The following is a 57,671-nucleotide window of genomic DNA, read 5'->3' as shown; positions in this document are numbered from 1 at the left end:
GGTGAATGCCGCTAGTCCCGCATCACGACGCCTTTTTAATGCGGCCGTTAAATATCCATATACGGTTTTAGGGCTATCGGGATTTTTCAATTCATGTTGGATGTCGGGATTGCTAAAATCAAATTCTCCAGTGGTAGGGTTAAAATTATAGCCCCCTTCAGTAATGGTAAGGGAAACAATTTTTGTATCGGAATCAGCCATGATATCCAGAACGGCCTCGGTCTCATCCACACCCAGTTTAAAATCGATTATGGAACCTATGATCTGGGGTTCTATCTTACCATCGGGATGCTTTACGATAAGGGTGTAAAGTCCGTCCTGTTTTTTAAGGACATCATGTATTTTCCGATCCCCTTCTCTCAAACCAATTCCACATATACTCCAATCTTCGGCACTAAAGCTTTCCATAAGCTTATGTGTGTAATAAGCTTGGTGGGCCCTGTGAAAACCACCTACTCCAATATGGACAATTCCCACTTTTTGTTCCTTGCGATTATAAGCAGGGACAGGGATTAGTTTGCCCAATTGAGCCAAATTCCCTTGATTAAGAAGTATAGTATTTTTCATTAAAGTTTAGCTTTTTTTGATTTTATACGTAGCAAAGCCCAATAGGCTGCAACAAAATAAATGATGGTGCAAATAAATGCATATCTGTAAAATATTTCCCGATTTTCGAGGTACATATTTTCATCGGCACTGCCAAATAATACCACGCAGGCCAAGACCAAGGTAATAACTAGGGCAATAATCGCAATTGTTTTCAGTACCTTGGAAAATATAGATATGACTACAACAGGCTTGGCCTCTGTTTTGGCCTGCTGCTCCTGAAACATAGCAATCTCTTGGTTGCGGACAATTTCCTTTTGTTCAGCTTCTGGATATTTCTCCTTGGCGCCGTAGCGGGCTGCCAAAAATGTATACACTAAGATAGTGAAAATCCAAGTGGGAAGAAATAGATAGAAGAAGGACATTACATTAAGTGCATTCAGTCCAAAACCAAATACCAATCCCAAGCCCCATGAAGCTACAGCGGGAGTACTGAAGGTCAATTGACGATAGGACGACCAATAGCGGGTATATCCTATTCTGGGAAAGATTTGATGTTCTGCAAATACGATGGCCCCTACTGGTACCACCAACAGACCTGCATAGGTAAGTAAGGGTAGTATCTGTGAAAATACAAAAGGAAAACAGGCTATAACAATGGTCACCAAACCAACGACAATCGTAGTTTTTTTTCGTGAATGGTTAAAGAAAATTGCTTGTGCTGCCAAACCAGCTCGGTAAAGATTGGTGATGGCCGTAGTCCATCCCGCTACAATTACAATGACGAATCCTGACCAACCAAGGGCATAATAGGCAACATCACCTGGATCCAGTTCCACGATTGCCTTTCCAAGAATTACAGCGGTTCCGGCACCCATAATACCGGCAGCGATCCAAGCCACATAATGCCCGAACATCATTCCGGTACTGGTAGCCAGACCATAGGATTTCTTTTTGGCGAAACGCAGGAGCGCCATATCAATAAGTCCGAAATGGGTAATGGTATTGGCTGCCCAAGCAAAGCCGATAACTTCTATTAACCCAATGCCCGGTTCCCCATTGCTATCTGTTCCTGTCCATATAGATTGATCGCCCAAGCTAATAAAATCGGTCCAACCAACGGGTAAGGTTTTATCCAAAACGTCCAAGGATAAAGCAGGTAAAAGCACCATGGCACCGCTGGTGAACATTACGAACAACCATGGGGCACATAGGCCCGAAAATTCGGAAACAGCGTTAAAACCATAAAGCGCAATGGATACCACAACGATACCCACAGACAAGACAATTAAAATGAACCACATATTGGTTGGATACCAATTAAGTTGGGCCGGGATATCAAAAGCAAATCTAACTGCTGTAGCGGATACCGTTACCATAGCTGCGGATATGACCGAAAAGATGATAACATTGGCCCAATTGTAGAGTTTGGTCATTGAATCTCCGGCAATCTTATTGAGATAGGTATAAAGACTTAAGCGGGTATCTACTGCAATTGGGGAAGTAATGAATGTCCAACTGAGTACGGCCAAGATATTCCCGATCAACAGACCCAATAAAATGTCCATTGTTTTCGCACCCAGGGCTACAAAGGTAGCTCCTATGACGAACTCTGTCGCCGCTACATGTTCTGCGGCATATAGTCCGGCAAAATGGGTCCAGTCGTGTAATTTATGTTTGGCAACGGGTAATTGTTCCTCGTTTAAGTTTTCGAACTGTTTAAAATCGTTGGTAGTATCCATATTTTAAGTTGGCTAGAGTAATTGAATTCTTCTTATTTACAATTACGGAGTGGATAGGCAATGATAATCGTTTCAATGGTAGGCAATATATTACTCCAATATATAAAATTTAAATTTGAAGACTATAGTTTTAATTAAATTAAAAAAAAAGGCTCCTATATTATGGAATCCTTAATTTATAACTAATTCAAGAAGCAAAAAAAAATCTTGGTACTGGACTGGGATTACCCAATAACTCTTATAATTATCTTAACTTTTTTCCAATACTACCGGTCTGTATAGTTCTTTGTTTCGTATTACTTTTTATTCCATTATTTTCAACAATCGCTCCACCAAAACATTGGCAAAGGTCTCGTCGTTGATATGGGCGTCAACCTCCATGACCTGTACGCTGCTTTTGGCTTTTTTCCTTATAGCCCCGAAAAGGGCGGAATCCGCTTCTGGATCATAAAATATATCCCCTTCTCTGTCGATCTGGGATATGCCCTTTAGCGGGATGAGGATCTCCACAGGGGCCTTGGCCCCTATCAGCTTGTCCACCAACTGTTTTCCCAAGGTCTCGTTCTCTGCGACATTGGTGCGCATCAGGGTCACGTCCGGTGCCCAACTATAGAGCTGTCTTGTTTTGTACCTTTCGGGAAGCGTATCAATTTGTGCAAAGTTTACCATATCCAGACATCCCGGTACTACGATCTGAGGGATCCCCATTTCAGATGCTGCGGTAAGCCGGTCTGGCCCTGCGCTCAAAATGCCCCCGCAGAGCTCATCGGCAAGTTCCGTGGTGGTAACGTCCAGCACGGCGTCGAAGACCCCTTCCCGGATCAGCGATTCCATGGTTGCCCCGCCTACCCCGGTGGCATGGAAGGCCATGACCTGGTAGCCCTTGGCCTTTAGAAGTTCGGTACATTTGTCCACGCATTTGGTGGTGTTCCCGAACATACTGATGGCGATGTTCTTTTTGATCTCCTCCGAGGGGTCCACCTTGGTATCCGCCATGGCGGTGATCGCCGATGCCGCCTGCCTTATCAACAGGCTGCTGATACTGTTAAGGCCGGCCACGTCCACTACCGAGGACATCAGGGTAATGTCCTTTACCCCTATCTGTCTGGAGAGGTCCTTGGCCACTACCGTGCTCAGGCAAAATTTGGGGATGCCCAGGGGCACCGCCTGCATGGCCTCCAAGATGATATAGGTTCCTCCTCCCCCGCCCATCCCGATGACCCCCTTGATCCGGTTCTCGGAGGCCAGCTCCGCCAGAATGGCCGCTGCGCCCTTTCCCATCAGCTCCACCGCCCTGCCCCGGTCATTGGATGCCCGGATAGTTTCCAGGACAGAGCCCGAGGCCTCGGCTACAGCATCCTGGTCCACATCTATGGGAAAGTCAACGGAAGTCTCCATAACGCCCGCATTTATCGTGATTACCTGCTGGTCCAGCTCCCTGAGACTATTTAGGAGATAGGAAAAATCATCCCCCTTGGTATCAAAGCAACCCAGCATTACTATACTTTTATCGGCCATAACCATAAGTTTTGATTTTGATTAAAAGTTGAAGTCGAACACTACTTATAATATAGGGTACTGTCTTGAAATTATTATTGCCCTAGTTAAGCAGCAACAACCCGTGACCCGCTTCTTGTCTTCCCATGTCTGGATTGAAATCATAAAAGTTTCCAGCCAATATAACATCTTTTTTGGTAAAAAGAGTGTCTTATCAAGTGGTCAGAACGCCATTCTCATTGTATTAAGTCCCACATACCTAGTTTTTACTAAGGTTAATTGCCAGATTAGTATTTAAATTGATCAACAATATAAATGACAATACATTATTTTATAATAAGATCAATGAACAAACTGACAAAAATGATTATTTCAAGTGCAATTAATCTACAACAAACCTTGGTCAAAATTTGGATTAAAAGGGATACCCTAAATATCCGATCTTCTTTAAAAAATTACCTATATAGAGCTGTCTATAATACCTTTCTCAAGGAATATAGAAAACTTAAAAAGGAAGAGCTTGCACTATTAGAGATAAAAAATACTGTGCTGATGGATTTTGTAGAAAAAGATGAAACGTTAATGGAAGAAAGGATGCAGCTGTTGGAATCGGCAATAAATCAGCTTCCAAAAAAAAACAAGGAAGTCTTTTTACTCAGCAAAAAATCGGGGTACAAGCACAAGGAAATAGCATCCCAATTAGACATCTCGGAAAAGGCCATGGAAAAACATATAAGTCGAGCTACCCAATCTATTAAGAAATGGCTCAAGGAGAAAAAAACAATTTGGTATTGATATTCCTAAGTTGTAAAAGCTAGTTTTAATTCTAAAAATCTTTTAGATAGGATTAATTTTGCTTTTTTCTAACCGGGAGTTTGGATACGGCATTGAGGGAATCCAACTGAACCTCATTAGTTCCTACCGGAGAAACACATCTTAGAGGATTATTAAAACAAGCACAAACTTCTGGTTCCTCTTGACAAGCTTCATTGTCGCTTGCACAGGAATTACCAATTAATAATAGAGAAAAAATGGACAGAATAAATAAAATTTTTGATTTCATGTTCTCTGTTTTTAGATTGTTTCTGAATTAAAACCAAAACTATAGAAAGAAATCCTTGTCAAATATTACGTATGTAACTAAGTATATAAGAAATGTAACAAACAAATAATTGTATTATTAGAATTCCATGATGGGTCTTCAATTCCAGGTTTTTTCTATATTTATAAGGTGGCACAATTTTTCCTAATTAATTTTTGAGCAAAATAGAATAAAGCCAGAAAATGATCTTTGTTAGGGGCAAAACGGAAGTGTGAGCACATCTTCCCTCTAACACTACCCATTGGGTGGGGACATTACCAATGTACTTGAGAGTAATTTTACCGGTAAAACGCATATCTTTTAAAAAAATATACACATAGGGTGTAATAATCTTTGTCTTTAGCCACTAACCAAGAAAAGATTAAAATTATGACATTAAAAAATGCACTTGACCATTTCAAAAATTTGGAATCCAAAACGACTAAAAAGTCTGAAATTAAGATTTACCGAAAGTTCATTCAGATATTGACGAGTTTAGAGAACAGTGACTTGTTGGACTCTGAAATTCAATCTATTGAACAGCAACTTGATGTTCTTCAATTAAATGCAACTACAACAAAAAATAAAAAAGCACTAAAACAGTTTCTAAAATATTTGAAAGAAACTTTTTCCTTAACCCCTAAAGGATATTACACCAACCTTGGTATAGGATTGGGATCATCATTTGGAATTATTTTTGGAATAGTAGTACTTTCGAATTTTGAGCGGTCTCTGGGTATATCGTTCGGCATTGCCCTCGGAATGCTAATCGGCCTAGTCGTAGGACGTAATTTGGATTCGCGGGCCAAGGATGCAGGGAAGATGATATAATACCCTTTAACCAAGCCAATAAACTAAAAGAGTGAGCAACGATTTTTATACATCTTCCATTTTGCCGTATGCCGCAATTATCATAAAGATATGCAGGGCATATACCAATACCCAGCAAGATTTCGAAGATTATTATCAAGAGGTGTGCTTACAAATTTGGAAAAGCAGAAATAACTTTCAGGCACGTTCCGAGTGGTCTACATGGGTATATAGACTATCTCTTAATGTAAGCATGACCTTGTTGAAGAAACAGAAAAACAACCGTCAGCGTTTAGCCTCGGATAAGCTACCCTCAGATATATCGGATGAGCCCTGTATTTTTATCGACGACTCCCTTGAGCAGCTTTATGCTGCAATTCGGCAGCTGTCCGAGGTGGACAGAGGGGTGATTTTGCTTTATCTGGAAGAAAAAACCTATCAGGAAATTGCAGATATCATTGGCACCAACCCTAATAACATTGGGGTCCGGATAAAACGAATTAAAGTACGATTAAAAAAAATCTTAGATGGAAAAATCAATTGAAACCATTTGGAAAGAAGGTTTCCTAAATAGGGATGCATTAATAGCTCCCAAGGTAAACGACATTTACAACATGAAATCGATTCATATCATCGATAAATTCCAAAAATTGTTCTTGATCAATATATGGGGAATTATCATTGGCTCTTCCCTGCTGTTTATTGCGTCCTATTTCGCAGGAGCTTTGCTTGCCGGCAGTATTGTACTAATAATGATGCTCTGGGTTGCATACACCGCTTACCAAGAATTAAAGGCTTTGGAAAAGATAGATAAAGGGCAAAGCAGTTATACTTTTTTAAAATCCTTTAAGGATTGGATATCCAAATCTATAGATCGGTATGGAAAAATGTATAGGGTAGTATACCCTGTCCTAATACTTGTTTTCTACTTTGGAATTTGGTTTTCCGATATATTTGCAGGCAAGCGGGAAATGGTCGCAGCCAACTCAAATGATATGGTGTTCGGGCTACATATCTACACCACGATTATCATAATAATTGCGGCTGTTCTGATGGGCATTTTCAGTAAGGCAATTCATAGTAAGGATGTAAAAACGATTTATGGGGGAATATTGAGAAAGCTCGACTTGGCCCTTGCTGAAATGGAGGAATTGAGAGATGAACAACCCCTATCCTAAGGAGAGAAATGCGGAATACACTGAATACAATTAATGAGAAAATAAAGGGTTTTCAGGGGTTAGTTTTTTAAATAATGTTATCTTACAACTTACCAGTCCAGACGTTAAAACCCCTCAAATTATATTATTAAGGTGTAAGGCCATTATTTTAACTTTTAGAGATGTACCAAAAGCTTAGTGCAATTATTAACTCCGTATCCCCTATTTCGAGTAAATCATTGGCAAAAATCCAAGAGTTAGCGGAATACATTGATGTAAAAAAGGGAGAACTAATTACCGCCGTGGGCCAAAATAATAATCTGGAGTATTTTATCCTTGAGGGAATCTGTAAAAGTTTTCTATACACTCCGGAAGGAGATGATGTAACAATTTCATTCTTTATGTCGGGCTCAATAATATCCCCTTATACAACAAGACATAAAGACGGGAAATCCATTATCAATATACGCGCATTGACCGATACTGTAATAGCGACTATACATGCTGATGAGTTTGAACAATTAATGGTGGAAGATCTTGAAATAAGACATTTCGGCAATACTGTTTTAAGAAATGAATTAATGGGAAAAGTTCAAAAAGAAATAGCATTGGCGTCCCTTAAAGGTAAGGACAGGTTGCAACTTCTGAGAGATAATTTTCCGAATATAGAAAACCTCATACCCCATTCTGACATAGCATCATATTTAGGGGTAACCACTATTTCTTTAAGTAGATTAAGAACACAATCTTAACGCTTATCATTTGTTAATGGAATCTTCTGATGAATTGCCAACCTTTGATTTTTAATCAAAAACATTCATTATGTCTATTTTAAATTCCTTGCTCCTAAAAACTTCCTCGGTAAAGAAAATTTGTATTTCATTCGTTGCAAGTCACTTGGTTCTGCTCCTGATGTGGATATTTACTTTGCCGGTGATCAATGATCAAATTGGAACCCAAGTTTTCGATCTCCAAACCTTTGGATATGATGTTTCCGTAGCGGAATCAATTGTAAACAACCTAAATGATAGGACTACTGCCCTTTATCTTTTCCCGCAATTAACACTATTGGATGTATTGTATCCTTTTTTATTGGCACTATTCTTAAGTAGCCTTTTGTTTCGACTTTTTAAAATAACCAAAACTACTAGTAAGGTAACATCAGTACTATTGGTTATCCCGTTCTTGGCGATGATCTTTGATTATGCAGAAAATATAGGTATCATTTTAATGATTACGAAATCAATCGAGACATCCGAAACCATCGTCCTATTATCAAGTACCTTTACTGTTTTAAAAGGAGTACTGACTTCAATTGCCTGGATAGCCATTTTAGTTTATACTATTAAATGGTTAGGAATAAAAATTATTGAGCGGAACAAAGAACAAGCCATAGCACATCACCCAAAAAGCTCTGGCAATAAATGTTGAAATTCCCTTTTTCCTTTAGAAGTAAGATATGGAAATAATATACTTAAGTAGGCATTCACGTAATATTCTATATTATGGGTATCCAACTTATTTGAGTAAAGTCGACTGGAGTACAGCCAAGTATTACCATAATTAATCATTCTTTCTGCTAGAAAGTTATATTCCTTTTCAAATGAGGCGTCCCTCATCAAGTTTTTTTGTTTCAATTTTTGGAATAACAAAAAACACCCACTTATCCTTTTTTTGTAAACTTCTTGGAAATGTTCCCTCACCCTATCGCTTATGGACAGAAGGTTGTATAAATCGGTCCAAAAAAAGGTATAATCCAACATTCTCTTCATACTGCTCTCAACATCATTTCTAAGCTTTTCTATAGACACTTCCATATTCGGTAACACATGGATCCTTTGATCAAATTCTGAAACCATTTCAAAATATAATGCTTCAAAAATATCCTCCCGCTTTTTATAATGATAATTTAAATTTCCTGAACTCATATTCATTTTTAAAGCAATCATTCTTATAGTGACATCATGATAGCCGTTTTCGTTAAATAAAGTCCTGGCGGCTTCCAAAATCAATTTCTTTTTTTTACTCATTAGTAAACTTGTCCTAAAAATATATTATTAGTAAATTTGTCCTAAAATTACAAAATGAAATCATTATACAAATCCGAAATAGGTCAAAAAGAGATTATAAATCTTTATGAGCAAAAAATAAAGGATTTAGACATAGATTATAATTACAAAATCATTGATACTCAATTTGGAAAAACCAATATTATCGTCACAGGAGATTCAACAAAACCCCCTATTTTGTTGATACACGGTTCCAATGGCTGTGCTCCCATTGCATTGGAAACCTATCCTAACCTTCATGAGGATTTTCAAGTATTTGCCATAGATGTTCTTGCCCAACCAAATAAAAGCGCAGAAACTAGATTGAGTATGAAAGACAATAGCTATGGCGTATGGATCAATGATATTATAAATCAGCTAAAGCTTAATAATGTTACCATGGCCGGTTTTTCCTTTGGGGGACTGATCATACTTAAAACATTGATTCAGAATGAAAAAAATATCAAAGAAGTATTTTTGTCGGCCCCTGCTTTTATAGTCAATGGAAATCCACTAATTTTATTATTCAGGGTGTTTATTCCTATGAAGCTTTATATAAAAACCCAAAAGGTCAAATACCTTGAAAAATTTTTAACAACCCTTTTTACTGAGCCAGATAATTTTGCTCTTAAATATTTAGCAAAAGTATTTCTACATTTTAAAATGGATTTTACTCCTGTTCCTGTTATAACTAAAGAAGAGGCCTCACAAATAAGTACTCCGATCACCCTGTTTGCCGCTAAAAAGGATATTATGTTTCCTGGAACAAAAATGATAAACCGAGCAAATAAGATTTTCCCTTCGTTAAAAAAAGTAGTAATGTTGGAAAACTCCAAACATGTGCAAAGCAGGATGGATAATTATGCCATCGAAAAAATAATATTGAAAAATTAAAGTGCTGCATGTATATTTACAAAACGCTCACATTTAACATAAACCTGTATTAGGGCAACCAAAGTAAATTGAGAGATTTTTTTACATTATCAATCGTCCAGGGCAAGGAAGGGAAGAAAAGGTATCGGTGGCAAATTGCAATAACCTTACTAATTCTCTTCATACTTGGTTCCTTGATAAACATACCTTTTAGTAGGGAAGTCAAAAGATTGAAATTGGAGGCCGGTTTGGCAAACCTTAATCTGAAGGGATCAATTTATGATGAGCTGTTGACCATTGGCATTAGCAGTCTTATTTTGGGTACAATATTGATTTTTATTGGTTTATGGGTTTCTTCAAGAGCCAATCTGGGAGCTCCTCTTCTGGCCAGTTATTTTTCCAAGGAACCTACACACAAAACATTACATTGGAAAGCCTTACTTTCAAGTATTCTATTAGCAACAATAGTAGCCTTACTCCTATTGGTATTATTTGAAGTGCAAAAAGAGTTTTATCCAGTTTCGCATAAACTAACACGCCCATCCAAGCCCTTTTATGCCCTTGTGTCCTTCTCGGCCGGAATTAGCGAAGAAATAATATTTAGGTTAGGTTTGATGTCTTTAATAATTACGGTCATTCAATTTTTGAAAAAGGCAGAAAATCCGTCGAATAAAATGATCTGGACAGGCATTATAATTTCAGCAATAGTATTTGGCCTTGTTCATCTACCATTGTCAAAGAATTTTGTGGAGCCAAGGCCTTTTACCATTGGTACAACAATGATAGGAAACTTAATAACGGGGTCAACATTCGGGTGGATATTTTGGAAACGGGGATTACTTATCGCTATTATGTCACATATTACCTTTGATCTAGTCTTTCACGTCATAGGAACACCATTTGGCTAAAAAACAATTGCGATTTGCACCAATATCGTCTACCAAAGCATTACCTACCCCTGGATATGGCAAGAGAGTTCAAGGCTGTAAGTGAGCAATTATGAATATTTCCTATATTGGGAATCATTAAACACAAATCCATCATTTACTAAACCCTGTGAAAACAATCCCGAACGTATCATTCGAGAGCGAAGAAAACGAAAAAGAATTCGAGTTCCTTGATCTATCCAAGTTGTTTGAAAAAATTAAGGCAGGTTTGGAACATAATCCCCACTTGCCACATAGGGTCAGTTTTTTTGCCTTGTTGATTGTAACCAACGGCGTTGGAAGTCATCAAATTGACCTGAAGGAATATCCATTAAAAAAGGGTACGGTTTTAAAAATAGCCAAAGGTCAAGTACATGCTTTTCAGGAAAACCCTAATTATGATGGATTCCTTATTTTGTTTACCGAAGAATTTGTTCTGAATTATTTTTCTAAATCGTCTATTGAATTTATTTCCCATCTCTACAATTATCATTTATCCAAACCACTAGTGGAAGGAAGTAATTTAAATGAAGCATTCATAAAGGAGACGCTGGTTGAATTGGAGGCAGAAAACACCTACGCACAAAGGAACATTGTAGGCGCCATACTAGAGCTATATTTGCTAAGATTGGAAAGACTTACAGATTCTACCCAACTGCCAAAGCAGAACCATCAGCATTATTCTATGTTTCTTGATTTTAAGAATTTGGTGGAAAAACAATATACCCTAACCCGGAATGTAAAGGACTATGCAAAAATGCTACAGGTTTCTACCAAACATTTGAACCAGATCGTAAAGGAATTTACCTTGAACACGGCCAAACATTTTATTGATGATTTTGTAACGCTCGAAACAAAAAGGGCCATAGCCAGTACAAGTTCGAGTTTAAAGGAAATAGGATATGCCATGGGTTTTGATGAAGTGACCAATTTTACCAAATTCTTTAAAAAACATACTGGCACTACGCCCAAACAATTTAAAGCGGAAATATAAAAATGTGGTTCCGTATTTACCATTCTTACCCTAAGATTTTCCGCGTTGTTAATTTGATTTAGTAAGATTAATTTTTGTCGACAATAATTTACACTATTCCAAAAAAAAAACAACCCTGCCCCTATTCCATTTATGGAACCGCTAAAATCCTGGTTTCACATTTACCATTTTTATCAAAACATTCACCTTTCCCAAGGTTTCTATTATTGCGAATTTTGTAAGGAATTGAACAAGTCTTCAAATTAAATCTATTAATATGAACAAATTGAAAAGTCAAATAGCGGTTACATACTCCTTTAAAACAGTCAGGAACCAAGCAATTATAAAAGGTTCTTTGCTTATTTTAGGAATTATTTTGATGCAGGCATGTCAAAATTCACCCAAACAAAATACATCCCAAGTGCAGGATCAAGAACATCCGAATATCACCAAATTAAAAAGTCAGAATGCCGAATTTATTCCAGAAATCATCAAATTGAACGAAAAGGTATATGTGGCCGTAGGCTATGATGGTTCCAATGCCTCTATGGTTATTGGAGAACAAGGGGTAGTGATCATTGATGCGCTACGTGCCTTGGGTGCAGCGGAAAAGGTAGCGGAAGAATTCCGGAATATAACCGATAAACCTGTGGAAGCTTTAATTTATACACATGGCCATCTGGATCATACTGGGGGCACATCAGCTTTTATAGGCAATAACAAAGACGTAAAGATCATTGCGCGGGAGGGATTTAAGGATGAGTTAGAGGAGCATTCACCGGTAGAGCCTATATTAAAACAGAGAAACATACGTCAATTTGGGCGCGATTTACCTGTTAAAGATATCATTAACAGAGGTGTGGCCCCAGGTATTACTCCAACTGATAGGGCCGGAAAAGGGTATATTGCACCTAACCTTACATTTCAAGACTCTATAACCCTTAACTTGGCCGGCATAGATATTGAATTGCATGCCGCTGATGGGGAAACAAATGACGAGCTCTTTGTTTGGATTCCCGATTTGAAAACATTATTTACCGGAGATAATTACTACAAATCATTTCCAAACCTTTATGCTATTCGGGGTTCGCAATATAGGGATGTAAAATCATGGGGCGAATCCATTCAAAAAATGAGTACCTACCCTGTGGAATACCTTGTGCCGGGGCATACCCGTCCTGTTTCAGGAAAAACTCTTGTCCATAGCAATTTAAAAAACTACTCAACAGCTATTTTAAGTGTATACCAACAAACCATAGATGCCATGAACAAGGGGTATACGCTACAACAAACCGTTGACAGCGTAAGGTTGGCAGATTCGTTAATAAATCAACCCAACTTACAGGAGTTTTACGGGTCTGTGCCATGGGGCGTTCGTTCTATATTTTTGCACTATGTAGGCTGGTTTGATGGTAACCCTACCAACCTTTATCCCCTTTCTTCATCACAAGAGGCCAAACATATGGTTGAATTGGCAGGTGGAGAGGAAAAAATGTTTCATAAACTGAGCCAAGCATTAGAAAAAAGTGATTACCAGTGGGGATTAGAATTGGCCGACTATCTACTAAAAACAGACTATGAAAAAGTTAAAGTCACAAAAGTTAAGATAGCGCTTTTAAGAGCTTTGGCGGCACAGCAAATCAATGCTCCCGCAAGAAACTATTACCTATCCTATTCTTATGAATTGGAGAAGAGTTTGGAAGAAAGCGCCTTGTAACAGTTTTTATAGGCGGTCTCAGAATCACCATTATCCTTAATACATACACCTTTTTAAATAGCCAAACCAATGGCAATTTTGTAAAAAAACAACTATGAGTCAAGTAGCCAATTGCCCAAGCTGTGGGGGCAAATCCAAAATAAAAGAAATAGATGGCCAGCTTACTTTTGAAGCCATTCAAGATGCCGAAGTCTTTAAAAAAGTAGCTCAGCTTAAAAAGGCAGTGGAAAAATTTAAGGAAAAAGCCGAATCCTTAGAAAAGGAATTGGAAGTTATAACGACAAATAAATAGAATGAACTTTATAAAACGAAACTACGGGTGGATGATTGTAGCCGTTTTGGCCATCTTGCCCCTATTTATCATTTTTGGTATGTTTAATATCGATTTTTCCAATGGGTTGTCCATTAACTTGATTGAAGGTGCTGGAAGTGAAGGAAGATCCACTTTGGAAATGTTGTATCATATTTCCGGTGAATTTGCAATACGTTGGATGACAGCTGTTCTTACTTGTACCCCCTTCTTTATACTATTTGGGGTCAATAACCTTTTTGTACGCCAAGCCATGGGTATAGCTACAGCGGTATGGAGCATCCTGCACTTCATCATTTTTATTTGGGGCGAAGGTCTATTGGAAACATTTACCCAAACCAACTACATTGCTGGCTTTATAGCGGTACTTATACTTCTTCCCTTGTTGTTTACATCCAATAGAAAATCCATGAAACGATTAAAGGCGAAGTGGAAAAAATTGCAAAGTTTGGCGTATGTTGCCATAATTCTGAGTTTACTTCATGTAGCTCTTTTAGATAAAACCTGGCTGATCTATGCGGTAATTGTTGGCTTGGGTTTTATTATAAGAATAACCCCTATTAAAGAAAGCATTATGGCATATCGATTACAAACTAAAAAAATATAACTCATGAAAATTGCAGTAACATCCGTTAGCGGACAATTAGGGGCTTCAATAGCAAAAGCATTGATTCAGGAAATTGGTAAAGAAAACATAATAGGCATTGCACGCACGCCTGAAAAGGCCAAGTACCTAGGTGTGGAAGTAAGAAAAGGTGATTACAACAGTCATGAAGATTTTGATGCAGCCTTAAAAGGAGTTGATAAATTGTTATTGGTTTCGGGAATGGACCAACCTCAAAAGAGAATTCAGCAACACCGCAACGTGATTGAAGCCGCAAAGCTAAATGGAGTTCAAAAAATAGTGTACACCAGTATTGTAGGCGATGAAAAAAATACGGCATTTAGTCCGGTGGTGCAAAGCAATCGCCAAACGGAAGAAGATGTGCGCAACTCTGGTTTACAATGGATTATTGGCAGAAACGGCATTTATATTGAACCCGACTTGGAATATATGGAAACCTATGTAAAAGAAGGAAGGATTACTAATTGTGCAGCAGACGGAAAATGTACATATACCAGTCGTGAAGAATTGGGTTTTGCCTACGCACAACTACTTTTAAATGATGGGCTTAACGGACAAACCCTAAATCTTGTTGGAGAAGCCATTACCCAAACTCAATTGGCGGAATATATCAATCAGGTGTATAAAACCAATTTAAAATATAATACAGTTTCCGTTGAAGACTATAAAAAAGAACGCCAGGCTGCCTTGGGAGAATTTCTAGGAACTATCATTGCAGGTATTTATGAAGGCATTAGAAATGGTGCCAACGAGGTGGTTTCAGATTATGAAAAAGCTGTCGGAAGACCACATAAATCGCCTTTGGCCATGATAGAGAATTATCATAAAAAGCATTCATAAAAAGAAAAGCATGAGTTTAATTGAGTCCATATTAAAATCCGTAGTATTAAAAGATGCCGTAATCACTGAAAAAGTGAAACTTTCCGAGGCGGCTTTTAAAATTCGTCTAAAAAACGAAACCATAGGCAAGATCAACTTTATACCCGGTTCCTTCCTACGTATGGGACTCGGTATTGGCAAAGACGAATTGTCGCTAAAGGACAAAATGAGAAGCTATAGCATTTGGGATATCAACAAAGACAAGTCGTATATAGATGTAGCCATTGCTACCCATAGCAATGGTATTGGCAGTCAATGGATAAAAGAATGCAATGTGGGCGAAAAGATTTATTTTAAAACCAAAAAGGGCAACTTTTTAGCGGAAGATTCTGCAGATAGCTACATGATGGTAGGCGACCTCTCTGCGCTATCACACCTTTATATGATTCGCAGAAATATAGGCAAAGACAAACAGGTGGAAAGCATTTTGTACAGCCAAGACAAACAGGACCTATTTCCTGATGTTGACGGTACCCTCCCATTCGATTTTTACGAATTGCCAGAAAACCCTTCCGAAGATATTATTACCATGGTAAGAGAAAAAGTCTCTACTTTCAAAGGTAAAAAAATGGCATACATAGCAGGCGATAGTAGACTTTGTGTGGCCTTGAACCGGTTTTTTAGACAGGAACTGCATTGGGAAACCAAACAAATCAAAACCAAACCCTTCTGGAATCCAGATAAAAAAGGACTTGAATAATGGATATATTGGACCAGTACAAAGAAGTTCGTACTTATACGGAGCAGATCTGCAAACCACTCCAAACCGAGGATTATGTGGTGCAGGTTGCCGAATTCGCCAGTCCGGCGAAATGGCAATTGGCACATAGCAGTTGGTTTTTTGAAACCTTTGTGCTGCTTCCCCATCTCCCGGATTATAAGCTTTTCAATAAAGATTTCCCCTACTTGTTCAACAGTTATTACAACAATGCGGGAAATAGGGTCTTAAGGGCAAAACGAGGCAATCTGACCAGACCGACAACCGACGAAGTTTCTGCTTACCGACAATATGTGGATACTGCCATGTGGCAATTATTGCATCAAAAGTTGGATGCCGACATCGTTCAATTGGTCACTTTAGGCCTGCATCACGAGCAACAACATCAAGAGTTATTGCTGAGCGATATCAAATACATGTTTGGACAAAACCCACTATTTCCTGCCTATGATTCCGACACTAGTTTACTGGACCAAGAAAGGAATATAGAAACAGGTAGCGTGAAAATCCCAGAAGGTGTATACACCATTGGTTACCAGGGAGATGGTTTTTGTTTTGATAATGAATTGGGAGTACACAAAGTATATTTGCACGATTTTGAGATTCAAAAAGGCTTGGTGACCAATGGCGAGTACCTTGAGTTTATTGAAGCTGGCGGCTATACAGATTTTAATTTGTGGTTGGATGAAGGTTGGTCGTGGTTAAAGCAAAACCAAGTTTCAATGCCTTTGTATTGGCATGAGGTAGATGGCCAATGGATGCATTATACCTTAAAAGGATTTCAGAAAATAAACGAAAACGACATTTTAAAACACCTAAGTTTTTATGAAGCCATGGCTTTTGCTGAATGGAAAGGCATGCGGTTGCCCACAGAATTTGAGTGGGAAATAGCTTCAGGCCAACTTAATTGGGGGCAGCGCTGGGAATGGACCAATAGTGCATATTTGCCTTACCCTGGCTTTAAAAAAGCCGATGGTGCTATTGGCGAGTACAACGGCAAATTTATGATTAATCAAATGGTGCTTCGTGGTGCCTCCATGGCTACTTCACCAAAACATAGCAGGCCCACTTATCGCAATTTTTTTCACCCAAATGCCCAATGGCAATTTACCGGAATACGTTTAGCAAAATGAACAAACAATTCGCCATCGATGTTAAAGAAGGGCTGAGTACAAGCCCAAAAAGGCTTTCCTCAAAATATTTTTATGACGAAAAGGGTTCTGCACTGTTTTCTAAAATCATGAAATTGCCCGAGTATTATTTGACCAATGCAGAGTTTGAAATTTTTGAAAAGAAAGCTTCTGAAATTATTAAACTCCTAGGTGTAACACATCAAAAAAGCTTCGACCTGATAGAGCTTGGTGCTGGTGATGGGTATAAGACTATTGAATTACTGAAAGCGCTGGACGCCCACCACTTTCAATACCAGTACACCCCTATTGATATTTCAGCAAAAGCCCTAGATCAAATCGAAAAAAATATCCATCAGCAACTTCCAAATAAAAAAATCAGTCCCAAACTAGGGGATTATTTTCATATCCTACATGATCTAAAACCCTCTCCCCTTTCCAAAGTTATATTGTTCCTAGGTTCCAATATTGGAAATATGGAAAATGTGGAGGCAAATTCTTTTTTAACCCACCTTAGTGAAAATTTATCCAAAGGTGATAAACTTATACTTGGCGTGGATTTAAAGAAAAGCAAGGACATTGTGCTCCCTGCCTACAATGATAGTCAGGGGGTAACCAGCGCGTTTAACCTTAATTTATTGAGTAGAATAAACAGCGAACTTGATGCAGATTTTAACACCGATTTGTTTGAACATACACCTATGTATGACGAACAAGAAGGAGTAGCCAAAAGCGCTATCAAAAGTATTGTCAATCAAGAGGTAGAGATTAAAAGCTTGGACATGAAAGTAGCATTCAAAAAAGAAGAACAGATCCACACCGAAATTTCACGAAAATACGATGACATTATTATTCAAAAGATCTGTTTAAATACGGGGCTAAATATTGTTGGTAAGATAACAGATTCTCAAAACTATTTTGCCGATTATATTATTGAGAAACAATAATGTATAAAATAAAGTATTAGTGCATTTGTGATGTCTAAAGTTGCCAATCTCCAGAACTAAGAGCAGAAATCAATTTATACTTTAACTCAAAGAAGGAAACCTAAACTTGGCTACATATTCTTTAAGTGCATCCACACTCTTAAACCGAGTTCTTCTAAAAAAAACATATTTATCAACAGTTCTGGGTAGGTATTCAAGCTAAATAATTTCCTTAAAAATTGGTTCTCGGATAAATGAACCTTTTAACTTCTCTTGTGTATATGGATGGCAATGAATACCTTAGATGTAGGAGTAATACACTGTAGTAGCCGTTTTTTAACTCCTGTAAACCATGTGCCTTAACAGAATGGAAATGATACTTGAAAATTTAGGATATAATAAAGTTTTGGAAGAATACCGCAAAGCACATCATCTTGATTCATTTGGTATTGGTAGAGTTATTTCACAGCACAAAGATCGATATACCGTAAAAACTGAAGATGGCGAATTTGATGCTGAACTTATAGGAAATCTGAGATTTACGGCTACCAATAAGAATGATTTACCAGCTGTTGGCGATTGGGTTTCCTTATCCGAATATGATGAAAACAAAGCCCTTATTCACGCAGTATTTCCCAGAAAATCAACTGTAGAAAGAAAAGCCGTTGGCAAATTGGGACAAACCCAAATTATTGCGACCAATATTGATTTTGGACTAATAGTACAATCTGTAAATAGGGATTTTAATATAAACCGATTAGAACGATACTTAACCATTTGCAATGCTTCGAAGATTGAACCGATTATTGTTTTGAGCAAAGTGGATTTAATAGAGAATCAGCAGTTGGAAAAATTAATGGCTCAAGTAAAGGACAGGGTTAAAAATGTTCCCCTATTCGCAATAAGCAACCAATCCCAAATAGGAATTGAAAAGTTAAAATCCAAATTAACGAAAGGGAAAACCTATTGTTTATTAGGTTCTTCAGGCGTTGGAAAGTCCACTCTCATAAATACTTTGACAGGAACCCATTTCATGGAAACAGGGGAAATAAGCCAAAGTATAGATCGCGGTAGACATATTACCAGCCATAGGGAATTAATTGTTTTTGAAAATGGGATTTTAATTGACAATCCGGGAATGAGAGAAGTAGGTATTACTCACAATTCCGATGGCCTTGCAACTACCTTTGATGCAATCCAGATCATGGCCAAAGATTGTAAATACAGCGATTGCACCCATACCAATGAAAAGAAATGTGCCGTTCTTGATGCCATTAATCATGGAGGATTGGACTTTGATACGTATGCCAATTTCATTAAGATGGAGAAAGAGAGAATGCATTTTGAACTGGACCTTAAAGAGAGAAAAAAGAAGGATAAAGATTTTGGGAAAATGATCAAAAGGGTACAAAAAGAAAGAAAAAATAATAAATACTAGGTTGAAATAGACCAAATGACAATTGCCCATACTCCTCTATTATTAATATTTAGCGAGCATTTCTCCGGTTACCGTAGACCGACCTGCTAAAATGAATTTGTAAATATTCGCAAACTGGTAGCAATAATTATTAAGCCCTATAAATGTTTGGTTCTAGATCCAATTTGGCTGTCTTTGAGCACAAATTTGATATGTGTTACTTATATAAAAACAATCAGTTATAAACACCAGTATATAGATAGCAGGGTTAATAAACAGTAATTACGGGCTCTTGTCTTGAGTAAAAAACGTAAATTGGAACTAAATCAAATGATTGAAAATGGTATCAAGAACATTAATTATAATAGCGATAATATTATTGTCCTGCAAAAATAATGACTTGGATAATGGCGCATTGCAAGCAGGCAGTTTCAATATAGAAAAGGACCTGCTATTAGTTCAGTATGATTGTAAAACCGATGTAGATGACCTGCATACTATAGCTGCCTTTGTTACCCTTATGTCCGATCCTAATTTTTCTAAAATTAATTATCACGCTGTTGCAGGCACCTATGGTATTCAGAGCGGCTTATACGTTCCTCCCAATCCATTGTTGGAACTGGCTTTTAAAGACAATTGGACGGATGCACATAATAATACACAAACCGCAGTGGAACAAGTTAGGTCCAAAATAACTGCAACCCTTTTAAATAAAGGTGATGTATGGATAGCCGAGGCGGGCCAATCGGATTTTACCGCAGAACTTATTAAGTCCATTCAAGCCAATTTACCAGAAATAAACACCTCCGAAAATATACATGTGGTGCAACATTCTGATTGGAATGAAAAATCTACCTCTCCAGAGGATCTTGAATTTGTAAAGAAAAACACCGATTATCATAAAATACCGGACGGCAATGTCGTTGGTAATGGGACACCTGGGTTTCTGTCAGCAGAATACACCCAGTGGAAGGATAAAATCACAAATCCAAAATTGATTGAAGTTTGGGAACTCGCTATTGAAATTTCAAATGAATATAACGGAAAGGATGGACGCTACAACAATAAGGCCATTTCACAAGGTGGTATAGACTTTTCCGACCTCTCTGAAGTTTGTTGGATTTTGGGAATCAATGATATTAAGGATACGGCAGAATTTTTTAATATCTATTCCAATTAAAAAATCCGCTAATCCTTAATTAAATAATTTTGTAGAAAAGTCTAATTGAAAGTCACTGGTCTTTTGACTTTTGAAAACAACATCTACCTAATTTAATATTTATATATTGGGCTAAGGAAATTAATGGCCTCGGTACCGATATTATCGGTTTGCAATTCAAAGTTCCCCGTCATTCTATTACTTAACATTTACAAGTTTATAAAGTAAATAAATATGAGATTTTTCGGATTTTTAGTAATTATTTGCTTCACGGCAACAGTACATGGCCAGTCTTTTAAAGGTAATATTAGTTATGGAAAAACAAGCTTTAATTATCAAATAGAACTTGCAAAAATAGAAGGTAAAACAAGGGCATTTTTTTCAAGTATGGCAATGAATGCTTTTGAAATACCCTGTCAAAACACAACTTATGACAAAGACTCCCTCAATTTTTATGTGATCAGTGATTTTTATACCTATGAATATAAGTTCTTGCCGTACAATCGGAACTTCAAAGGACAGTTAAAGGTTTATTCCAATGAAACAGAACAATTATTAAACACCTTTGAGACCGAGCTGACCCCTGATAATATAACGGAATCGGAGTTAATTGAAAAACAGGAATTAATCTTTGTTTCAAATAACCTGAAGCTTCATGGGACCTTATGGAAGCCTAAAAATCCAATAAAAAAGGGATTGTTTTACGTGACTTCCTCTCAAGGAAATGACCGAAGTGGTACCAATGCCGAAGCACAATACTTTGCAGATTTAGGGTACACTGTTTTTAATTATGATAAACGTGGAACTGGCAAATCTGAAGGAGATTGGCAATCCGCAACCATTGAAGAACTTTGCACCGATGATATCAATGCCTTGGAATTCTTCTCCAAAATATCCTCACTGCCTTTATCGGATATTGGTATTAAAGGAAGCAGTCAGGGAGGTATAAAGATACCTTTTATCTTGTCTAAAGTGCCCGATTTGGGTTTTGGGATTTCCATAAGCTGTCCAAGTGGAACCCTTATGGAAAGCGATTTGAACCATTGGAAAAATTTGAACTACGATCTGTTTGGAAAAGCTAATATTGATCGGGCTCTAAATGTTCAAAAAGCAGGGTATGATTATCTCGCAGGCAATATTTCATACGAATCATTGCTTACGATAAAAAATGAAAACTACAAGGAAGATTGGTTTAAGCATATATGGATTCCTGAGAAGGGTGTGCAAAAGGATTATAAGTTGAATTTTAGTGGACTACCGTATTTTGAGAAAATAACACAGCCCATATTGGTGATTCAAGGATTATCGGATGAAATAATTCCCATGGATAGTTACAAAACCATCGAAAAAGTAATTAGTAAATCCAATTCAAATAATTATAAGGTCATTACTTTAAAAAACACATCACATTCTATGACATCCGTTAATAATGAATTTCCTTATTTTCAATTATTAACACCGGAGTATTTAACAGAAATTACCAATTGGCTCAAAGCAATTGAAGCCAGATAATTACTCCAAACAGTAATTGCTGAAATAATGGCCACATTATTGCTAAGATAAATGTGCGCTACATTTTTTTGAAAATGAGTACCTAAACCTGCTTCTTGGTCTGGAAGACCATTATGGTCAAATAAGCAGTTCTATTCAAGGGAAGTCAACATTTGACCATATTGCCCCCGTCTGTTATTTCGCTTAGGTTTATTATAATTATTGTTATTTTAAAAAGGAATTGCTAATAACGTTGTATTAAGTTGCCCCCTAAAATTGTAAATTCAGCTTTCCTAAAACAAAAATTTATGCGATTACGAAATTCTCTTTTCCCCGGAGTGCTTATTACCTTCCTCCTTTTTACAGCCTGTCAGAGTACTGTAAAAGAATCCGGCACCTTGCTTATATATGGTGGTAATATTTATACTGTAGATGATACGCAGCCCATGGTAGAAGCAGTAGCCGTGAAGGGCAATACTATCCTTTTCGCCGGCAGTCTCTCTGAGGCCGAGCAATACAAAAACGACCAAACGCAATTGTTGGATCTTAATGGTAAAACCATGACCCCAGGATTAATAGAAGGCCATGGCCATTTTATGGGATTGGGGTACAATGAATTGAATTTGGATCTCAGTAACACTAGCAGTTATCAGGAAATTGTAGATGCCGTAGCCGAGAGGGTAAAAACGACAGCACCTGGAGAATGGATTACGGGTAGAGGATGGCATCAAAGCAAATGGAAAGAAATGCCTTCAGAAATGGTAAATGGCTTTCAAACACATGATTTGCTTAGTGCCGTTTCCCCAGACAATCCGGTTTACTTAGGGCATGCCAGTGGTCATGCAGGTTTTGCCAATGCCAAGGCCATGGAAATTGCGGGACTTATGGGATTGGCCAAGGAAGGAATCAACAAATTTGAGGTCGAAGGTGGCGAAGTAATGCGAGACGCCATGGGAAGTCCCACGGGTATTTTCAATGAGCTTGCCCAAAACCTTATTACAAAACACATTCCGGAGAACACCCCAATAAAAAATGTCCAAGCATTTGAAATGGCGGTTGCCGCCTGTCATAGAAATGGTATTACCGGGTTTCAAGATGCCGGCATAGGCAGGGAGACCATTGCGCTCTACGAAGAAATGAAGGCCAAGGATAAAATGAAAATTCGCCTCTACGGTATGCTTACCGGCGGAGATAAAGAGTTGCTAAACGAATGGTATAAAAAAGGGCCAATGATAGATCCCGATAATTTATTGACCATCCGCTCCGTGAAATTAAACTGTGATGGTGCCTTGGGTTCACGAGGGGCTTGGTTGTTGGAATCCTACACCGATAGACCTGGGCATTTTGGTCACGAAACCCTCCCAATGAACTTTGTGGAAGAAACTGCGCTTAATGGATTACAGAATGGTTTTCAAGTGTGCTCCCATGCAATAGGAGACCGGGCCAACAGGGAAGTCCTGGACCGCTACGAATCGGCCTTTATTGCATTGCCCCAATTAGCGACCAACCATAGGTTCCGGATAGAGCACGCACAACATTTGCATCCAGAGGATATTCCCCGTTTTGCCCAATTAAAGGTAATTCCTGCCATGCAAGCCATACACATGTCCTCTGATAGGTCATGGGCCATTGACCGTTTGGGGGAAAAGCGAATCAAAGAGGGTGCCTATATGTGGCAAAGCCTGTTGAAAAGTGGCATACCCATAGTAAATGGTACCGATGTGCCGGTAGAACCACTAAACCCAATTGCCAGTTTGTATGCCAGTGTTACTAGAAAAACATTACAGGGAACCCCTGACGGAGGTTATGAGCCGGGAGAGAAGATGACACGGGAGCAGGCGCTGAGATCCTATACCTTGGATGCAGCCTATGGCGCCTTTGAAGAGGACATTAAGGGCTCTATAACAGTTGGCAAATTGGCCGATTTCACTATATATGACCAAGATCTAATGAAGGTAGCAGAAGAAAAGCTTTTAAATACGGAGATAGCCATGACCATTTTTGATGGCGAAATAGTATATACCATGGGGGAATGATTCCACGGAATTCCTTCAGTTAGGAAATATAATAGTAATTGAGCCCAAATATCAAAATAGCCGGGATTTACAAACCGCAAAGACCTATGAATTATAACAATAAAAAATTTAGAACCGTCCAAAACTCTGAGAACGGGGAAACTAACGATGAAACCATTTTTGAATACAGGCAAAAAGGCAATATTTTAACTTCCGACTACCAAGGAGGACAAATAGTAAAAGGACATTTGATAGGTTTGGTAGACCCGGACGGGAATATCGATATGCGGTATCATCAAATTAATAGTAAAGGAGAACTAATGACAGGGGTCTGTAATTCAAGACCGGAGATACTGTCCAATGGAAAAATTAGACTTTATGAAAATTGGCAATGGACAAGTGGCAATAAATCCAACGGAAAATCTGTCATTGAGGAGATCTAAAAGTATGTTCCCTTTTAGATGATATAGAATGTTACCAAAAGATTATCATCCAGTACCAATTTGTAGCCAAATTTAATTTTGTAGGAAATTACTTATAATATTTTAAGGAAATTGTCGTTCTAAAAAAGTGAACCCTATAAATAGTGCTAATATGGCGTTTTCGAGTGCGTATTTTATTATTGTTCTGCATTAACCTATTATAATCAATGGCTGAATTCATTTCAAGACGAGTAAAACTGGTTTTCTGTTTATCATTATTAACAACCATTATATCAACAATTTGGTTTTTTATTGCCAAAAGCTTGGATATAGGTGAGTTGAGTAATTATATTGGCGCCACTATACCATTTTTTGTCATTTCAGCGCTTTTGTCAAAGAAAGGCAAGCTTACACTTGCCCGCTTCATTTACCTGATCGCATTTAACCTAAGTGTTACCCTCACTGCCTCATTTATAGGTAAAGCAGGTAGTGTAGAGTTTATTTTAATGTTTGCCCTGGCCTTGCCATTTGTAACCTTTTCCTTTAGGCGGGAAAGGCTTTATATAGTCCTCTTTTCAGGACTGTCCATGCTATTGTGGTTTCTCTTATATTATACCGACTTTAATCTGTTTACCAGTACCCATATGGATACAGTACTGGCCGGAAAATATGTATATCCAATCTCCATTGGCACAACCATTTTACTGGTAACTTATCAGTTAATTTACTTTTCTTACATAAACGCCCAATATTATTCCAGCATCCACAATCAACGAGAAGAAGCCATAGAGGAATCCAATGCCAAATCCAGATTTTTGAGTATGATGAGCCATGAAATACGGACCCCTCTAAATGCTATCACCGGCCTCTCGCATATATTGGGGGATTCCAATCCAAGAAAAGATCAGGAACAGAATATAGAAGCATTGAATTACTCGGGGAAAATTTTATTGAACCTTTTAAACAATGTCTTGGATTTCAGTAAAATGGAATCCACAACAATTACCTTGGATCCAATTCCTACCAATATCATGTTGGCCGTAAAACAAATTAAAAAGATACATGAACCCAGTTGTTTACGGAAAGGTATTACCTTAGAATTGGAAATTGATGATGACCTTCCCATTGTACAGTTAGATATAGTACGATTTAACCAGGTTATCAACAACCTAGTCTCCAATGCCATCAAGTTCACCGATGAAGGTAGTGTAACCCTAAAGATTAAAAAGCTACAAGAAACCAAGGATACTGTTCTTTTGTATACAGAAATAAAAGATACCGGTATCGGAATTGAAGAGGACCAGCACGATAAAGTATGGCAGGCGTTTACCCAGGCCTCTACCAGCACAAATCGATTATATGGTGGAACGGGCCTAGGCTTACCCATTGTAAAAAGTATTGTAGAAGCCATGGGTTCCCAGGTAAAAATTGCAAGTGAACCGGGTGTAGGAAGTAGCTTCAATTTTGATTTGTCTTTAAATTTGGCTTCAAGCGATGAATTGTTGGAAGCCAACCTGAAAAAAGTACATGATCTAAAGGGAAAAAGAATTCTGTTGGTTGAAGACAATCAGATCAATGTCATGGTAGGGAGGCAAATATTGGAAAAGGCCAACCTTGTGGTGGAAGTAGCTTATGACGGACAAGAGGCTGTAAACAAGGTCCGGGAAAATGATTATGATGCCGTACTTATGGATATTCAGATGCCGATTATGGACGGATATACTGCTTCCAAGGAAATAAGAAAATTTAACACAGTTACTCCCATTCTGGCCCTATCTGCTTCTGTATTTATGGAAGTAAAGAGTAAAATTTTGGAAAGTGGAATGAACGGTTTCATTTTCAAACCTTTTGAACCGGAAGACCTTCTTGACAAGATTGAAGATGCCATGCAAAATAAAATTCCTATTAGTCTAGTTGAAAAGTAAGAAGAGCTGGTAGCACATTAATACCTTTAATAGGGCGATACCAAAAAATAGGCCAAGCATTGCCGAAAAATATTACATAAAAGGAAAAGCTTACTTCATAGTATTATATATACCCTAAAAACAGGCTACCGTCTTTCATAAAAGTAAGACATTGCAACCACCCAATCCGAGTAAATACAATACGACTTCCTTAATTTGGACCTTATTTTTTAATGGGATAACAAAAGAATGTCCATAAAAATAACAATTAGGTAATATTGAACTGCATAATTACCAACTGAATTATTTAACCTTATTTTTACAATTATACCAGTATGGAAAAATAGTTATTCAATTAGTATGTATAATTAAAAGACATTCCGGTTTTTAACATCTATGGTTTAACACTACTATATATCTAAATTATATCTCAATGGCACATTTTACCCCGAAAATTGCTGAGGAAGAACGACTGGCAGTTCCCGAAACTTACAAAAATTGGAAGAAATGGGGTCCGTATTTGGCGGAAAGACAATGGGGTACCGTTCGGGAAGATTATAGTGAGCATGGACATGCATGGGATTTTGTAGATCATGAAAAAGCGCGTAGCAATGCCTATAGATGGGGAGAAGAAGGCATAGGCGGTTTTTGCGATTCAAGGGAAATAATGTGCTTGGCACCGGCCTTTTGGAATGGGAAGGATAAAATTTTAAAGGAACGCTTGTTCGGCCTTACCAATAACCAGGGAAATCACGGAGAAGATGTTAAGGAACTCTATTTTCATCAGGTGTCCACACCAACCCACTCCTACTGCAAATACCTATATAAGTATCCACAGAAAAAATTTCCATATCTGGAGTTGGTCAATAACAATATTCGTAGCCGGGAAGATATGGAATATGAGTTGTTGGATTCCAAATCTTTTAACAACAATGCCTATTTCGATTGTTATATTGAATACGCCAAAGCCGATGTGGAAGATATTCTAATGAAAATCACGGTGGTCAACAGAGGCAGCAAAAAGGCCAATATACATGTGCTGCCACACCTCTGGTTTAGAAATTTTTGGAAGCACAATAAGCGGTTTAGCCGCCCTAGCATGAAATCCATAGGCGATAATTGTATACAATCCAGAAGTATAAGAAACGGTAGACATTATTTTTACCATGAAAATGGCGAGCAGTTATTCTGTGAAAATGAGACCAACAACAAACGTATTTATAATGTTGCCAATGAGGTAGACTATGTTAAGGATGGTATCAATGACCATGTAGTTAATGGTAAGCCCACTGTAAATCCGGCAAAAAATGGATCCAAGTCGGCCGTCTGGTATAAATTTAAGTTAAAGGCAGGGGAAGAAAAGAGCATTAGGATACGTCTTAGCAAGAAGAAATTAGAGAATCCCTGGTCCGATTTTGACGCGGTATTCGATCAAAGGATAAAAGAAAGTGAGGATTTTTATGGCAATATCCTAAAGACTGATCTACCAGAAGCCCACCAATCCATAGCAAAAAGTGCCTTCTCAGGTTTGTTGTGGACCAAGCAATTCTATTACTATGATGTTTTTAAATGGCTTTTTGGGGGGCCAGGGGAACCAAAGCCCTTCCGTGCGGCAGCTCGAAATTTTAGTTGGCAACACCTTACCAATAGGCATGTGATATCCATGCCGGACAAATGGGAATACCCATGGTATGCAGCCTGGGACCTTGCCTTTCATATGGTTTCCTTTGTGGAAATAGATCCCTATTTTGCCAAAGAACAATTGCTATTGGTATTACGGGAGAGCTATATGCATCCCAACGGGCAAATACCTGCCTACGAATGGAATTTTAGTGACGTTAACCCACCTGTACATTCTTGGGCGGTTTGGAACGTTTACGAGAAAGATAAATTACGCACAGGTAAAGGGGACACCAAGTTTTTGGAACATGCGTTCCAAAAATTACTCATCAATTTTACTTGGTGGGTAAACCAAAAAGATAAACACGGTACGGACCTTTTTGAAGGTGGATTTTTAGGTCTGGACAACATTGGGGTGTTCGATCGTAATCATATGCCTGAAGGCGTTAGCAGAATGCAGCAGGCCGATGCCACGAGTTGGATGGCCATGTTTACCGTAAATATGCTGCGTATGTCACTGGAATTGGCCAAGACCAATAAGGTTTATGAAGAGTCGGCTGCCAAATTCTTCAGGCACTTCTTAAATATTGCCTGGGCCATGCACCATATCGGAACAAAGGATATCTCGCTCTGGGATGATGAGGACGATTTTTATTACGACGTTGTTGAACTCTCCAATGGCACCACAAATCGACTAAAGGTTAGATCTTTGGTGGGTATAATTCCCTTATTTGCCGTTGAGGTCATTCACAAGGACCTCTTTGAGCAGTTGAAGGAATTTAAAATTAGGGCGGCCGAAATTGTTAGGACCAGACCAGATCTGGCCTCCCTGATCTCCAATATAGAAGAGGCCAACAAAGATGGCAACTATCTGTTTTCAATCATGAGGGCCTATAGACTGGAAAAACTCCTAATACGGCTCTTGGATGAAGATGAGTTTCTATCCGATTTTGGGATTCGTTCCCTTTCAAAATATCACAAGGACCATCCTTTTGTATTTGCACATAACGGTCATTATACTATTCACTACGAACCTGGTGAAAGTAAGTCCAATATGTTCGGGGGAAACTCCAATTGGCGGGGCCCTATTTGGATGCCATTGAATTATATGATTATTCAGTCTTTGCGAAAGTATTATACTTTCTATGGACCTACCTATCAGTATGAATTCCCAACTGGTTCTGGAAAGAAACTCAATCTAAATGAAATTGCCAACGAGCTTACCAAAAGGTTGGTGAAATTGTTCGAGCCCAATTCCGAAGGCAAATTCCAATATCATGCGGAGGACCGGAATAAACTTTTCTCTAAAGATGAACACTTCAAGAAGCAACATCTCTTTTATGAATTTTTCGACGGTGATAATGGTAAGGGTCTTGGGGCTTCACATCAAACGGGATGGACGGCGCTTATTGCAAATTTGATTATGGAAATGGACGAATCAGAGTCCTAAGTCTTACATTTTTCAAACATTTATAAAAATCTAGACCTCACATTGTGGGGTCTCTTGCATTTTGAACCTGAAATTCCAACCATATTTATTATCTTTCTAAAGTGGCAAGGAATAATTACCAATTTCTATCACATTGTAATATGCATACTCCCCCGGTATAGCTCATTATTGAACACAAACCAACCAAAAAAAATGAAAACGAAAATTTTTGCCTCTCTTACATGCTTCCTTCTTTTTGTCCTTAATTTAAGCGCACAGCCCCGCCAAGAACTGGTAGAGGTAATCGTAAGTCCTGACCATGCCGACTGGACCTACTCTCTTGGTGAACAGGCCGAATTTTCAATTTCGGTTTATAGAAACAATGTACTCCTAGACGGCATCGAAATTGAATATATTATGGAACCGGATCCAGGATATAGAACCTTAAAAATTTGGGATGAAGGCACACGTATCCTCAAAAATAATTCTACCAAAATAAAATCCAAAAAATTCACCGAACCAGGATTTCTCCGTTGCACTGCAACCGTTGAAGTAGATGGAAAGGAATATTCATCCTATACCACGGTAGGTTTTGCACCAGACAAAATACAGCCCACGACCACTTTACCGAAGGATTTTGAGTCGTTTTGGGAAAAAGGCAAGGAAGAATTAAACCAAGTACCCATGAACGCGGTACTGACTTTGATGCCCGAACGCTGTACCGACAAGGTAGATGTTTACCATGTGCAATTGGACAATATAAAAGGAAAAATCTATGGCATTCTTACCAAACCCAAAAAAGCGGGGAAATACCCTGCCATCCTACACGTGCCGGGGGCAGGAATACGGCCTTATTATGGGGAAATTGACGAGGCTGCGGAAGGTTTCATTTCTTTTACCATTGGTATTCACGGCATTCCGGTAAACCTGGATCAAAGTGTTTATGATGATCTTAGTAGAGGAGCCCTGAACGGTTACCAGACCTTTAATTTGGATGATAGGGACAATGCCTATTACCGCCGTGTATATCTCGGCTGTGTTAGAGCGGTAGATTTCATAGAAAGTGTGGATGGTTTTAATGGCGAAGATATTGCGGTTACCGGTGGTAGCCAGGGCGGTGCGCTTTCCATTGTGACGGCCGGTTTGGATGATAGAATTGATTATTTGGCAGCCTTCTACCCTGCACTCTCCGATATGACCGGTTTTTTACATGGGCGTGCCGGAGGTTGGCCTCAAATTTTCGTTGAGGAATTCACCAACAAACCCGAGAAAATAGAAGTTTCAAAATATTACGATGTAGTGAATTTTGCACGTTTCGTAAAAGTACCTGGATGGTACAGTTGGGGCTATAATGACAATGTATGTCCCCCTGCCTCTACCTATTCGGCCTATAATGTATTGACAGCTCCGAAGGAGTTACATCTTTTCCAAAAAACGCAACATTGGACCTACCCTGAACAGCAGGAATTAAAAAAAGAATGGCTATTTACCAAGCTAAAGAAATAAAAAAGATCCAACTCTATTTTTTTTGGTAGTGGTTGTACCTCTATTTATTAAACCAAACTAAACGTTCATGAAGACTAAAGACCAACAACGTAGAGAATTTATAAAGCAAAGTAGTTTAGGACTACTGGGCCTAACGCTTTTACCTTCGGCCTATGGCCAGTTTGCTCCCAGCGATCGCCTACGAGTGGCCCACATTGGCGTAGGCGGTATGGGCAACAGCCATATGAAATGGTTCAGCGCTTTGCCGGAAGTTGATGTGGTAGCACTTTGCGATGTAGACGAAATGCACCTTGCAAGTAGCCTAAAAACAATGCAAACCCTTCAGCCCGGAAAAAAGGTGAAAGGCTATGGAGATTTCCGAAATATTCTGGACCGTAATGACATTGATGCCATCACCTGTGCTACCCCGGACCATTGGCATGCACAGATCGCAACTTTGGCTTTTCAGGCAGGAAAGGATGTGTACGGTGAAAAACCGCTGTCCTATGATGTTAAAGAAGGGCAAATGATGCTCAAAAATTTGAAAAAACACGACCGTATTTTTCAAATGGGAACGCAGATACATGCTACCGATAATTACCATCGTGTGGTAGAAATTATAAAGTCGGGCGCCATTGGTAATGTACACACGGTTCGTTTATGGAAAACAGGTGCACCACCAAATTTGGGCAATCCTAAAAGTGTGGCGGTTCCCAAAGGTCTTAATTGGGATATGTGGCTGGGACCTGCACCCTATGTAGATTATATGCCGGAGAAATGCCACTTTACATATCGTTATTTCTTGGATTATTCAGGAGGCTTCTTTGCCGATTTCTGGTGCCATATTGCCGATGTTGCCTTTTGGGCCTTGGAACCCAAGGGTCTAAAAAGTATTGTTGCCCGAGGGGAGAAGGTCGAAGGCATCGCCGACACTCCAAAATGGATCGAAATCGATTATGAGTTCGACGGATTAAATCTCTATTGGACCAGTGAACCTCCAAATGTTCCTGGTGCCGCAGAGCGAGGAATAGGCGCCTATTTTGAAGGAGACAAGGGGAGTTTAATCTGTGATTACAATTCCCGTGAAATCACCATCAATGGTGAAACTATGACCGATATTCCGGAAATACCACAAAGCATTATCCGCTCTCCGGGGCACCAACAAAACTTTGTGGATGCCGTAAAGTCGAGAACCCAACCTGAATCAAATCTTGCCTATGCCCGCAGCATGACTCTGCCCATGCATTTGGGATTGATTTCATACAGATTGGGAAGGAAACTCAATTGGGATTCGGAAAAGGAGAAATTTATCGGAGATTCTGAGGCCAATGGCCTTTTGTCCAGAAAACCTCGGAAACCCTGGCGATTGGTGACCTAATCCCTATATACCCTAAACAACTATCATTGATAAAAATCAATCGAACCCATGTTGCCCAAAATAAATAAAACGCCTAATAATAAGCCCTGTTTAACCCCATTTAACTATGATTTCTGTATTCTTAAAACTAAATATTAATAGTTTTAAGCATTTAAAATTTGTGCTAAAATGAATAAAAGAATTGCCTTGAAAATTATGTTCCTATTGCTTGGAACACTTTTGATATTCCACTTATTAATTTTCACAGAGCAAATACCCTATGATAAAGTCTGGGCAGGTAAATTAAATTCTGTTGAGGAAATGAAAGCCTTTGAAGCTTTTTCCATCCTGATCAATCTCTTCATGATTTTGATACTGTCCATTAAATACAAACTTTTGGAGAGCGGAAAAAGAAATAAGGTCATTGATATACTCATATGGATATTTGTGGTCTTTTTTGCCTTGAATACCATAGGTAATCTTTTTGCCAAAAACTTGATAGAACTATTTTTGGGAAGTTTTTTGACCCTAGTTTGCTCTATTCTTTGCTTTATTATTGTAAAAAAAGAAAACTCAAAACAGATCAATAGGTAAGAGTCAATTCTCCCCTGTGCTACATTAGTCATACAAAATCGTAGGCTTATATTTTTTTCAAAACTGAAACGGGAAATTATATTGAATACAATAAAATTGAAGTCTACTTGGTCCTTTTCTTTAATATTCCCGAATTTTACAAAAACAAAAATCCATTATAATGCCTGAAAACAAAATTGCAGTAGTAACAGGAGGAAGCCGAGGCCTAGGTAAGGATATGGCCATTAATATCGCCAAAAAAGGAATTGATGTCATTATTACCTACCACTCCAACAAATCGGCGGCAGATAAAGTTGTGGCCGAGATAAGGAACCTGGGCAGATTGGCGTATGCGCTACAATTGGATACCGCTAAGATTAATTCCTTTGATCAATTCTTCAATCAGCTTTCCACCTATTTAAAAACAGAAACAGCTAAGGAAAAATTCGATTTTTTGATAAACAATGCCGGTACCGGAATTTATCAACCTTTTATCGAAACCACGGAAGAACAGTTTGATGAAATGGTCAATGTTCATTTCAAGGGAGTCTATTTCCTAACCCAAAAGGCCCTGCCCTATTTAAATGACGGTAGTAGAATTATTAACATTTCTTCCGGTCTAACCAGATTTACTTTTCCAAATTCATCGGCCTATGCCCCAACAAAAGCTGCTGTAGAAGTATTTACCAGGTACTTGGCCAAGGAATTGGCACATAGAAAAATTACTGCCAATGTTGTGGCCCCTGGTGCCGTAGGAACTGATTTTGGTGGCGGGGAAAACAAGACCAACGAGCAAAAAAGAAAGGCGGTCACTGCTGCCACTGCCTTGGGAAGAGTGGGAGAACCCGAAGATATTGGTGGTGTGGTGGCATTTTTGTGTACCGGGGACGCTCGCTGGATCAATGGTCAGCGCATTGAAGCTTCGGGAGGGATTCTATTATAGAACAATTTGGATTTTATAAAGAAGCTATGATGTTCCGCATATCATACAGAACGGATTTATACCACTATCTGAAACATTTTGGAGGAGTGTAACATTGGTCACTGTACAACACAGCTAATTCGAATACCTTAGTTCCATAAATATTTAAATATAGAACAATGGAACAAGGTCAAGTACAAGAACAAATCAGTATGCCACGAATAGGTGATGCTGCCCCAGAATTTAAAGCTGTTACTACCCAAGGTAATATAAATTTTCCAAGTGATTACAAAGGTGATTGGGTAATCTTATTTAGTCATCCGGCCGACTTTACTCCTGTTTGTACCTCGGAGTTTATGACCTTTGCCACTATGGAAGATAAGTTTGCAGAAGCAAATTGTAAGCTTGTTGGTCTTTCAATAGATGGCTTGTACAGCCATATTGCATGGTTACGTACCATAAAGGAAAAAATAGAGTACAAAGGAATGAAAAATGTGGAAGTAAATTTTCCTTTAATTGAAGACATTACCATGGAGGTTGCCAAAAAGTATGGAATGATTCAACCCAATGAGGATTCAACAAAAGCGGTTAGGGCTGTTTTCTTTATTGATCCAAAGGGGATAATAAGGACTATCATTTATTATCCTTTAAGTTTGGGAAGAAACTTTGATGAATTATACAGAGTAATCATTGCATTGCAGGCTGCTGACGAATTTGGGGTTGCCACTCCTGCCGATTGGCGTCCGGGTGATGACGTAATAGTAGGACCCGCCGGTTCCTGTGGAACGGCAAAAGACAGAATGGAAGACAGTGAAATAGATTGCAAGGATTGGTTCTTCTGTACCAAAAAGTTGGATAAGGATACCGTACTGGATAGAGTGTTGAACAAAAGGAAAAAACACGAAGCCCTAACAACCTAAAAATTAAGCCCAACAGTGGTCCTCTTTAAGGAAACGGATCTTAAAGAACAAACCCCGCCATTGTAGCAGGGTTTGTTCTTTAATAAAATTTCAATATGCCTTGGCTTTTTAAATACGGGTCCCAGAAACAAAAAGAGGGCTTAAAAGCCCTCTTTATTATATTTACCCTAAATAATTTGGTCTACTACTCTTCGCCATCTAAAGCTCCAACTGTCAGGGCTTCTTCATTTTCAAAAGTATCCAATGCTTCTAAGTCTTCATTATGTGCATTGGGCTCCGAACTTGAAGCCTTTAGGGCATTGAACTTTTCCAATTGGTCCAAATCCCCTTCATCTCCAGAGAAATAGGGAAATACGTCCATGATCGGAGATTCTGAAATTACAGGAATAGTGTAGTCGCCCATAGTACCTTTCATAGCCAGTATGGTATTATCATAGGCTTCCTTCACATCATTGGCCTGAACCAACAAATAAATATTGGTTTTTCTTTCCTTACCGCTATTTTCATCAAAGGCAATTAAAGCAACTTTCGACTTAAACCAACGATCTGAATTTTCGAAAGGATGCACCTCAGAAAAATTCGCAACCTTTATATTAGTAATCAAAAATTCTTCACTAGTATAGGCGGCCATCTCCTCATTTATTCTACTTTCCGCTTCGGTATAGGATATAGCATCCAATAAATAGGTTTCCGTAGTTACTTTTTGCTCTCCCGTTTCATGTGTTTTTCTGTATTTTACTTTGCACTCGTACCAAGTCTGACTCATATCTATTTTTTTTAAGGAAGCCAAAAATAGTCCTTAAAGAAAAACTTGTCCCCCTATTCACTAAATAGATATTCACAATTTCCATACTAGGAGCATATTGAAACAGTAATCGTAGGTAAGTATTTTTGAATGGAAATTACCTGCTAGAACATAATCGCCCGAAGTCCAATATTTTACAATGAAAGGCTTCAAAATGTAGGGTCTAAACTGACGATGGGAACGTTAAGTTGTTATTCTTCAATTCACACTGATGCACCTAATATATTCTTGCTATAGCTTATTAAGGTCAAAGGAATAAATATTTCCCAAATCATCAGAGAAGAATATAAGTTTGGGCTCATTAGGTAAAAAACTAGCCTTACTGGAGGTAACGTCACCGTTTTTCCCAATTATTTTGGTTTTTAATTGGATGATTTCCCTAAACTCCCAGCCATCTTTCTTTTTTATAATTTCATTGACAGAAATAAAATATAGATTATTCCCTCTATTCTTTACTGCATGTACTTCAAATATCTTTCCTGATTCAACATGATTAATAATAGGACGGGAAGGACTCCTTTCCTCAGTGAGGTTCTCGTACGGAATGTTGATCCATCTTCCCTCCTTGTCCCTTAATCGTAATACAAACTGAGGTTGATCTATTTTGTCCACACTGTTCTTGGTGACCATGGCCATTTCCCCATTTTCAAACACAGTGGCATTCAAGTGATCGTCTGCGTTATTATCGCCCTGTTGAACAATTATGGGTGCTGACCAATTATTGGGCTCTTCCCCGTCTATATGGATTCGCTCAATGATGGATTGAGTGTTTTGGTTGGACCAGATAGCGGATACCTGATTTTTTAGAGTAACTATTAATGAAATATCGTCTGCATTGATGTTGTCTGCCAGCGTAAATGGATCCGACCAATCCCTACCATTTATGGAATGCCAAACCATAATTCTTTGGTCCACATCTGCACTTACCCAAAATTGATTTTTTGAATCTCGGGTAATGGTAGCAGTTTCAACGGATTGACAATCCTGAGGAATAGGAAGGGATTCCTTCCATTGATGTTCGTATTTTTTGTTTTGGTGGGAATACGTTATTTGTACTACATCCAAAGCACATTCCCCAACCAGGACTATATGCGCCTCATCATCCTTGTTATATACGTCCGCCCTACTGGGTAAATTATGCCATGCCTTATTTACTTCAAATTGACTCGCCCAGGCAGTAGTTTCTTTTTTTAATAATTTTGGACCGTCGGCATCCCCAACTATCAACCATTGCCCATATTGGTTTGCCCATGATTTTGACTGGGGTTTATCTGCAGTTGCATCCCCGTAATTCACATGAAAGATAGGCTCCAAATATAGTTCAGGGGTATTGGTCTCTTGAGAAAATACTCCATATCCGGAGATCAATAGACAAATAAATGGAGAAAAGGAAAGTAAAATGCTTTTTAGTTTCATACTGTTTCCAACTAGGTTGCCAAGTTAATCTTATAAACTTATAGTCGGGATAAAAGAAAGGTTAACCATGTATAAATAATTCGTAACCATTCCATACCCATATAATTATGGACCAATTTAGCAGGAGGTCGATTATATTCGCTGTCGTATGGATAAACTTAAGAATTAATTTTTTAACGGATCGATAATAATTGAAATTGGTCCTAAGTGCATCCTATCTCTGTATATTTTGAGAACGTTGATATTCCTTCCAAAAATAAAATACACTCAAGATTCCTAATTTAAATGATTTCCATCTTATAAAACTCCTCCAATTGGGAATTACAGCTGAAGTTGACTTCCAAATCTTTTACAATTCCTGTTCCCACACCATAAACCCATCCATGAAGGTAAAGATCCTGCTTTCTTTCCCATGCATTTTGTACAATCGAAGTTTTCGCCAAATTGAATACCTGTTCCATGGCGTTGTATTCAACAAAGCGTTTAAAGAGTTCCTCTTCCCCCTTTATTACCCCCAATGCATCTTGATGGTGTCTGTAGACATCCCTGATATGGCGAATCCAATTATCCGCAAGACCATATGATTTACTTCCCATAGCAGCCTTTACGCCCCCGCAGCCGTAATGTCCACAAACAATAATATGTTTTATCTTAAGTACATTAACCGCGTAATCCAGCACACTTAGCATATTCATATCGGAATGTACTACCATATTGGCTATGTTTCTATGTACAAAAACCTCTCCTGGCTTGGCCCCTATAATCTCATTGGCAGGTACCCGACTATCTGAACATCCGATCCATAACAAAGGTGGTTGTTGTCCCTTTTCAAGTTTTTTAAAAAATTCCGGGTCACTATCCAATTTGGATTGTACCCACTTTCTATTATTCTCGATCAAGCTTTTATAAAATTCTGTTTTCATAATGTTTTCTTTTTACTCACTAAGTGAGATTTGTATGTTCCGACGTTTGCCATTAGGTATTTGACTATTAATGCCCTAATTGAAATACCTGATGTCCGAAATATTTCCTAAAACTTTCCGGATTGTCCAAGGTTTCCTTTTCAGCAATCATTTTAATATTGATGTTATTATTCTTCGCTTTGATAGAAAATTCATCCAAATACTCCAAGATATCGTAGTCTAGAATCTTGGTCTTTCTAAAATCCAGTTCCAGGTAGGAATCCCTTTCTAAGGCATCCAACTCCTTCATAATAGGCCCTTTATTAATAAAGGTCACCTCCTCGGCAAAATTGATATGAAATAGATTTCTTTTCCCTTGGTACTCCTTTAGTAGCACATGATGTGAATTATAGTATGACTTTAAAAGTACAACTATCAACCCGATCGTCAACCCTATTAAAATCCCTTTTAACAAGTCGGTGGCCACTATACCAATAACCGTTACCATAAAAGGAATGAATTGAGCCTTGCCCAATCTATACATCTGCACAAACGACTTGGGGTTGGCAAGCTTATACCCGATTACCAAAAGCACACTGGCTAAAACAGCCTGTGGAATTAGGTTGAGCAAGGTAGGTATCGCAATGACACTTAGCAAGATCAGGAATCCGTGTAAAATGGCGGAGAGTTTGGTCATTGCCCCACTCATTACGTTCGCTGTACTGCGAACAACCACTTGGGTTATGGGTATACCTCCTATCAAACCTGAGATACTGTTTCCGATTCCCTGTGCAATCAATTCCCTGTTCGTTGGTGTCTGTCTCTTAAAGGGATCTAATTTGTCCGTGGCCTCCACGCTCAATAAGGTCTCAAGACTTGCAACGATGGCGATGGTAAAGGCTACTACATAGACCGATCCATTGGTCAAGGAAGAAAAGTCTGGCAGTGTGAACTGTCCCATAAAAGACGAAAAATCCTTAGGAACGGGGACACTTACCAACTGACTTTCATGCAGGGCGAGGAAACCTGATGTTCCAAATGAAACATAGATTATTATGCCGACAATCACCGCAATAAGCGGGGCAGGAATTAGTTTGAAAATTTTATTTTTTTTGGCCAGGATTTCATCCCAAAACAAGAGTATACCCAATGATACCAAGGTAATCAATATGGCACCTGGTGTAATTTGATCGTGAAGCCCACTTAAATCGATTCTATCCGTATTGACATCGCCACTGAATCCTAACGCCAATGGAATCTGCTGTATAAAAATCATGATTCCAATAGCACTGAGCATCCCCTTGATTACCGCCGATGGGAAATAATAACCAATAACCCCTGCTCGAAAAACTCCCAGTAGAATCTGGATGATCCCTGCTAAAATTACAGCGGTAAGAAAAAGTTCGTAACTGCCCAATTCGGTTATGGCGTTAAAGACAATTACCACCAGCCCAGCGGCGGGTCCACTGACCCCAATGGCGGAACCTGATAGATAGCCAACCAGTACCCCTCCTATTAGCCCTGCGATAAGACCTGCAAACGGAGGTGCCCCACTGGCCAGGGCCACGCCTAAACATAGAGGCAATGCTACAAAGAAAACTACAAGACTCGATGGCAAGTCTTTTTTCCAGTGTTTAAATAAATTCATGGAATTATAAGATTACAAAATAAGGCATATAATCCCGTCCTGTATAAATAACATAGGGAAGGTCGTATATGATTAATAATTAACTATAGGCTACCATAACTTATGTGTATTATGGTAAGAGTAAATTGAATTATTAACCTATATGTTCTGGAGGAGGGGTAGGTTGGGAAATTCCAATGATTTGGATTTCAAGATTGGAATTCGTGGGCATCTCAAACCTATTGCTACTATAGAGATAATTGGTAGGAGGTAATTGTTTAATGGGTAGATCAAAATCGATTACTTCCTCATCTAGATCGGATTCGGAACCATCCTGATTATCCTGCTGTTCCTGCTCAATTACCATAATGGCATCAGCTGAATATTTTAAAACAATCTCATGAACCAATCCCAACATAAAAACGAGGGACAACAGGCTTGAAAAAAAATAATGAGGATGGATTATCAATTTTTTACAAAAAATTTAATTTTGTTGAAATTTTCACAGTAAATGTATAATTATGCAGAATATAATACATTAAAATACTGTTAAATGGAATGTTAATTAAATTATTCGTAAAATTGAGTTTATATTTAGGGCATTCTCCAATTTTTTAAATATATAAAGTCTGAATTATATAATTTTTAACTCTTAAATAGACAATCCAATAATAAATTCGAATAAATAATAAATTATCGGAATTAATTAAAAGATTTGAACTGGCAACACTTACTTTAGGTTAACCAAGGTACTGATACATTATATATTAAGACGTCAGAGATAAATAAATATTAAACTACTATGTGCAAAAATCAGTTTAACACCTTAACATTAGGTCTGCTATTGGCAGTCCTTATGGGCTGTAAAAGCAATAAATCCAACAATAATACTATAACAGAGGATAAGGTAATCATCTCTGTAAAAAGCGATCACTTCTTATCCGGTGGATTATCCGAGCCCATTTCAATTGAAAAAAGAACGCTATCTGACGGTTCAACTGCTGATTGTTATAAAATAGTGGTCACAGCAACGCCAACAGATCATGAAATGGGTCCTTGGTGCCCAAACAATATTTCGGACGATGCTAGCGCCGGCGGTATTTGGTTAAGTGACGGAAAGGTATATGATGTAGACGGTGCCTTTGTACAAAATTTGGCAACATTCTATGATGATGATACGTGGATGATGTATGACAGTGAAACTGGTGAAATAACAAAAACAAAAACATTGCAGGAGTGTGAGGATGCCGCTAATCCAAATGTAGGAGAAGAATATGAAAACTTTTGTGTAGAATGTTTACCTTCCTATGTAGCTGATGTAACCCACACCTACTATATTCCAGTTACTCCCAAAAAAGCAGTTAGTCCATATGCCTTTGCAAGAGGTCCAGGAGGTGGGGCACCCGGAGGAAGAGGCGCTGGAGGCCCAGATGGACCAGACAGACCTGATCGCCCTGGAGGTCCTGAGGGTCGCCCCCAAGACGGAGATCGTAGAGGTCCTGAAGGTCGTTCCGGTATGGGTCCCTCCGATAGAGGCTTGGCATTCAACGGAATAGTATTTAATGCTCCTGCCCCCGTAGATAACATTTTGAATGCCTACACTTTGGCTCCATTCGATGATGCCGGCGGACATATCAATCTAGCCGCAGGTTATCATTATCATGCTGCAACAGGACTTTCCAAAAAAATAGAACAAGCAGATAAACACGCTGCTATGATAGGTTATGCCTTTGACGGGTATGGCATCTTTGAAAATACGGATGCAGGTGGACAGGAATACACTGATTTGGATGAGTCCAGAGGACATTATGATGAGACCAGAGGGTATCATTATCATGTAGACAAAGCCGGCAACAACAATTTCATAAATGGTCTAAGAGGTGTATATGCTCAATAAAAAAAGGCTATTAAAATTATTTGTTCTTTGCTTAATGTTGGTGGGTAATGTAGTATTTGCCCATCAGCTTGATCTGTCCAATGTCATTATCTCCAAAACTAATAATGGGCAGGTAATCTTACAGATCAACAGCTCCTTAACCGCCTTTCAGGATGAAATTAATTACAATAATGGACAAGGCTCGTATAAATCACCTGAAGAGTTTCAAAACTTGGTTCTTCAACATTTTAAAGCTAATTTTTCATTTATTGTTAATAAGCAGCAACCCTTACAATTTAATGATGCAAAGGTATTCTTGGGGCATGAAACAAAAATAGTTACCGAAATTATGGGACTTCCAGATACCATAAATACTGTTTTCTTAAAAAATGAAATGTTTGAGGATATTTATAATAACCAATCTATTGTGATTTTTCTGTTGGAAGGGTTTCCTAAGGAAAAATATACTTTGGATAATAACCATGGTCACGAATTAAATATCGCGCTGAACGATGGGAAATGGGAAAACTTAAAGGCAGAACAGGCCAGTTTTAATATAGGATATATCTTTCTACTGCTTATTTTAATTTCCATCTTAATTTTTATTTATTTAAAGTTTGTAAAACAACCACGACACTTTAAGCACAGCTAAAAACAACAGGACTTTTTGCTCAGAGACAAATAAAAATATTGGGAAATATGATAAAAGTCACATTTCTATTTAAATTCCAATCGTATATTTGCGATAAGCAATAGCTTATTAAGAATATGCCTAGAGCTGCTGCTGGAAGAAGTCATGGATTTACTGTAACAGACACATACATGTGGTTATTATGAGCCACTGTAAATTGATAATTTGCCAACGAACAACATAACATTCTACTTAGAGAGATGAAACGAAGTTTAGAACATATAGAATACAAGGAAGACACCGAAGCTTTGGCAAAATTTGCAAAAGCCTTAGGGCATCCTACACGTATTGCCATTTTAAAGCATCTTGAGAACCAATCCTGTTGTTTCACAGGCGATTTGGTGGATGTATTTCCTTTGGCTCAATCTACGGTTTCCCAACATCTAAAGGAACTGAAAAATGCTGGTCTTATTCAAGGAGAATTAAAGCCGCCCAAAATAAAGTACTGTATAGATCAAGAAAACTGGAACATTGCAAAATCGTTGTTTCAGAAATTTTTCGATTGATATCTTTTATTAAACCTATCGTCTATTGGCGATAAACTAAAATTAGCATTATGAGCAAAGTAATTAAAATATTGGGGACAGGTTGTCCAAAATGTCAGTCCATGACCGGAGTAGTTCAAAATGTGATCTCCGAAAACAACATTGACGCAACTATTGAAAAAGTTGAGGATATCATGGAAATAATGAAATACAATGTAATGACCACACCGGCATTGGTAATAGATGATGTTATTACCATAAAAGGCCGGGTACCATCAAAAGATGAGGTATTGGCACTATTAAACTAATTATAATGAGTTCTATGAATTATCAAATCAAGGCATCATCCATTTCCAATCAAGATGCCGTTATTCATATTAAGCAATCCAATATAGATTTTGGAACGACTCCAAATACTGCTGAAACCTTGCCAAATCCAGCCGAATTATTATTGGGGTCATTTGCTGCCTGTATATTGAAAAATGTAGAACGTTTTTCGGGTATGATGAATTTTAGTTTTACGAAGGCCACACTTGAAGTCAGTGCCACACGTCTTGAAAATCCACCAAGGATGGACAATATCCTATACAATTTAACTATATATAGCAGCGATAAAAAATTGAATACGGATTTACTTAAAAAGAACCTTGAAAAGTTTGGTACTATCTACAATACCTTAAAGCTCTCATGCACAATTTCAGGAACAATAGACATTATTGAACATGTTTGATTGGTTACAACATTTTGCCGATTGGCTCATATATACTGTTTTTAAGGTTGGGGCGGAATCCCATTTGGGAACTGCTCTTAATTTCTTTGTATATGATACCCTGAAAATTCTAATTCTCCTATTTTTTGTTGTGTTTATTATGGGAATAGTTAATGCCTATTTTCCTGTAGAACGACTAAAAGAATATCTGAACAAAAAGAAGCTTTACGGTTTGGAATACTTTTTTTCTTCCGTATTTGGTGCCATAACTCCTTTTTGCTCCTGCTCTTCGGTGCCTCTATTTATTGGTTTTGTGCAGGGTGGAATTCCCTTAGGTGTCACCTTTTCTTTTTTGATTACCTCTCCATTGGTGAATGAAGTTGCCCTGGCTATGTTCCTTGGTATGTTTGGCGTAAAAGCTACCTTGATTTATGCTGTTTCAGGTATTGTTCTGGGTACCATTGGTGGTTGGCTACTTGGCAAATTTAACCTGGAACCTTTACTTTCGGATTGGGTAAAGAAGATTCTTGATAATAAAATGCAACATGGCCAATACGAAGGGGTAAAACAGACTTTTTACCAACGCTTGCCCGAAATTTCACGTGGAGCCTGGGATATAGTAAAAGGTGTACTTCTTTATGTGGTTATCGGGATTGCCATTGGTGCTGCCATGCACGGCTATGTTCCTGAAAACTTTTTTAATACCTACTTGGGAGGTGACCAATGGTGGACTGTTCCCCTTGCTGTACTTGTTGCAGTGCCCATGTATGCCAATGCCGCAGGAATTGTTCCTATCATTCAGGTTTTTGTAGCCAAAGGGGTACCACTGGGCACTGCAATTGCCTTTATGATGGCAACGGTAGGCTTATCCATTCCTGAAGCTACTTTGCTTAAAAAAGTAATGTCCCTAAAGTTAATTGCCATCTTTTTTGGGATTGTGACACTCTGCATCATTCTTTCAGGATATCTTTTTAATCTTATGTTATAACAAATTGTACAGACTTATGAAAAAACTAGTTTTAATCCTAGTATTAATTGCCTTTTCACTTCAAAGCTCAATAGCTCAAAACTCTCCAAAAGTGTATACAAAAGGAGCAATGAAAGATATGGGAACCACCTATCCCCTTGAGGTTTGGCTGGATACCCTGCCCGATAAATCCAATTTGTACGCAATGGGTCCCTATGATAAAATGAAGGGCGAGATAACCGTTTTTGATGGCAAGCCCTTCTTTGCCACAGCATTTGTAAAAGACAAGGGTGTGGTTAGTCAAAATTGGGATATTCGTTCTCCTTTTTTCGTCTATAGCAATGTGAAAGAATGGGAAGAATTTAATTTAACTGGTCCCATAAATAGTACTCAGGAAATACAGGAAAAAGTGGCTGCATTGGCAAAGAGCAAAGGTTATGATTTAAAAGAACCATTCGCTTTTCGGATTGCCGGGAAATTTAACCAAATCACCGCTCATATCGTTACCCCCAGAAGCCCGGAAATTGAAGGCTATAAACCCAATGTAAAATCACAAAATTTTTATTTGGAAAACAACAATGGAGAATTATTGGGTTTCTATTCTGAACAGCATCAGGGAATATTCACGGGATCAAACAGTTTTGTTCATATACACTTTTTGAAGGACGACCAGACTTTTATGGGACATTTGGATGAAATTACCACAGGCAACCAATCATATAAGCTTTACCTGCCCAAAAAGCAGCCCATAGTTAAAACTGCTATGCAGGTCAATGATACCGATTTTTCAAAAGGACGTTTAGGGAATATTCAAAATATAGATTTGGATGATCTGGTAAAATTTCATGGCCATCTTTGTGATGGACTGGTAGTAGGGCATCTTGCTTTGCAAATGGCAATGAACGAGTTATATCCAGATGGTATCATAGACCGTACTAATACGCGAATAGTGAGCAAAGCTTCCCCTTGCCTTACCGATGCCGCCATATATACAACTGGAGGCAGATACCAATTTAATACATTCTACATATCCAATAATATGGATGAATTGTTTAGGGTTCAACGTATCGATACCAAAAGAGCTGTAGCCGTACAAATGAAGAAAGGTCTAAAACCGATGGAGATTGACCAACTTGGAGCTTTGGCCGCAAAAGGGGAACTGTCGGCCTGCGATTTGGATATATTAAAAGGAATGGAAGATGATTTTACCGAATTGCTACTTTCCACAGATCCAATAGATAATTTCTCCCTAACTAAAATTACCGATTTTAAATGGAGCCCTGTATTAAAGAACGATTACACGAAAACGGATATTCTCAATAAAAACAAAACTAAATGTGAGTAACAAACCCTGGAGAATGATTTTACCTTTCTTAAAGAGCTACCAATGAGTGTGGATAATAATATAGAAATTTCGCAAAATAGCCGGGGTGCCTTTAACGATCGTTTATCAATTAACCTGTGGCTCTTAATAACTAGCCCCACGAATAAAACGGTCCCTACCCGCTTCCCTATTCGCAATTATATAATTGGGCAGGACTGAAATAAAAACAAAATATTTATATTTGGGCCAGAACCAATCTGGATAGTAGTCTTAAACCTTTACTTAAAATTACAAAGTGGAACCTACTACTCCATTATCCCAACTAGAGATGCAGAACAGATCCCCTCTCCTTTTTTTATTAGCCCTATTGCTTTTACAAACATCTTTGACTTTTGGACAAAAAAATGAACCCACCACTGGGCCAGTTTTCAATGATATTGGTGCTGTATTCTCCATTGATAATTTGGATTTCCTGCCCGATACATCTAAGGAATTAAAGGCAATCTTTGACATCGACAGAAAGCAAACAGATCCAAGTATAGGCAATCCTATCATCTCCAGTCTGCACCGCTATTACAATATGCATGTGCGATACGGAGTCCCCAAGGACAAAATTAAATTAGCTCTTGTATTGCATGGAAGTTCCACGAAAGATGCACTGTCCCCTGCTGTTTACAAAGAAAAATATAATACGGACAACCCTAATAGGGATTTAATAAAAGCACTTTCCAATATTGGTGTAGATGTTTTTTTATGCGGACAATCAATGTCTTCCACGGGCTATAGCAAGGAAGATCTACTACCTGAGGTAAAAGTTGCGCTATCCGCCATGACGGTGTTGACCGTATATCAAATGAATAATTATGCCCTGATTAAATTCTAAACCGAGGCACAAGAATTCCCAAGCTGCCTTAGAATCCTTGTTGGAAAAATTTCAGCGGCAATCAAAATATCACATAACACCTTTCCACAATTCAAGGATAGGAAAGCATTAATTTCATTACTTTTAATAGGGTAATCATTCTTTCCAAGATTTAACGATTACAGAGGAACTAGAAAATTAAAACGCTATGAAAAAAGTTGCGCAGACCTTATTCCTTATCTTGATTTTATTACAGTGGCATCCGGGAATTGCACAGGACAAAACCCCTAATGCGAACTATACCTATAAAAAAGGTGATCCCAGCGGTATTGGAAAATGGTATATGGGCAGGGAAATTGCCTATGTAATGGGGTATCAGGGAATGCAATGGTTAGACCGACCAGAGCGTGAAAAAGAGGAAAACACCTCTACCCTATTGCTGAATATGGCTATTGAACCGGAGGATAATATAGCCGATATTGGTGCCGGATCCGGTTACCATGTTTTTAAGATGGCAAAGTTGGCCGGGCGTGGGCTAATCTATGCCGTTGATATTCAGGATGAAATGTTGGAGGAGATCAATAATCGCAAAGAGCGGGACCAAATTAAAAATGTAAGGGTGATTAAAGGTGGTGAAAAAAATATAAACATAGCCGAAAATTCACTGGACAAGGTACTGATGGTCGATGTTTACCATGAATTTAATTATCCGGCAGAAATGTTGTTCTCAATTAAAAAAGCCCTAAAGGCCGATGGCAAACTGTTTTTAATTGAATACCGGGGTGAAGATGGGTCGGTGCCCATAAAAAAATTACACAAAATGACGGAAGCACAGGCCATCAAGGAAATGAAAGCTGCCGGGTTGAAACTTCACAGAAACATAGACAACCTACCATGGCAACATTGTATGATTTTTATTAAGAATTGAGTATTTAGCTAAGGTATATTCTACCACATTATCCTCTAGGCAATTGTCCAGATTGATAAAAACACTGTATTCGGATTTTTGCATCTTCCCAATATGACTGAATTTCCCAGCTTGAAAGGAATATCCATTTTAAATAATTGATTATCTTCAAGAGTTGGCAATAATTACAGAAAATGGCTAATAAAAAAAGGAACTTATTCAAACTAAGCCTGAATTGAAATACAAAGAATCACATACTCTAATTCTTAACAATATAGCTAGGTTTATTGATTTAACCGAGTTGGAAAAGCAAAAATACCTTTCATTACTTACGGAGATAAAAGTTAAAAAGAAGGCATTTTTAATGCAGGCAGGTGATGTTGCCAAATACGAGTACTTTATTACTAAAGGATGTCTAAAGGTTTATACATTGGATGAAGATGGTGCACCTCACATATCCATGTTTGCAGTAGAGGACTATTGGACCGGGGACATTGCAAGTTTTATGATGAAAAAACCAACACCTTATTTTATTAAGGCTACAGAGCACTCAGAATTATTGGGTATATCCAGGGCTAATTATGATCTACTTTTTCAAGAAATACCAAAATTCGAAAAGTTTTATCGCATTCTATATCAAAAATCACTTATAAGTTATATACAACGTTCCAACCATGGCATATCCTTGACCGCTGAGGAAAGATATATAGAGTTCAAAAGGAAATATCCTCAAATTGTGAATAGAATTACCCAAAAAGACCTTGCAGGCTATATCGGTATTACTCCAGAATTTATGAGTAAAATAATATCGAAAGTCAACAGAATGTAAAAGTCTTAAACTAGTTCATTTTTTTTCATGTGTTCCTATCGGAATTTTGAAGCATGAAAAGAATAATCATCATTACATCGTTTTTAACAATTGGGTTTGCAAACCACTTACAAGCACAATTTACTCAAGTTGAACTGTTTTCTGGTCTTGATAAAACAGATTTTACATTATACTCCAGTTATACAATTACTAAGAGCAAAACTCTTAGCATTAATACACTGGCCTTCTTTCAAAAATTCAAAGATGAAGAAAATCAAGGCTTCGATGAGATCGGAGTACAGCCAACGCTATTCTGGAATTTTAATAAGAATATTTCAATTGGTCCATCTTTATATTACAACAGTATAGCAGGGTATTCGGGACGTTTGTCAGCAAAGTTTGCACTAAAACATTCACGAGTAGTATTTGTAATTATTCCTACCATAGCCCATTCTGAGCAAACCAATGATAGCTATGCTGAAGCGTTTGCGCAGTTTCAGTTCAACACACCTATAAATCACAATCTATCTCTTTGGTTAAATGGACAGTTTTTAACTGTCTGGGACATGTTTAAAACGCATTCAAGAAGTTTTCAGCAATTACGTGCGGGTTTGTCTTATAAAGGGCACCAATTGGGTATTGGTCTCGACTTTGACCAGTATGGACCCAATCCTATAGAAAAATCATCTTTCGGTTTGTATTACCGAAAAACTTTATAAACAATTTTAAATCTTAAACATTATGAAACATTTAGCAAAAACACTTTTAACGACAAATCCAAAGATTGGATTTAGCATTGCAAGATTAACACTTGGTTTGGTAATATTTCCACATGGTGCACAAAAATTACTGGGACTGTTTGGTGGTTATGGTTATTCAGCAACAATGGAAACATTTACAACACAAATGGGATTGCCAGGAATTGTAGCGTTCTCAATAATAATGATTGAATTTTTTGGCTCTATGTCATTAATTCTAGGACTCTTGAGTAGGTTCTGGGCATTATCACTTACAGGAATGTTTATAGGTATCATTTATACAACGCAATTAGAACATGGCTTTTTTATGAACTGGTTTGGTAATCAAGCGGGTGAAGGCTACGAATATTCGCTTCTAATTATCGGTCTTGCATTAATCATAATATTAAATGGTAGCGGAAAGTGGTCAATAGATGGTCTAATCTCTAAAAAACAGTAATCATGAAAAAAATAATCACAATAGCGGGAAGTAACAGTCAAAAATCTATAAACAAAAGTTTAATCACCTATACCAATAGCTTATTAAAACATGTAGATATTATTTCAATTGACTTAAATGATTATGTACTGCCAATTTATGGTGCTGATTTTGAAGCTGAAAATGGCATTCCGACTGCAATAAAAAGACTAAACGAGTTATTTGATACTGCCGATGGATTTATAGTATCTCTCGCAGAACATAATGGGTCTTATGCAGCGGTATTTAAAAATATTATAGACTGGTTATCTCGTGTAAATATGAAAGTATGGAGAGAAAAGCCTATGCTGTTAATGGCAACCTCGCCAGGAGGAAGAGGTGGAGCAAGTGTATTAAAATCAGCAAATGCTTACTTCCCGTTTATGGGAGCTAGTATCACAGATACATTTTCACTGCCTTCATTCTATGATAATTTCAATAATGGAGAAATTAATGATGAAAGTTTGAAAGTGGACATTCATTCCAAGGTCAATAAATTTCAAACAATAATTAAATAAATACAATTATGCCACATTTTATAATAGACTGTTCCAAACAAATCATAGTACTGAAGTCACCAAAAGATATCATGCAAAACGTTTATGATACTGCAGATTTAACCATATTATTTCTACCTGAAGAAATAAAAGTAGGTATTAATCCTTTTCAATTTTACAATACAGGAAACACACAGAATAACTTCATCCATGTTTTTGCAAATATAATGGAAGGACGAAATACAGAACAAAAATCTAATCTGTCAAAACAAATTATATCAGTACTAAAAGCAATGTTTCCGGAAGTACCGATTATTTCAATAAATATTCGAGCTTTTGAAAAAGCCACGTATTGTAACAAGGAAATGGTTTAAAACTAATTAAGTAAACTACCTAGGGGCAAGCCTGCCTGACCGACAAAGGCAGGCCTGTCTACCGACAAAGGCAGGCCCGCGAAGCATTGAAAGAACCCTTATTTTAGAATATCGATCCCAATGAATAAAATAGGTGTAGCAGTAATTTGAGTGTTCACAGCTTTAGGATTTTAGCTATAATTTAAAGATACTCGTCTTACTGATTTTTCATCAATGCTATTCTTTTTTATTTCGTAATTTACTTACCGAAATGTATCGCATATAAATTCAGTACTACTCATACACAAGCTCATTAACAACAATATATGTTACATATAAATTAACCCATACTAAAACACAGTAAAATGAAACGGACAATTACTTCTATGATATTGATATTTTTAACCTTTAACAGCTTTGCGAATAGTACAGCACAACCGATTATGGCCAACCCATTTACGGGGATGTGGGGGCTTGATGTTGAAGGCGGGGGTGCCGGCTGGCTGAACGTACACGAAGATCAAGGGTTTTTGGATGCCGAACTACTGTGGATAGGCGGTAGTGTAGTTCCTGTGTCCAACGTTTATTTATTGGACGAAAATACGTTGATTGTTACCCGAACCAATCAGGTCAAAAGAAGTTCTGATCGCAGTCATACCATAACCTATACTTTGGAAGTTAAAAAAGTTGGTGATGCCTTGGAAGGTACCATGAGTAGCCCCAATAGGGATGGAAGCGGGGTGTCCATCAAAAATTTTAACGGAAAACGTATGCCGCCCATGCCTAGCACACCGGATCTGTCCAAGCTGAAATATGAAAAACCGATTAAATTGTTCAATGGGAAGGATTTAAGTGGTTGGAAATTAATCGATCCGAACAAGGCCAACGGATTTAAAGTATTGGATGGTATGCTTATGAACGATCCAGTTCAACCAGAAGATGGCGAACATATTTCCTATGGCAACATTCGTACGCTAGAGGAATTTAAGGATTTCAACCTAAAACTGGAAGTCAATGTACCCGAAGGAAACAATAGTGGGGTCTACCTACGCGGACTTTATGAAATCCAGGTAGTGGATTCCTATGGCAAGGAGTTGGATAGCCATAATATGGGTGCCTTATACAGCCGTATTACCCCTAGTGAGGCCGCCGAAAAACCTGCAGGGGAATGGCAGACTTTTGATATAACTTTGGTAGACCGACATGTGACGGTAATCTTTAACGGTAAAAAAATAATTGACAATCAACCTGTTTGGGGACCTACCGGGGGAGCTATTTCAGCAGATGTATTGAGTCCCGGGCCCATCTACCTGCAAGGAGATCACGGCAATGTGGCCTATCGCAATATTGTTTTGACCCCTATCAAATAATCAAAAAAAAAGGCCTCCTTAAAATGGGAGGCCTTAATTTTTATTTTTCCATTTTCAAGACGGCAAATTTTCCTTTATTCCAACCGTGTACAAGAAGGTACAATTGCTTTGATCCGTTTTCTGTAACAATGTGCGGCCAAACCTGATGGATATTTGTTAGGACTGGAATATCCAAATCACCGGCAACAATGGTAGAAAGTAACTTTTCACCTGTATGCACATAGATTGGTGCAGATTTTTGTTCCCCAATTGCGGACAAAGCATTAAGGAAGTAATGCTCTGATTTATAGGAAACATTACATACCAAACTCCCTTCTGGAATGTCATTAAAAGTTTCGATAAACTTACCTTTCTTGGTAAATTTTACTACCTGTCCTGCTGCCCTATTGGCCACTAGGATATGATTTTCGTGGGCATAGATACCATGTGCTGTCTGGAACTGACCGGGGTTATCGCCTTTTCCTCCCCAGGCAAGTTTTCCCCAAGCCCAAACACCATTCTTTTCTTTTATCGTCATTACAAAATCCCCCGCGGAATAACCATGGGCTACATATAAGGTGCCATTAAGGTAGGTTACATCTGTTACCCCAAAATTACTATCCTTTGATCCGAAAAATTCATTGGCTTCGGCAAACTTGAATTCATTACCGGTAGGCTTCAAAACTTCACTTACGATTGTTCCGTCCAAGGTAAGTACAAGAACTCTTTTGCCTTCCTGAGCTACCGCAAGGTATTTTTTTCCCTTATGAACAAAGAAAACAATACCGTGAATATTATCCTTTAAGCGCTGATCGGTACCCAAGGTGGACCATTTTGTAAGATCGGGGCTTATGGCACACAGTCCGTATCCCGGTATCCCGGTATAAACGATTCCTGTTTCAGGGTCTTCATTAAATCCACCATGCATTCCAGGTTCAAATTCGTGGGCATCTTTTGGAAAGGCCGCAGTTAATTCCTGGTCCCAGGAAAAAATAAATTCACCTTGACCCGTTAACAGTTTTGCCTGCTTAGGAATGTCATCTGAATCCATAGGGTCATGTGGGTGGTGATGGGCTACATCATTATGTTCATGTGCATGATGTGTATGATCTTGCGAATGTTGGTTGTTTTGTGCCAATAAGGTGGATGATAATCCCAAAGTAGAAGCAATCGACAATACGACTAGTGTAGTTTTTTTAAACATGGATGGTCCTTTATTAATTTTTTTGGAAAGTTAATCAATCCTCAGTAATTATTCAACCATATAAATTATCTTCTATTTTCTGCAGAACAAATTAAATGGTTAAATATTTTCTTCAAAAAAAATCAAACTACGTAACTAGTTACAGAAAATTATTTACATTTGCGTAACCAGTTACTTAATTAAAATATCATGAACGACTTTTTAACGGAAATGGAATATGTTGGACTAACCAGTAGGCTAAAACGATTAAGTGATTCCCTACTCTATAGTACCAAGGAATTATACAAATCGGAAGGACTGGATATTGAACCCAATTGGAACTTGATCTTTATTCTCTTGCAAGAAAACGAGACTATGACCATAACACAAATATCGGAAACACTACAATTCTCACATCCGGCCGTGGTAAAAATTATTAATAAAATGAAAAAAAACGGACATGTAGAGACCAGGACTGATACTGATGATAAAAGAAAGCAGATATTAACCCTAACAGAAAAAGCCCATAAGCAATTACCTGTTTTTGAGAAATATTGGACCGCAGGAAGACAGACCGTCATGGATCTGCTTGCAGACAGTCCCAATTTTTTGGAGGAATTCCTAAAGATTGAAGAAAAAGTGAACCAAAGCGATTACAAGGAAAGAACCTTAAAAAATTTAAAAAATGACGAACTTAGTAATTGAGAGCATTGGCTATGTTGCCATCCTTACCGGTTTCTTTGCCATTACCAAAAAGGATATGGGCAAATTCCGCCTTTGGCATTTGATTTCCAGTTTTTTCTACATTATTTATGGTGCTATGTTAAATTCCGTGCCCCTTGTCATTGCCGGAATAGTTTTCTGCATAATACATGTTTATCATTTAATTAAAATGTACGATTCCAACAAGGGGCCAAAACTTAAAACTTAATGGCATTGGTCCAAACCATTTTCTTTGGTATCCAATGCCATTTCCAAATCTAACTTAAATTACTTTTAGCTCCTTCCCTACTTTGGTAAAGGCCTCCACTGCCTTTTCCAAATGGTGTTGTTCATGGGCCGCGGACAACTGCACCCTAATTCTGGCTTTCCCTTTTGGAACCACCGGATAGAAAAAACCGATCACATAAATGCCCTCCGCCAACAATTTGGCGGCAAACTCTTGGGCCAAGGGAGCTTCATAAAGCATTACCGGAACTATAGGGTGATCACCAGGTACTATATCGAAACCGGCTGCGGTCATGGCAGACCGGAAATATTTAGTATTTGTCTCCAACTTATCCCTAAGCGCCGTAGAAGAAGAAAGAAGGTCCAATACTTTTATGGAAGCACCAACGATAGATGGTGCCAAAGTGTTGGAAAACAAATAGGGCCTGGAACGCTGTCTCAGCATATCCACAATTTCTTTTCTCGCCGCTGTAAAGCCTCCTGAAGCACCCCCAAGAGCTTTACCATAAGTCCCGGTAATGATATCTATCCTTCCCATTACATTTCTATATTCATGGGAACCACGGCCGGTGGCTCCTAAAAAACCGGTGGAGTGACATTCGTCTATCATTACCATGGCCTCATATTTATCCGCCAAATCGCAGATTTTATCCAATTGTGCAATGGTTCCGTCCATTGAAAAGGAACCGTCGGTCACGATCAATATTCTTCGGGAACCTTGGGCTGCTTTCAATTGCTCCTCCAAGTCCTCCATGGAATTATGCTCATACCTAAATCGTTTCGCCTTGCACAGCCTTATCCCATCTATGATAGAAGCGTGGTTCAGTGCATCGGAAATAATGGCGTCTTCAGGACCAAGAATGGGTTCGAACAATCCACCGTTGGCATCAAATGCAGCGGCGTACAAGATACAATCCTCCATTCCCAAAAACTCGGCTGTCTTGCGTTCCAATTCTTTATGGATATCCTGTGTACCGCAAATAAAACGAACTGAAGATAGGCCATAACCATGGGTATCAATAGCCTCCTTCCCAGCCTTTATGACCTCTGGATGGGCAGAAAGCCCCAAGTAATTGTTGGCACAAAAATTCAGGACCCCCTTGGTATTGGTGGTTTGAATCTCCGCCCCCTGGGGAGTCGTAATTATTCTTTCCTCCTTATATAGTCCTTCGGCTTTAATAGCGTCAAGCTCTTTCTGTAATTCGTTTTTTATTGTTGAATACATGTCTGTTTTTTATTTTTTAGTGCCCAACCTAGGTCTAGGCATTCTGTTTTGTTTAAATAGCCCTAACGGATCTATTCATGCGGTATGTACTGTTCTTTTAGTTTTTCAATCATGGTGCTTACGATCATTTCCAGATCGTATTTCGGTTTCCATCCCCAATCCAAGGTTGCCTCGACGTCGTTTATGGATTTTGGCCAACGGGCAGCAATGTCCTGCCTGAAATCCGGCTCATATTTTACCTTGAACTCTGGATAGTAATTACGGATTTCCGCTACAATATCCTCTGGAGAAAAACTACTTCCGGCAAGATTATAAGACGTTCTTATCTTAATGTTCTTTTTAGGTGCCTTCATTAATTCCAAAGTAGCCCTGATAGCATCATCCATAAAAATCATGGGCAGGGTAGTATCTTCATTTAGAAAACAAACAAATTCCTCTTCCAATACCGCCTTGTGAAAAATTTCCACCGCGTAATCCGTGGTACCACCACCAGGCAAAGATTGATGACCTATAACGCCGGGATAACGAAGAGACCTAACATCCAGGCCATATCTTAGAAAATAATACTGTGCCCATTGTTCTCCTGCGGCCTTACTCATTCCGTACACTGTTGCAGGGTTGAGGTATGCATAATTGGGCGTGTTTACCCAAGGCGCGTCTTCTCCAAAAACGGCAATGGAACTTGGAAAGAACACCTTGTCCAACTCATGGATTCTGGCTACTTCCAATACATTGAACAGCATCCTCATATTTAGATCCCAAGTCGCCAACGGGTTTGCTTCTCCCTTGGCCGACAAAATTGCCGCCAAATGATAAATTTGGGTAATCCCGTATTTGGAAACCACATCGCTAAGTTGCATTCTATTGGTGGCATCCAAGACTTCAAATGTTCCCATGAAATCATGGGATTTCTTTATATCCGATGCTATCACATTGTCCAAACCATGATGGTGTTGTAACTCTTTTACAAGTACAGTTCCCAATTGCCCATTGGCGCCTATTACTAGAACTTTTGCTTTCATAACGTACCGTTTTTTCCTTATTGACGAAAGTGTTAATTACTATCAAAATTACTAAATACGTCACCCAAAATTAAATAACTCAAATAATTAAGTAATTATCCCTGAATTATAACAGTTCAAAAGTTTTATTTACTTTTATCAATATAAAAATGTAAATTTTAAAGTAATTTTTCTGACCACTATGGAGCAATTAGATCAAACCGATATAACCATTCTAAGGATTTTGCAAAAAGATTCCAAAAAAACGGCCAAGGAAATCGCTGCAATCCTCAATCTCACCCCCTCCCCTGTTTACGAGAGAGTTCGAAGACTGGAAAAACAAGGGGTTATTAAAAAATACGTTGCCATTCTTGACAAAAAGCAAATAGACCGCTCTATAACCGTTATATGCCAAGTATCCATGCGGTATCATAACGAGGCCTTTATTGAGAAGTTTGAGGCACAGGTTCAGAGTTTGGAGGAGGTGCAGGAATGTTACCATTTAGCCGGACAGGTAGATTTTATATTGAAAATCCATACCAAAAGTCTAGAGGAATATCATGACTTTGTAAAGACCAAGCTCTCCAAAATTGAAAACATTGGCGTACTCAACAGTACGTTTGTCTTGAAGGAAATAAAACATTCTTCGGAATATTACATATAAATCCCACTGCTTTTCTAAATTTGTTTTAATACCGAAATTCAACATTTAAGCTGCCGTTTTGCTGAAACCGACCATTACCTTTTATTAAATATTATGAAAATAGTAAGAACCGATATGGAGCTGGAAACTCCATTTGTAGACCAAACACTTAGAGAAAAGGGACATGATCTGGTTTTGCTCCCAGATGGGGTATCAGAAGAAATCTTAATGAAAGAATTGGAGGATTGCGACATCCTTTTAATGTGTTATACCCCTATTACAAAAAATGTCTTAGATGCGGCAAAAAAACTCAAAGCAATAGTTAAATATGGGGTAGGAATAGATGCCATAGATATTCCGGCCGCCAACACTCAGGGCATAGTAGTAGTCAATATTCCGGAATACGCAGAGGAGACCGTCGCAGAAGGGGCATTTGCCATGCTCATTGCGCTGGCCAAAAAGCTGCCAACGCTACAAAAGCAAATGAACAGCAAAGCTTGGATATGGCCAAGTAGCGAGTGGCTGGGACACGATATTGCCGGAAAAACGCTTGGCATAATTGGTTGTGGTAAAATAGGAAGTAGCATGGCGAGGATGGCAGGCTTGGGATTTAGAGCAAGAGTTATTGGTTACGACCCCAGCAAGACAAAGGAGGAATTGGCAAAAAAGGGGATTCAGAAATATGATGACCTCGCAGAAATGATCAAGGAGTGCGATTTTATTTCCCTTCATGCCGTTTTGAACAAAGAAACCAAACACCTCTTAGGCGCCAAGGAATTTGCATTGATGAAAGAAAATGCAATAATCATTAATTCTGCCCGAGGTGCCTTGATAGATGAATTGGCACTCTTGAATGCTTTGGAGAAAAAGCAAATTGCCGGGGCTGGCCTTGATGTCTACAGCCAGGAGCCATTGAACAAAACGGACCATCCGTTAAAAAAGCTTTATGAAATGGATAATGTGATGCTACTGCCCCACTTAACTTTTTACACCCATGAAGCCATGCATAGGCTTGAATTGGAGACCATGGAGAGAATTACAGAGGTAATGGAAAATAGGCCAGTTACCATTAAATCTAAAGACCCGCGACTTCAAAATCAGAAATAGGGTTCTCGTTTACCTACAAACTAAATTGGTGCGTAATCCAATTCCAAAAATTTCTCTACGTACTTGGCCCAATAAGTAGTTACAAACCTGGTGTGGTCC

The 57,671-nt window shown here is 38.4% G+C and carries 61 protein-coding genes (2 of these 61 cut by a window edge); 47 read left to right on the top strand and 14 right to left on the bottom strand.

Annotation, left to right across the window (positions count from 1 at the left end; translation table 11 throughout):
• The 3 genes from LV92_RS07755 to LV92_RS07745 form a co-directional block, all read right to left on the bottom strand.
• Nucleotides 1–567: the start of a mannitol dehydrogenase family protein gene (locus tag LV92_RS07755; RefSeq protein WP_111623092.1), read on the bottom strand. It extends 918 nt beyond the left edge of the window; only the first 567 of its 1,485 coding nucleotides appear in the window; it begins with the start codon at nucleotides 565–567; its stop codon lies beyond the left edge, outside the window.
• On the bottom strand, nucleotides 567–2,288 hold the full coding sequence (locus tag LV92_RS07750) for a purine-cytosine permease family protein (RefSeq protein ID WP_111623091.1): 1,722 nt from the start codon (nucleotides 2,286–2,288) through the stop codon (nucleotides 567–569). The genes LV92_RS07755 and LV92_RS07750 overlap by 1 nt, the downstream gene beginning before the upstream one ends.
• A gap of 303 nt (nucleotides 2,289–2,591) precedes the next feature.
• Nucleotides 2,592–3,806 carry a Tm-1-like ATP-binding domain-containing protein gene (locus LV92_RS07745; RefSeq protein WP_245946298.1) on the bottom strand — a complete coding sequence of 405 codons (1,215 nt, stop codon included), beginning with the start codon at nucleotides 3,804–3,806 and terminating at the stop codon, nucleotides 2,592–2,594.
• A gap of 324 nt (nucleotides 3,807–4,130) precedes the next feature.
• On the opposite strand from LV92_RS07745, the gene LV92_RS07740 reads away from it, so the two are divergent.
• Nucleotides 4,131–4,580, top strand: coding sequence for an RNA polymerase sigma factor (locus LV92_RS07740; protein ID WP_170126301.1), 450 nt, complete (start codon nucleotides 4,131–4,133; stop codon nucleotides 4,578–4,580).
• Nucleotides 4,581–4,632: 52 nt separating this feature from the next.
• On the opposite strand, the gene LV92_RS07735 is transcribed toward LV92_RS07740, so the two are convergent.
• Nucleotides 4,633–4,848, bottom strand: a complete 216-nt coding sequence (locus tag LV92_RS07735) for a hypothetical protein (RefSeq protein WP_111623088.1) — start codon at nucleotides 4,846–4,848, stop codon at nucleotides 4,633–4,635.
• 408 nt (nucleotides 4,849–5,256) lie between these two features.
• On the opposite strand from LV92_RS07735, the gene LV92_RS07730 reads away from it, so the two are divergent.
• The 5 genes from LV92_RS07730 (at nucleotide 5,257) to LV92_RS07710 (ending at nucleotide 8,264) form a co-directional block, all read left to right on the top strand.
• Nucleotides 5,257–5,697 (top strand): hypothetical protein, encoded by a 441-nt coding sequence (locus LV92_RS07730; RefSeq protein ID WP_111623087.1) that lies wholly within the window; start codon nucleotides 5,257–5,259, stop codon nucleotides 5,695–5,697.
• Between the two features lie 31 nt (nucleotides 5,698–5,728).
• Complete coding sequence (locus LV92_RS07725) at nucleotides 5,729–6,220, top strand: RNA polymerase sigma factor (RefSeq protein ID WP_111623086.1); 492 nt, start codon at nucleotides 5,729–5,731, stop codon at nucleotides 6,218–6,220.
• A complete protein-coding gene (locus LV92_RS07720) occupies nucleotides 6,204–6,854 on the top strand; it encodes a hypothetical protein (RefSeq protein ID WP_111623085.1) in 651 nt (216 codons plus the stop codon). Before LV92_RS07725 ends, LV92_RS07720 begins: the two co-directional genes overlap by 17 nt.
• 161 nt (nucleotides 6,855–7,015) lie before the next feature.
• Nucleotides 7,016–7,585, top strand: coding sequence for a Crp/Fnr family transcriptional regulator (locus LV92_RS07715; protein WP_111623084.1), 570 nt, complete (start codon nucleotides 7,016–7,018; stop codon nucleotides 7,583–7,585).
• 70 nt (nucleotides 7,586–7,655) lie between these two features.
• Nucleotides 7,656–8,264: a hypothetical protein gene (locus tag LV92_RS07710; RefSeq protein WP_111623083.1), complete on the top strand. Its 609-nt coding sequence runs from the start codon at nucleotides 7,656–7,658 to the stop codon at nucleotides 8,262–8,264.
• On the opposite strand, the gene LV92_RS07705 is transcribed toward LV92_RS07710, so the two are convergent.
• Nucleotides 8,234–8,863, bottom strand: a complete 630-nt coding sequence (locus LV92_RS07705; RefSeq protein WP_111623082.1) for a TetR/AcrR family transcriptional regulator — start codon at nucleotides 8,861–8,863, stop codon at nucleotides 8,234–8,236. The genes LV92_RS07710 and LV92_RS07705 overlap by 31 nt on opposite strands.
• Nucleotides 8,864–8,917: 54 nt before the next feature.
• Here LV92_RS07705 and LV92_RS07700 point away from each other — a divergent pair, with 54 nt between their 5' ends.
• The 22 genes from LV92_RS07700 (at nucleotide 8,918) to LV92_RS07595 (ending at nucleotide 34,672) form a co-directional block, all read left to right on the top strand.
• A complete protein-coding gene (locus LV92_RS07700) occupies nucleotides 8,918–9,775 on the top strand; it encodes an alpha/beta fold hydrolase (RefSeq protein ID WP_111623081.1) in 858 nt (285 codons plus the stop codon).
• 173 nt (nucleotides 9,776–9,948) lie between these two features.
• Complete coding sequence (locus LV92_RS07695) at nucleotides 9,949–10,662, top strand: CPBP family intramembrane glutamic endopeptidase (protein ID WP_170126300.1); 714 nt, start codon at nucleotides 9,949–9,951, stop codon at nucleotides 10,660–10,662.
• Between the two features lie 148 nt (nucleotides 10,663–10,810).
• Nucleotides 10,811–11,674: an AraC family transcriptional regulator gene (locus LV92_RS07690; protein WP_111623079.1), complete on the top strand. Its 864-nt coding sequence runs from the start codon at nucleotides 10,811–10,813 to the stop codon at nucleotides 11,672–11,674.
• Between the two features lie 256 nt (nucleotides 11,675–11,930).
• Nucleotides 11,931–13,370, top strand: coding sequence for an alkyl/aryl-sulfatase (locus LV92_RS07685; protein WP_211322946.1), 1,440 nt, complete (start codon nucleotides 11,931–11,933; stop codon nucleotides 13,368–13,370).
• 94 nt (nucleotides 13,371–13,464) lie between these two features.
• Complete coding sequence (locus tag LV92_RS07680; RefSeq protein ID WP_111623078.1) at nucleotides 13,465–13,662, top strand: hypothetical protein; 198 nt, start codon at nucleotides 13,465–13,467, stop codon at nucleotides 13,660–13,662.
• 1 nt (nucleotide 13,663) lies between these two features.
• On the top strand, nucleotides 13,664–14,287 hold the full coding sequence (locus tag LV92_RS07675) for a ferric reductase-like transmembrane domain-containing protein (RefSeq protein ID WP_111623077.1): 624 nt from the start codon (nucleotides 13,664–13,666) through the stop codon (nucleotides 14,285–14,287).
• 3 nt (nucleotides 14,288–14,290) lie between these two features.
• Nucleotides 14,291–15,145 (top strand): SDR family oxidoreductase, encoded by an 855-nt coding sequence (locus LV92_RS07670; protein ID WP_111623076.1) that lies wholly within the window; start codon nucleotides 14,291–14,293, stop codon nucleotides 15,143–15,145.
• A gap of 10 nt (nucleotides 15,146–15,155) precedes the next feature.
• On the top strand, nucleotides 15,156–15,884 hold the full coding sequence (locus tag LV92_RS07665; protein ID WP_111623075.1) for an FAD-binding oxidoreductase: 729 nt from the start codon (nucleotides 15,156–15,158) through the stop codon (nucleotides 15,882–15,884).
• Nucleotides 15,884–17,035, top strand: coding sequence for an ergothioneine biosynthesis protein EgtB (gene egtB / locus LV92_RS07660; RefSeq protein ID WP_111623074.1), 1,152 nt, complete (start codon nucleotides 15,884–15,886; stop codon nucleotides 17,033–17,035). The genes LV92_RS07665 and egtB overlap by 1 nt, the downstream gene beginning before the upstream one ends.
• On the top strand, nucleotides 17,032–17,979 hold the full coding sequence (egtD, locus tag LV92_RS07655; RefSeq protein ID WP_111623073.1) for an L-histidine N(alpha)-methyltransferase: 948 nt from the start codon (nucleotides 17,032–17,034) through the stop codon (nucleotides 17,977–17,979). The genes egtB and egtD overlap by 4 nt, the downstream gene beginning before the upstream one ends.
• A 352-nt stretch (nucleotides 17,980–18,331) precedes the next feature.
• On the top strand, nucleotides 18,332–19,396 hold the full coding sequence (gene rsgA / locus LV92_RS07650) for a ribosome small subunit-dependent GTPase A (protein ID WP_111623592.1): 1,065 nt from the start codon (nucleotides 18,332–18,334) through the stop codon (nucleotides 19,394–19,396).
• Between the two features lie 319 nt (nucleotides 19,397–19,715).
• Nucleotides 19,716–20,555, top strand: a complete 840-nt coding sequence (locus LV92_RS07645) for a hypothetical protein (protein ID WP_111623072.1) — start codon at nucleotides 19,716–19,718, stop codon at nucleotides 20,553–20,555.
• 213 nt (nucleotides 20,556–20,768) lie between these two features.
• A complete protein-coding gene (locus LV92_RS07640; protein WP_111623071.1) occupies nucleotides 20,769–22,046 on the top strand; it encodes an alpha/beta hydrolase family protein in 1,278 nt (425 codons plus the stop codon).
• A 287-nt stretch (nucleotides 22,047–22,333) separates the two neighbouring features.
• Complete coding sequence (locus tag LV92_RS07635) at nucleotides 22,334–24,061, top strand: amidohydrolase (RefSeq protein ID WP_111623591.1); 1,728 nt, start codon at nucleotides 22,334–22,336, stop codon at nucleotides 24,059–24,061.
• A gap of 86 nt (nucleotides 24,062–24,147) precedes the next feature.
• Entirely contained in the window at nucleotides 24,148–24,483 is a 336-nt protein-coding gene (locus LV92_RS07630; protein WP_111623070.1) for a n-acetylglutamate synthase, read from the top strand.
• Nucleotides 24,484–24,689: 206 nt separating this feature from the next.
• The gene (locus tag LV92_RS07625) at nucleotides 24,690–26,387 is read left to right on the top strand and encodes a response regulator (protein WP_111623069.1); all 1,698 of its coding nucleotides are present in this window, start codon (nucleotides 24,690–24,692) and stop codon (nucleotides 26,385–26,387) included.
• 412 nt (nucleotides 26,388–26,799) lie between these two features.
• A complete protein-coding gene (locus LV92_RS07620) occupies nucleotides 26,800–29,436 on the top strand; it encodes an MGH1-like glycoside hydrolase domain-containing protein (RefSeq protein WP_111623068.1) in 2,637 nt (878 codons plus the stop codon).
• Nucleotides 29,437–29,628: 192 nt separating this feature from the next.
• Nucleotides 29,629–30,921 carry an acetylxylan esterase gene (locus LV92_RS07615; RefSeq protein WP_111623067.1) on the top strand — a complete coding sequence of 431 codons (1,293 nt, stop codon included), beginning with the start codon at nucleotides 29,629–29,631 and terminating at the stop codon, nucleotides 30,919–30,921.
• Between the two features lie 67 nt (nucleotides 30,922–30,988).
• Complete coding sequence (locus LV92_RS07610; RefSeq protein WP_111623066.1) at nucleotides 30,989–32,278, top strand: Gfo/Idh/MocA family protein; 1,290 nt, start codon at nucleotides 30,989–30,991, stop codon at nucleotides 32,276–32,278.
• A 168-nt stretch (nucleotides 32,279–32,446) separates the two neighbouring features.
• Entirely contained in the window at nucleotides 32,447–32,851 is a 405-nt protein-coding gene (locus LV92_RS07605; RefSeq protein ID WP_111623065.1) for a hypothetical protein, read from the top strand.
• A 160-nt stretch (nucleotides 32,852–33,011) separates the two neighbouring features.
• Nucleotides 33,012–33,773: an SDR family oxidoreductase gene (locus LV92_RS07600; protein WP_111623064.1), complete on the top strand. Its 762-nt coding sequence runs from the start codon at nucleotides 33,012–33,014 to the stop codon at nucleotides 33,771–33,773.
• 158 nt (nucleotides 33,774–33,931) lie between these two features.
• Nucleotides 33,932–34,672, top strand: a complete 741-nt coding sequence (locus tag LV92_RS07595) for a peroxiredoxin (protein WP_111623063.1) — start codon at nucleotides 33,932–33,934, stop codon at nucleotides 34,670–34,672.
• 184 nt (nucleotides 34,673–34,856) lie between these two features.
• Here the strand turns inward: LV92_RS07595 and LV92_RS07590 are convergent, their stop codons facing one another.
• From LV92_RS07590 to LV92_RS07570, 5 genes are all read right to left on the bottom strand, one after another.
• Complete coding sequence (locus LV92_RS07590; RefSeq protein WP_111623062.1) at nucleotides 34,857–35,438, bottom strand: DUF4494 domain-containing protein; 582 nt, start codon at nucleotides 35,436–35,438, stop codon at nucleotides 34,857–34,859.
• A gap of 270 nt (nucleotides 35,439–35,708) precedes the next feature.
• Complete coding sequence (locus tag LV92_RS07585) at nucleotides 35,709–36,893, bottom strand: hypothetical protein (RefSeq protein ID WP_111623061.1); 1,185 nt, start codon at nucleotides 36,891–36,893, stop codon at nucleotides 35,709–35,711.
• Between the two features lie 281 nt (nucleotides 36,894–37,174).
• Nucleotides 37,175–37,816 (bottom strand): carbonate dehydratase, encoded by a 642-nt coding sequence (can, locus tag LV92_RS07580; RefSeq protein ID WP_111623060.1) that lies wholly within the window; start codon nucleotides 37,814–37,816, stop codon nucleotides 37,175–37,177.
• Between the two features lie 67 nt (nucleotides 37,817–37,883).
• On the bottom strand, nucleotides 37,884–39,443 hold the full coding sequence (locus tag LV92_RS07575) for a SulP family inorganic anion transporter (protein ID WP_111623059.1): 1,560 nt from the start codon (nucleotides 39,441–39,443) through the stop codon (nucleotides 37,884–37,886).
• A 133-nt stretch (nucleotides 39,444–39,576) separates the two neighbouring features.
• The gene (locus LV92_RS07570) at nucleotides 39,577–39,840 is read right to left on the bottom strand and encodes a hypothetical protein (protein WP_111623058.1); all 264 of its coding nucleotides are present in this window, start codon (nucleotides 39,838–39,840) and stop codon (nucleotides 39,577–39,579) included.
• Between the two features lie 384 nt (nucleotides 39,841–40,224).
• Between LV92_RS07570 and LV92_RS07565 the strand changes: the two genes are divergently transcribed.
• The 15 genes from LV92_RS07565 (at nucleotide 40,225) to LV92_RS07495 (ending at nucleotide 51,486) form a co-directional block, all read left to right on the top strand.
• The gene (locus LV92_RS07565; protein ID WP_211322945.1) at nucleotides 40,225–41,319 is read left to right on the top strand and encodes a YHYH protein; all 1,095 of its coding nucleotides are present in this window, start codon (nucleotides 40,225–40,227) and stop codon (nucleotides 41,317–41,319) included.
• Entirely contained in the window at nucleotides 41,309–41,950 is a 642-nt protein-coding gene (locus tag LV92_RS07560) for a hypothetical protein (RefSeq protein WP_146613523.1), read from the top strand. Before LV92_RS07565 ends, LV92_RS07560 begins: the two co-directional genes overlap by 11 nt.
• Nucleotides 41,951–42,189: 239 nt before the next feature.
• Nucleotides 42,190–42,495 carry an ArsR/SmtB family transcription factor gene (locus tag LV92_RS07555; protein WP_111623055.1) on the top strand — a complete coding sequence of 102 codons (306 nt, stop codon included), beginning with the start codon at nucleotides 42,190–42,192 and terminating at the stop codon, nucleotides 42,493–42,495.
• A gap of 50 nt (nucleotides 42,496–42,545) precedes the next feature.
• Nucleotides 42,546–42,782 carry a thioredoxin family protein gene (locus LV92_RS07550; RefSeq protein ID WP_072861685.1) on the top strand — a complete coding sequence of 79 codons (237 nt, stop codon included), beginning with the start codon at nucleotides 42,546–42,548 and terminating at the stop codon, nucleotides 42,780–42,782.
• A gap of 5 nt (nucleotides 42,783–42,787) precedes the next feature.
• Entirely contained in the window at nucleotides 42,788–43,204 is a 417-nt protein-coding gene (locus LV92_RS07545) for an OsmC family protein (protein ID WP_245946296.1), read from the top strand.
• Nucleotides 43,197–44,171 carry a permease gene (locus LV92_RS07540; RefSeq protein ID WP_111623053.1) on the top strand — a complete coding sequence of 325 codons (975 nt, stop codon included), beginning with the start codon at nucleotides 43,197–43,199 and terminating at the stop codon, nucleotides 44,169–44,171. The genes LV92_RS07545 and LV92_RS07540 overlap by 8 nt, the downstream gene beginning before the upstream one ends.
• Nucleotides 44,172–44,187: 16 nt before the next feature.
• On the top strand, nucleotides 44,188–45,495 hold the full coding sequence (locus LV92_RS07535; RefSeq protein ID WP_111623052.1) for an acetolactate decarboxylase: 1,308 nt from the start codon (nucleotides 44,188–44,190) through the stop codon (nucleotides 45,493–45,495).
• A 307-nt stretch (nucleotides 45,496–45,802) separates the two neighbouring features.
• Nucleotides 45,803–46,357 (top strand): DsrE family protein, encoded by a 555-nt coding sequence (locus LV92_RS07530; protein ID WP_111623051.1) that lies wholly within the window; start codon nucleotides 45,803–45,805, stop codon nucleotides 46,355–46,357.
• Between the two features lie 187 nt (nucleotides 46,358–46,544).
• Nucleotides 46,545–47,264 (top strand): class I SAM-dependent methyltransferase, encoded by a 720-nt coding sequence (locus LV92_RS07525; protein ID WP_111623050.1) that lies wholly within the window; start codon nucleotides 46,545–46,547, stop codon nucleotides 47,262–47,264.
• A gap of 214 nt (nucleotides 47,265–47,478) precedes the next feature.
• Complete coding sequence (locus tag LV92_RS07520; RefSeq protein ID WP_111623049.1) at nucleotides 47,479–48,072, top strand: Crp/Fnr family transcriptional regulator; 594 nt, start codon at nucleotides 47,479–47,481, stop codon at nucleotides 48,070–48,072.
• A 53-nt stretch (nucleotides 48,073–48,125) separates the two neighbouring features.
• On the top strand, nucleotides 48,126–48,770 hold the full coding sequence (locus LV92_RS07515) for a hypothetical protein (RefSeq protein ID WP_111623048.1): 645 nt from the start codon (nucleotides 48,126–48,128) through the stop codon (nucleotides 48,768–48,770).
• Nucleotides 48,771–48,792: 22 nt separating this feature from the next.
• Nucleotides 48,793–49,248, top strand: coding sequence for a DoxX family protein (locus tag LV92_RS07510; RefSeq protein WP_111623047.1), 456 nt, complete (start codon nucleotides 48,793–48,795; stop codon nucleotides 49,246–49,248).
• A gap of 2 nt (nucleotides 49,249–49,250) precedes the next feature.
• The gene (locus LV92_RS07505) at nucleotides 49,251–49,784 is read left to right on the top strand and encodes an NADPH-dependent FMN reductase (protein WP_111623046.1); all 534 of its coding nucleotides are present in this window, start codon (nucleotides 49,251–49,253) and stop codon (nucleotides 49,782–49,784) included.
• Nucleotides 49,785–49,792: 8 nt separating this feature from the next.
• Nucleotides 49,793–50,137, top strand: a complete 345-nt coding sequence (locus LV92_RS07500; RefSeq protein ID WP_111623045.1) for a 5-carboxymethyl-2-hydroxymuconate Delta-isomerase — start codon at nucleotides 49,793–49,795, stop codon at nucleotides 50,135–50,137.
• A gap of 344 nt (nucleotides 50,138–50,481) precedes the next feature.
• A complete protein-coding gene (locus tag LV92_RS07495) occupies nucleotides 50,482–51,486 on the top strand; it encodes a 3-keto-disaccharide hydrolase (protein WP_111623044.1) in 1,005 nt (334 codons plus the stop codon).
• 40 nt (nucleotides 51,487–51,526) lie between these two features.
• On the opposite strand, the gene LV92_RS07490 is transcribed toward LV92_RS07495, so the two are convergent.
• Nucleotides 51,527–52,669 (bottom strand): NHL repeat-containing protein, encoded by a 1,143-nt coding sequence (locus tag LV92_RS07490; RefSeq protein ID WP_111623043.1) that lies wholly within the window; start codon nucleotides 52,667–52,669, stop codon nucleotides 51,527–51,529.
• Between the two features lie 189 nt (nucleotides 52,670–52,858).
• Between LV92_RS07490 and LV92_RS07485 the strand changes: the two genes are divergently transcribed.
• Entirely contained in the window at nucleotides 52,859–53,353 is a 495-nt protein-coding gene (locus LV92_RS07485) for a MarR family winged helix-turn-helix transcriptional regulator (protein ID WP_111623042.1), read from the top strand.
• A complete protein-coding gene (locus LV92_RS07480) occupies nucleotides 53,334–53,579 on the top strand; it encodes a YgjV family protein (protein WP_111623041.1) in 246 nt (81 codons plus the stop codon). Before LV92_RS07485 ends, LV92_RS07480 begins: the two co-directional genes overlap by 20 nt.
• Before the next feature lie 54 nt (nucleotides 53,580–53,633).
• On the opposite strand, the gene kbl is transcribed toward LV92_RS07480, so the two are convergent.
• Entirely contained in the window at nucleotides 53,634–54,821 is a 1,188-nt protein-coding gene (gene kbl / locus LV92_RS07475) for a glycine C-acetyltransferase (RefSeq protein WP_111623040.1), read from the bottom strand.
• 71 nt (nucleotides 54,822–54,892) lie between these two features.
• Nucleotides 54,893–55,843: an NAD-dependent epimerase/dehydratase family protein gene (locus LV92_RS07470; RefSeq protein WP_111623039.1), complete on the bottom strand. Its 951-nt coding sequence runs from the start codon at nucleotides 55,841–55,843 to the stop codon at nucleotides 54,893–54,895.
• Nucleotides 55,844–56,024: 181 nt separating this feature from the next.
• Here LV92_RS07470 and LV92_RS07465 point away from each other — a divergent pair, with 181 nt between their 5' ends.
• Both LV92_RS07465 and LV92_RS07460 read left to right on the top strand, forming a co-directional pair.
• Nucleotides 56,025–56,486 (top strand): Lrp/AsnC family transcriptional regulator, encoded by a 462-nt coding sequence (locus LV92_RS07465; RefSeq protein ID WP_111623038.1) that lies wholly within the window; start codon nucleotides 56,025–56,027, stop codon nucleotides 56,484–56,486.
• Between the two features lie 93 nt (nucleotides 56,487–56,579).
• A complete protein-coding gene (locus LV92_RS07460) occupies nucleotides 56,580–57,572 on the top strand; it encodes a 2-hydroxyacid dehydrogenase (RefSeq protein WP_111623037.1) in 993 nt (330 codons plus the stop codon).
• Nucleotides 57,573–57,592: 20 nt separating this feature from the next.
• On the opposite strand, the gene LV92_RS07455 is transcribed toward LV92_RS07460, so the two are convergent.
• Nucleotides 57,593–57,671 carry the end of a Dabb family protein gene (locus tag LV92_RS07455; RefSeq protein ID WP_111623036.1) on the bottom strand. Its footprint extends 212 nt past the window's final position, so the window shows 79 of its 291 coding nt (coding positions 213–291); the start codon falls outside the window, past its right edge; it ends in the stop codon at nucleotides 57,593–57,595.

Source organism: Arenibacter echinorum, assembly GCF_003259375.1.
Classification (GTDB): Bacteria; Bacteroidota; Bacteroidia; order Flavobacteriales; family Flavobacteriaceae; genus Arenibacter; species Arenibacter echinorum.
The sequence above is the reverse complement of the archived record's forward strand: the minus strand, read 5'-3'. Positions and strand labels throughout refer to the sequence as shown.

Coding starts and splice junctions, on each gene's coding strand:
- LV92_RS07750 (WP_111623091.1), bottom strand. CDS start 2,288: ATGGATACTACCAACGATTTTAAACAGTTCGAAAACTTAAACGAGGAA.
- LV92_RS07745 (WP_245946298.1), bottom strand. CDS start 3,806: ATGGCCGATAAAAGTATAGTAATGCTGGGTTGCTTTGATACCAAGGGG.
- LV92_RS07740 (WP_170126301.1), top strand. CDS start 4,131: ATGAACAAACTGACAAAAATGATTATTTCAAGTGCAATTAATCTACAA.
- LV92_RS07735 (WP_111623088.1), bottom strand. CDS start 4,848: ATGAAATCAAAAATTTTATTTATTCTGTCCATTTTTTCTCTATTATTA.
- LV92_RS07730 (WP_111623087.1), top strand. CDS start 5,257: ATGACATTAAAAAATGCACTTGACCATTTCAAAAATTTGGAATCCAAA.
- LV92_RS07720 (WP_111623085.1), top strand. CDS start 6,204: ATGGAAAAATCAATTGAAACCATTTGGAAAGAAGGTTTCCTAAATAGG.
- LV92_RS07715 (WP_111623084.1), top strand. CDS start 7,016: ATGTACCAAAAGCTTAGTGCAATTATTAACTCCGTATCCCCTATTTCG.
- LV92_RS07710 (WP_111623083.1), top strand. CDS start 7,656: ATGTCTATTTTAAATTCCTTGCTCCTAAAAACTTCCTCGGTAAAGAAA.
- LV92_RS07705 (WP_111623082.1), bottom strand. CDS start 8,863: ATGAGTAAAAAAAAGAAATTGATTTTGGAAGCCGCCAGGACTTTATTT.
- LV92_RS07700 (WP_111623081.1), top strand. CDS start 8,918: ATGAAATCATTATACAAATCCGAAATAGGTCAAAAAGAGATTATAAAT.
- LV92_RS07685 (WP_211322946.1), top strand. CDS start 11,931: ATGAACAAATTGAAAAGTCAAATAGCGGTTACATACTCCTTTAAAACA.
- LV92_RS07680 (WP_111623078.1), top strand. CDS start 13,465: ATGAGTCAAGTAGCCAATTGCCCAAGCTGTGGGGGCAAATCCAAAATA.
- LV92_RS07675 (WP_111623077.1), top strand. CDS start 13,664: ATGAACTTTATAAAACGAAACTACGGGTGGATGATTGTAGCCGTTTTG.
- LV92_RS07670 (WP_111623076.1), top strand. CDS start 14,291: ATGAAAATTGCAGTAACATCCGTTAGCGGACAATTAGGGGCTTCAATA.
- LV92_RS07665 (WP_111623075.1), top strand. CDS start 15,156: ATGAGTTTAATTGAGTCCATATTAAAATCCGTAGTATTAAAAGATGCC.
- egtB (WP_111623074.1), top strand. CDS start 15,884: ATGGATATATTGGACCAGTACAAAGAAGTTCGTACTTATACGGAGCAG.
- egtD (WP_111623073.1), top strand. CDS start 17,032: ATGAACAAACAATTCGCCATCGATGTTAAAGAAGGGCTGAGTACAAGC.
- rsgA (WP_111623592.1), top strand. CDS start 18,332: ATGATACTTGAAAATTTAGGATATAATAAAGTTTTGGAAGAATACCGC.
- LV92_RS07645 (WP_111623072.1), top strand. CDS start 19,716: ATGGTATCAAGAACATTAATTATAATAGCGATAATATTATTGTCCTGC.
- LV92_RS07640 (WP_111623071.1), top strand. CDS start 20,769: ATGAGATTTTTCGGATTTTTAGTAATTATTTGCTTCACGGCAACAGTA.
- LV92_RS07635 (WP_111623591.1), top strand. CDS start 22,334: ATGCGATTACGAAATTCTCTTTTCCCCGGAGTGCTTATTACCTTCCTC.
- LV92_RS07630 (WP_111623070.1), top strand. CDS start 24,148: ATGAATTATAACAATAAAAAATTTAGAACCGTCCAAAACTCTGAGAAC.
- LV92_RS07625 (WP_111623069.1), top strand. CDS start 24,690: ATGGCTGAATTCATTTCAAGACGAGTAAAACTGGTTTTCTGTTTATCA.
- LV92_RS07620 (WP_111623068.1), top strand. CDS start 26,800: ATGGCACATTTTACCCCGAAAATTGCTGAGGAAGAACGACTGGCAGTT.
- LV92_RS07615 (WP_111623067.1), top strand. CDS start 29,629: ATGAAAACGAAAATTTTTGCCTCTCTTACATGCTTCCTTCTTTTTGTC.
- LV92_RS07610 (WP_111623066.1), top strand. CDS start 30,989: ATGAAGACTAAAGACCAACAACGTAGAGAATTTATAAAGCAAAGTAGT.
- LV92_RS07605 (WP_111623065.1), top strand. CDS start 32,447: ATGAATAAAAGAATTGCCTTGAAAATTATGTTCCTATTGCTTGGAACA.
- LV92_RS07600 (WP_111623064.1), top strand. CDS start 33,012: ATGCCTGAAAACAAAATTGCAGTAGTAACAGGAGGAAGCCGAGGCCTA.
- LV92_RS07595 (WP_111623063.1), top strand. CDS start 33,932: ATGGAACAAGGTCAAGTACAAGAACAAATCAGTATGCCACGAATAGGT.
- LV92_RS07590 (WP_111623062.1), bottom strand. CDS start 35,438: ATGAGTCAGACTTGGTACGAGTGCAAAGTAAAATACAGAAAAACACAT.
- LV92_RS07585 (WP_111623061.1), bottom strand. CDS start 36,893: ATGAAACTAAAAAGCATTTTACTTTCCTTTTCTCCATTTATTTGTCTA.
- can (WP_111623060.1), bottom strand. CDS start 37,816: ATGAAAACAGAATTTTATAAAAGCTTGATCGAGAATAATAGAAAGTGG.
- LV92_RS07575 (WP_111623059.1), bottom strand. CDS start 39,443: ATGAATTTATTTAAACACTGGAAAAAAGACTTGCCATCGAGTCTTGTA.
- LV92_RS07570 (WP_111623058.1), bottom strand. CDS start 39,840: ATGTTGGGATTGGTTCATGAGATTGTTTTAAAATATTCAGCTGATGCC.
- LV92_RS07565 (WP_211322945.1), top strand. CDS start 40,225: ATGTGCAAAAATCAGTTTAACACCTTAACATTAGGTCTGCTATTGGCA.
- LV92_RS07560 (WP_146613523.1), top strand. CDS start 41,309: ATGCTCAATAAAAAAAGGCTATTAAAATTATTTGTTCTTTGCTTAATG.
- LV92_RS07555 (WP_111623055.1), top strand. CDS start 42,190: ATGAAACGAAGTTTAGAACATATAGAATACAAGGAAGACACCGAAGCT.
- LV92_RS07550 (WP_072861685.1), top strand. CDS start 42,546: ATGAGCAAAGTAATTAAAATATTGGGGACAGGTTGTCCAAAATGTCAG.
- LV92_RS07545 (WP_245946296.1), top strand. CDS start 42,788: ATGAGTTCTATGAATTATCAAATCAAGGCATCATCCATTTCCAATCAA.
- LV92_RS07540 (WP_111623053.1), top strand. CDS start 43,197: ATGTTTGATTGGTTACAACATTTTGCCGATTGGCTCATATATACTGTT.
- LV92_RS07535 (WP_111623052.1), top strand. CDS start 44,188: ATGAAAAAACTAGTTTTAATCCTAGTATTAATTGCCTTTTCACTTCAA.
- LV92_RS07530 (WP_111623051.1), top strand. CDS start 45,803: ATGCAGAACAGATCCCCTCTCCTTTTTTTATTAGCCCTATTGCTTTTA.
- LV92_RS07525 (WP_111623050.1), top strand. CDS start 46,545: ATGAAAAAAGTTGCGCAGACCTTATTCCTTATCTTGATTTTATTACAG.
- LV92_RS07515 (WP_111623048.1), top strand. CDS start 48,126: ATGAAAAGAATAATCATCATTACATCGTTTTTAACAATTGGGTTTGCA.
- LV92_RS07510 (WP_111623047.1), top strand. CDS start 48,793: ATGAAACATTTAGCAAAAACACTTTTAACGACAAATCCAAAGATTGGA.
- LV92_RS07505 (WP_111623046.1), top strand. CDS start 49,251: ATGAAAAAAATAATCACAATAGCGGGAAGTAACAGTCAAAAATCTATA.
- LV92_RS07500 (WP_111623045.1), top strand. CDS start 49,793: ATGCCACATTTTATAATAGACTGTTCCAAACAAATCATAGTACTGAAG.
- LV92_RS07495 (WP_111623044.1), top strand. CDS start 50,482: ATGAAACGGACAATTACTTCTATGATATTGATATTTTTAACCTTTAAC.
- LV92_RS07490 (WP_111623043.1), bottom strand. CDS start 52,669: ATGTTTAAAAAAACTACACTAGTCGTATTGTCGATTGCTTCTACTTTG.
- LV92_RS07485 (WP_111623042.1), top strand. CDS start 52,859: ATGAACGACTTTTTAACGGAAATGGAATATGTTGGACTAACCAGTAGG.
- LV92_RS07480 (WP_111623041.1), top strand. CDS start 53,334: ATGACGAACTTAGTAATTGAGAGCATTGGCTATGTTGCCATCCTTACC.
- kbl (WP_111623040.1), bottom strand. CDS start 54,821: ATGTATTCAACAATAAAAAACGAATTACAGAAAGAGCTTGACGCTATT.
- LV92_RS07470 (WP_111623039.1), bottom strand. CDS start 55,843: ATGAAAGCAAAAGTTCTAGTAATAGGCGCCAATGGGCAATTGGGAACT.
- LV92_RS07465 (WP_111623038.1), top strand. CDS start 56,025: ATGGAGCAATTAGATCAAACCGATATAACCATTCTAAGGATTTTGCAA.
- LV92_RS07460 (WP_111623037.1), top strand. CDS start 56,580: ATGAAAATAGTAAGAACCGATATGGAGCTGGAAACTCCATTTGTAGAC.